Consider the following 57,671-nt stretch of genomic DNA (forward strand, 5'->3'; position numbering starts at 1 on the left):
GGCAGCACCAGTGAAGTAACTCCCGGAGACCAGGTTGAAGTTACGCCCGTTGATGTAGTTGATTACAGTATCATGAAAAGCTATCTGATCCGCTATTATGGCTTTAAGGATCTTGTGGAAACAGACGAATCTTTTGTAGCAGAGGGTGATATTGTTTTTGATAAAAAGGACTACAAACTATACGGGAAGTTACCTGCGAATGCCCGGCATTATCAATACAGCGGAGGTATAATCACTAAGGTAAAAGTTGTGAATGTCAGGTTCGCGAGTAGTGTTTCCAGTGAATGGGGAACGGCCGTTAAAGCCGCCATTGTACAGTGGAATAGTCTTGATGGTGAAATAGAATTTAAATACAGTACGACTGCGCAGGCGAATGAGATACTTGTAAGCAGCAAAAGTTTAGGAAGGTCGTCAGTGATTGCACAAGCCTATTTCCCATGGAATGGATTACCTGCCCCACAAGGTATCCAGATCAACTCAGACTTTATTTATAGGAATAATTTCCCGGCTGCAATGAAGGTAGAAACAATGGTACATGAAATGGGGCATATTCTCGGAATCGGCCATACCGATGTCAGCAGTTCATATATGAGTTATATCAGCCTAACGGGTTGTTCCGGTAAAGACCCCGAATCCGTTATGCAGCCAGTGCTTACGCAAGGCTGGAACGGTTTTTCAAGTTGTGACAAAAAGGCCTTCGCAAAGTTATATTGAAATAAAAAAGGCACTTAAATACGAAAGCTAAGATTCATAAAAGTTAAGCAGCGATAAAGAGTAGGTTTCTTTGTCGCTGCTTTTTCTTGATAGGGCTATGTTCTTTTGTTAAATGAATTTTTAGATTGCTGATTCCAGCCTTACTACTTTAATTTTTCAGCAATGTTCTAAAAAGTTTTGAACTGACGTAGTTTAAATAGCGTGCGTCAAAAAGAATATTATTACCAATAAATGTAAAACAACAATTGTGAATAATTTTAAAGATGTTGGTTAGCAGATAGTTATGTGAGTTTGTCGTATTAGTTGATTATAAACATAGCAACCTGGGTATTTATTTTTTATTACTTCCGTTTTTATCTTAGTGGGAAACTTCGGTCAAATTGCTACTTTGCGATTGATTATATAGAGTTTCTTATCATTGGCAACAAATAATTTCTATCCGAAGGTTAAAAACGATTCAAACGGCTTACAGAATCTTTGGGAAAAAGAATTTGAAGCTAAGTCCTTGTTAGGAAATAGGATATTTTGTTTCTCATTTATGGTCGGTTATCCATTAACCTCCATCCTTTATTACCTCAATGGCAATCCCGACTATCAATCTATTTTAAAAGTACAATTGGTTTGCAGTTGCCTGGTCGGGCTCATTCTTCTTTTGCATTTCAAGGGAATAATAAATAGTCAGAACACTTCTTTTTTCAGCCGGCTGCTGCTGGTTGTTTTTCATTCGTTTATTCTGGCATCTTTCAAGACCATATACTACTATGACATGAGTATCAATCTGACTCTCCAGCTCATATTTTCGGTTTTGATCCTACGCTGGAAGCTTAGTTATGCTTTGGTAAGTTCTGTTGCAACGGTACTATTTTTTTCAGGGGCGTTTTATATTAATGGTACTGATGCGTTGGTGCGTTTTTTGAAGGAGGGAGGTTTTTTCTATTTTCTGGGACAAAGTGTTTTTCCCGTAATTCTGCAAATGCGTTATACCAGGCAGTATCATGACTTTATTTATTCTCATAACCTGCAGAAACAAAATAAAGAGCTGGAAAAGCAAATTCAGCTTGCAAGGGAAGCTACACAGGCGAAAACGGATTTTCTGTCCACGATGAGCCATGAGATCAGGACTCCGCTTAACGGGATCGTGGGAATAATCCACCTGATGCGACAGGAGGATCTGCGAACGAACTTTCAAAGGGAATTGGTCGAGACCCTGAACTTTTCCTCAGACCATCTGATGGCGGTAGTGAATAATATTCTTGATTTCAATAAAATCAATTCCAATCACGTAAGGCTTGTCAGTGAGCCATTTGATCTCTCGCTTTTACTCAGAAATCTTGAGAAAACATTCATACCAAGGGTGCTGGAAAAGAACCTGAACCTGATCTTTGAAGTCAATTCTGCACTGCCTGCGCAATTGATTGGCGATCAGGTCCGGCTAAACCAGATTATTACCAACCTGATCCATAATGCAGTAAAGTTTACTGATAAGGGTTTTGTTAAACTCATTGTGAAAGAACAGAAAAAAGATGAAAACCGGATTTCGCTATATTTTGAAGTGATAGATTCGGGATCAGGCATTCCTTTGGAAGATCAATCGGCCATTTTTGAAATTTTTACACAAAGTAATATTGCAGCCAACCGAAGTAACCGTGGGACTGGGCTTGGACTTGCTATTACCAAAGAGCTTTTGAGGTTATTTGGAAGTGAAATCAGTCTGGAAAGTGAGGTTGAAAAGGGATCCCGTTTTTCATTCCCAATTGAATTTTTCTATTCCGATCAACCACTGGCTGTAGAAAAACCAGTCGCAGTTAAAGTTGCGCTTCCTGACGCAAGGATTCTGGTTGTGGATGACAATACAATTAACTTACTGTTTGCAACCAATCTGCTTAAAAAAGTAGGTTTACAGTACGATACGGCTGAAAATGGCAGTGAGGCAGTGGAAAAATTTAACAGGATGCATTATGATCTGATACTGATGGATCTGAGGATGCCCGTGATGAATGGCTTTGAGGCAACCCGTTCAATTCGCGAAAAAGGCTCCCTGATTCCTATTGTCGCGCTTACTGCTTCAGCCTTTACTGATGAGCGTGAAAATGCGCTGTCCAACGGCTTTTCAGGTTATCTCGTAAAGCCATTTCTTCCGCAGGAATTTTATGACCTCATCTATACCTTTATGAAAGCGGAGGAATAAAATAAGCAGAACCCAATCTTTACCTCGCACCCCATTCCAGATTATTTGATTTTCTCCACCAACTATTTGAATACCGTAATTTAATCAACCTGAATTCAACTAAATTTGGATTAGATTAAGAGGATATTGAAAAAGTATATTAAAAATTTATCCCACAGAATTTGTATCTTCTTCAACTAAAAGAAATGAATATGGAAAAAGTTGAAACAACTTATAACAGGCGTTCATTCCTGAAAGCTTCGGCCATTTCAGGTGGAGGGATGTTGCTTGGCACCAGCTGGTTGTCAAATTTGAAAGCAGCAGAAATTCCGGTAGATTTTAATCCGGTTGCTGACTGGAATGAGCTCAACGGTTATGTGAAAATTACCGCTGATAACATCATTCACATCATGTCACCAAATCCGGAAGGAGGACAGAATGTAAAAACTTCCATGCCAATGATCGTTGCAGAAGAGCTGGATGTGGCCTGGAAGGATGTGATTGTGGAGCAGGCTCCTCTGAATACTGACCGCTACACGCGCCAGTTTATTGGTGGCAGCCAGGCGATTCACCAAAGCTGGAAGAGGCTGCGTACAGCCGGTGCCGCAGGCAGACAAATGCTTAGGGAAGCGGCTGCGGGCAAATGGAAAGTGCCGTTGGATGAAGTCAGCACAGATGCCAGTGTTTTGTATCATAAAAAAAGTGGCAGGTCGGCCAAATACGGGGAAATGGCTTCGGCTGCTTCCCGGATTCCTATACCCAAAGAAGTGCAGTTGAAGGATGTTAAAGACTTCAAAATTATAGGGCACTCACAGAAGAATGTAGAATTGCCGAACATCATTAAAGGAGCACCTTTGTTTGGTATTGACCAGCATCGCGACGGTATGCTCATCGCAATGATCACGCATCCGCCTGCTTTTGGTATGAAACTGAAATCAATAAACGATGCAGCTGCAAGGGTTATGCCGGGTATCAGGGATATTTTCAGCATCAAGTCAATGCGGGACGATTATCCGAGGCAGCAATTTGATACCTGTACTTTTCCCGAAGTAGTTGCTATTGTAGGAAACACGACCTGGGAAGTAATGAAGGCCAAAAAGGCACTCAAAATTGAGTGGGAGCCTTTTGATGATTATATGGAAAAGAAAGAAGGCCGGAATGATGCAGTAAAAGTGCCGGCCGGACTAGAAAATACTACGGACCACTACGCGAAAATGGCAGCAATGGCGGGCCAGCCAGGAAAGGTTCGACGCAAAGACGGAGATCCGGAATCGGCTTTTAAAAATGCTGCGAAAGTGATTGAACGTACCTATACCGGTCCTTTTCTGGCACATAACTGCATGGAGCCTATGAATTTCTTTGCTCACGTAACCGAAGACAAAGCCGAGCTTTCGGGCCCGCTTCAGAAACCTGAAATTACAGAGAAAGCCTTGTCAGCGCGGCTCGGTATGCCTTTGGATAAGATTGACATTCAGATGACAAGGCTTGGAGGTGGATTTGGAAGAAGGTCATACGCACACTTTTTATTGGAAGCTGCACTTATATCCCGGAAGGTAAAAGCGCCCGTCAAACTGATCTATACCAGGGAAGACGACATGACTTCGGGTATTTATCGTTCGACTTACACGGCAACCTATCGTGCTGCCCTGGATGCCAATAACAATTTAACCGGTTTTCATCTCAAAGCCGGAGGAATTCCCGAGTCACCGCTATTTGCAAACCGCTTTCCGGCTGGGGCTGTCGACCATTACCTTGCCGAAGACTGGACCATTGAATCCAATATTACCAATGGTTCGTTCAGGGCGCCACGGTCCAACTTTATGGCTGCTGCTGAGCAGTCATTTCTTGACGAAGTAGCGGAAGCGGCAGGTAAGGACCCGATAGATTTCAGGCTGGAATTACTCCGGCGCGCTAAAGACAAGCCGGTTGGGAAAGATAATGAATACGATGCCGAACGCTATGCAGGTGTGCTTGAACTGGTAAGAGAAAAATCGGGCTGGGACCAGGCGAAAAAGACAAGACATCTGGGTGTTTCAGCCTACTTATCCCATGATTCATACGCAGCACATGTGCTTGATCTGGAAATAATTGACGGGCAGCCAGTTGTGAAAAAAGTGTGCTGTGCAATTGATTGCGGAATTGTGGTAAATCCTGATGCGGCCATTAATATGACCGAAGGAGCCATTGTGGATGGTATCGGAACGGCCTTGTTCGGCCAAATGACAATTAAAAACGGAGTGCCCGATAAAAATAATTTTAGTACTTACCGGATGATCCGAATGAACGAAGCTCCCAGGGAAATTGATGTTCATTTTGTAAAAAATAACATTGATCCAACGGGAATGGGCGAACCTGCTTATCCTCCCGTTTTTGCTGCTTTGGCGAATGCCTTGTACAAAGCCACTGGTAAGAGGTTTTACGATCAGCCTTTTATGCCTGGCCTGATTGAGTTGAAAGGGAATATGTAAAAATGATGTTGTTTAAGGATCCGGGATATATCTTTTCCCGGCCTCCTTATCCTCTCAAACTAATCCGATTCTGAACACAAATGCTGGAAAAAGTCAAACCACCGCCGAATCCGGCCAGGATTATGGTATCATCTATCCTGACTTTACCGGATCTCAGGCCGTTGTACCAGGCGATAGGAATGGAAGCAGCTGAGGTATTCCCGTATAGCTTAACACTTTCCAGGCATTGTTCTTTTGGAAAATTTAACCCCTCACACACGGCTTCCAATATTCTCAAATTTGCACTGTGAGGGATCAGCCAATCGATGCCTTTCAGTGTTTTTTGGTTTAAATCAACAAGGTTCTTAATTTTTTCAACCAGGGTTGAAACGGCCCATTTGAACACAGCACGGCCATTTTGGTGGATTTTATTGTCATTAATAATTGCCTCACCGTTGATCGTCGCCGGCTGGTTTGACAAGTAGAGATTTTGCCCTAATCCTCCGTCTGTTTCGGTTATGCTCCGAAAAATATAATTTGTTTCACTCGCCTCCACAATGACTGCTCCGGCACCGTCACCAAACAGGATACATGACGTCCTGTCTTCAAAGTTCATTACCTTGGAAAGCGTTTCTGCGCCGATTACCAGCACTTTTTTATTGGCGCCCGATGCGATCAGGCCTTTTGCAAGGATGATCCCGTAAACAAATCCTGCACATGCTGCTGAAACATCCATGCAACCTGCTTTTTTAATGTTCATTCTGGCTTGTACCTGGCTTGCAACACTTGGCATTGTATGGTCGGGCGTGCTTGTGGCAACTATGATAAAATCTACATCCGAGATATCCGTGTGATTGGATTCCAAAAGATTCTCAATGGCTTTTACACATAGATCACTGGTAAATTCATCTGCTCTGGCGTAATACCTGTTCTGAATTCCGGTTCGCTGTCTGATCCATTCATCATTGGTTTCAATGATCTTTTCAAAATAGGAGTTATCAATTCTTTTTTCAGGGGCGTATATGCCTATTGATGTAATTGCAGCATTCATTTTATTTAAATTTCATTAATATTGATCACAAAAAATTGAAACAGACATTATATTTCAATGTCCCATTTTACTACCAATATGCAGATTCAAAACCGGGAAGAAATCTGATCGATGGCACGTTGCAAAAGTGATTTGTCGTTATACAGTTTCATGAGCATAATACTTCCCTGAAGTCTTTCAATATCATCAAAAGCCGTTTCCTCAAAATTATCAGGTAATGATATTTCAGCATATAAATGGCTGAGTGCATTTTTCCACCGATCGAAAAAATCACGGATCGTTTGTTCGAAAAAGGGTTCTTTACCAATTGTTTCCAATAATGTATTACCAAAAAGACATCCATATCCGTTTTCAGCGTGCAGATTCCAGACGTAGCCAAGCATCCTTTTTATCCGCTCAGATGGTTTCAGGGATTCATCTGCTGAAATGTCGAATACATTCTTTTGGATTTTTTGAGAGAAAAAAATAAGGCACTGGTTCATCAAATCCCGCTTATCTGTGAAATAATAGTAAAAGTGGGATTTCTCTATTTCACAGGCTTTTGCCAAATCTGCGACGCTGGAATGATAGTAGCCGTTTTTTAAAAAGACTTCCGTAGACTTTACGATTAACTCTTCCCTGGTGGTCTGGATTTTAGGCATGGCTCAAAGGTAATATTTTTTATTTAACGATCGTTAAATAAAAGCGCTGAGAGGTATTACCAATTTTATAAATATTTCATTTAAAACTCTTACGGCAGGATCTGAATCAAGCTGCCTTTTCAGATATATCCTTTCTCCTGGGCAAAAGAAATAAGCTCAATAGTCTTTTTCACATTGGCTTTTTTCATCAGGCTTTTTCGGTGCGTGTTTACGGTATTCAAACTGATAAAGAGCTTATCGCCAATTTCTGTGCTTGAATTACCCTCAATCAGCAGTTGCAGGATTTCCAGTTCGCGTTCACTAAAAATGCCCGTTTTCTTGTTCGCAAACTGATACAGGAACTGCGGAAACTTTTCGCTTTTCGGGCCGAACATATGCCAACGTATCCGTATCGAATCAATAATACTGCTCATATCTGTACACAAACTCAGGTAGGCTTCAATCTCATGTTTCTCATTTAATATCATTACTGAGCTTTGCCGCAAGATCGGCAAATAGACATTGTCAGCATTTTTGATCCGGTAATTGATATGAAAATTGCTTTCGAAAGGTATCAGATCGGGTGCATTGGATGTTACAAAAGAAAGCAGTGCTTTGGATACATTAAAGTAGGTGACACGATCGTCGACGTGGATGTTCCGGACAAAGAAATCGGCAGTTAGTTCTTCGAATTTATAACCCAGGCATTCTTCAAAACCTTTATGGTAAAATTTGCCTGTTTTGATATGGTGAATATATATGAACTGATTGTGAAATAATTTAATATTTTCAAGATAGCTTACAATTTGCAAATGCACTTCACTATCCCGGTCGGCTGGCTGGGAGGTCATGTTTACCAAAAAACTTTTAAACTTGTTTCCCTCAGTCACCACCGACTCACCGGCAATATTTCTTCCCGATGCCTGCATATTCATTTTTTCAAAAACGTTGAGAATTGGTTTAAATTTTCTGGAAAAGTCTGTTCAAAAATGAGAAATGACTAATTATTGGTTTGAATTTAGGTAAAAAATGCTTCAAAAATTGAAAAATATGATAAATATAACCTTTTAAGGTGATTGACATCCGCCATTGTTTGTACCTACATTTGTATCGTTAGCAAAATAAGATTTGGCTGAATTTAATTTAAACCAAAACTTATAACAGACTGAATATGGAAAGTGATCAACGCCGGCAACTCCTTTTCATCAGTTTCTGAAATTGTATTTTTTCAATTTATAAAACGATCACGTTATGCCTAAGGTAGAAATAGAACAGCACAAAAAAGGTGATTACTTCGTAGACTACGAAGAGAAATTGTTTGAAGATGTAAAAGCTGAGCCGGGCCAGAAAGCGCTTGTTACTTTCCACACCGTAGCCTTCGAGGGTTCTATCGGTTTGGTAAACATCCTGACTGCAACACGGCTTCTGAGAAAAGGATATGAGACTTCTATTTTGTTATATGGCCCGGGTGTAACCCTGGGTTTGCAAAGAGGGTTTCCCAAGATTGGCGACGAAGCTTTTCCGGGACACATGGTTTACGGAGAGCGCCTGAACAAATTTATGTCAGAAGGTGGGAAAGTATACGCATGCCGTTTTGCATTGCAGGCGCTTTACGGTCACGGTGAGCCGTCGTTGCTGCCGGGAATTATTCCGATCAGCCCGCTCGATGTGCTTGATATCCAGCTGATCCATACAAGGGAGAAAGCTTTCATGATGCATTCCTGGACATTGTAATTCTTGCCTGATTGATTTGCCGGAGAAATCCGAACCAGAAAAAGGAATATAAACTTTGATTGAAATGGCTTCAAAAAAAATCATCAAAGCAGCCGCTGCCCAGATAAAACCGGTTCTTTTCAGCGGAATTTCGACGACCGAAAAAGTATGTGATACGATCAGGACTGCTGCAACCCAGGGTACGGACATTATCGTATTTCCGGAAACATTTGTACCATACTATCCGTATTTTTCATTCATCACGCCACCCGTTTTTCAGGGAAAAGATCACCTGAAATTGTATGAAGAATCGGTGGTGGTACCCGGCCCGCTGACCGACATGGTGGGCCAGGCAGCGAGGGAATGCAATATGGTGGTTGTTTTGGGGGTGAATGAGCGGGATCACGGGTCGCTTTACAATACGCAGCTTGTATATGATGTGACAGGAGAAATTGTGCTGAAAAGAAGAAAAATCACGCCTACATATCACGAACGTATGATCTGGGGCCAGGGAGATGGAAGCGGATTGAAAGCCGTAGACACCGCCATTGCCAGGATTGGTGCGCTGGCTTGCTGGGAACATTACAACCCGCTCGCCCGCTACGCACTGATGGCGGATCATGAGGAAATCCATTGCAGCCAGTTTCCGGGTTCGCTTGTCGGACAAATTTTTGGGGATCAGATGGAGGTAACGATCCGTCACCACGCGCTGGAATCGGGTTGTTTTGTGATCAATTCAACAGGCTGGCTGGATGAAGATCAGATCAATATCCTTACGCCGGATCCCAAATTGCAAAAGGCGCTTCGGGGTGGCTGTATGACTGCGATCATTTCCCCGGAAGGTGTCCATTTATGTGAGCCGCTTACGCAAGGCGAAGGCATTATTTACGCCGATCTGGATATGGCGCTGATTACGAAGAGAAAAAGAATGATGGATTCTGTGGGTCATTATTCACGTCCGGAGTTGCTCTCATTGCGTTTAAATAAGGATTCTCAGCAGGTTTTGGCTGCCAAAGAAGTTGTTTCCGAGGATGAAAAATATGTGAACCTATGAAAAGCGACGAACTGTTAATAGCGCTGCAAACCTTTGGCCTCCGGCTTGGAAACAGCCAGAACATTCAGGGAAGACGGGGAGGAGCCGGGCCAACCGATCACAAGGCGGTACGTATCGCCGGAACGACGATCATGGTTCCGGTGTACAATCTGGCTTCGGATGTTTCTCCTTTCACTGCTTCGGATCCGGATGATTTTGGGACGACAACCATTATGAAAAACGGGGAGCAAGTTGGTTTTGGGCTGTTTCCGAAGGTACCTGAGTTTTACAAGCATTTCAGTTCAGACGGGGTCCCATTTTGGAAAATCGCGCAATTGCATAGTCATAACGTGTTGGCAACAACCGTTTTACAAAATTGTATCCGGTACAACGACAAAGAAACATCATGTCAGTTTTGCGCAATAGGCGAGTCGCTGAAAAATGAAACGACTATTGCGTTCAAAAAACCGCATCATCTGGCGGAAGTCGCGAAAGCGGCTTATGAACTGGACGGTATTGAGCAGTTTGTCATCACAACCGGCACCCCAGGAACACCGGATCGTGGCGCTAAAATCCTGTACGATAGTGTAGTTGCGATCAAAAAAGTCCTGCCTGATTTACCGATTCAGGTCCAGTGTGAGCCACCAAATGATTTCAGATGGTTCCAAAAGCTGAAAGATGCCGGAGCTGATACGCTCGGAATGCATTTGGAAGCGGTGGAAGAAGAAGTACGCCAGCGGATTATGAAAGGCAAGGCAGAAGTGCCGATGGATTATTACATGGAAGCTTTTGAAGCAGCTGTTGAGGTTTTTGGCAGAGGACAGGTTTCAACTTATCTGCTTGCAGGTTTGGGGGATAGTGCGGAAAGTCTGATCACAATGAGCCGTGAACTGATTCAAATCGGTGTTTATCCGTTTGTTGTTCCATTTGTTCCCGTGAAAAATACACCTCTGCAAAATCATCCGGCACCGGATCGCCATTTTATGAAAATGGTCTTGTCAGAAGTGGGTCAAATGCTGGCGGAAGCAGATCTGACATCTGATAAAATGAAGTCAGGCTGCGGAAAATGTGGTGCATGTTCGACGCTCAAAGTTTATGAGAAAAAGGCTCTGGAAGTAATCAGCTAACAATTCTAACATTGATAGAAAAATGATCATCGAGAAACCGCTACCGTACAAGTGTAAGTTTATCACTTTCGACTTCGCCTCGGAACCGTGGCAGCAACGCCAGTATTGGGATTTGAGAAAACGCATATTCTGCGACGAACAGAAAATTTTTGAGGGCAGCGACCTTGATAAAATTGATGATCGTGCAATCCCGATCGTGGCCGAATGCAGCTGTGGCGGAGCACTCGATGAGGTAATTGGCGTAGTCAGGATCGATGAGCGTGAGCCGGGAATCTGGTACGGAAGCAGGCTGGGTGTGGCAGAATTGTACAGGCTGATCGCAGGTTTTAATTCGGACAAATTGTTTGATGGGAACATCGCGCTGAATCCTTTCACGCTTGGAATTGGTGCAGCATTAATCTTTAAGGCGGTTTCAACAGCGAGGGCTTTGGGTTGCAAAGAGTTTTATGCGCATATCCAGGTTCAGAATGTAAAGCTTTTTCAAAGGTTACATTGGCATGTTTTAGATATGGTAACGATTCATGGAATGGAGCATGCCTTTATGCAGGCAGACCTGGATTATTATCCGCCATCCACCATTTCAATAACGCAACTGGCTAAATATGAGAAGATAAGCGCGTAAAGGACCAATTGTACAAGCTGTTGATGATAGTACCGGATCAACTTTATTAAGCAAGATAATTCTGTTCAAACAATTGAAAATCAGTTATCAGGTCTTTTTGATGTTAGTCGAACTTTGAACTCTGAACTTTGAACATTTTTTCCTTTTCCCGTTAATTTAACACTGATAGATGGAGTTAAAAGAGATCGTTAGTTCATTGCTGGCAAATCCCCTGGTGCAGGACAAACTGTTGATCGAGCGGGCTTATGTGCATTCGGGATCTTCTGCGTTTGTCGATCCGGCTCATCTGATGCTTCGTGAAACGGATACTAAGTTTGAGATCAGAAACGGGGACGATTGTGCCGCAATTCCAAACGGTGACGGGACTTACACACTTTTTGCTGCCGAAGGACTGATTCAGAATTTTGTAAGAAATTCACCCTGGTTTGCCGGATATTCATCCATCATGGTCAATATCAGCGATATATGTTCGATGGGCGGTTTGCCGGTAGCAATAACAAATGTATTATGGTCGAAGGATAAGGAGGCTAGCGAGGAAATCTGGAAAGGTATGGTAAGGGCTAGTGCTGATTATGATGTGCCGATCGTTGGAGGGCATACCTGCTACGGAAATGATCTGAACCTGGCCGTATCGATCATTGGAAAAGCAAAAAAGTTACTGACGAGTTTTGATGCGAAAGCAGGTGATAATTTGCTGATGGCGATTGATTTGGATGGTGCTTATTTTGAAAATTATCCGTTTTGGAATGCAAGCACAACCAGTTCACCGAAAAAATTGCAGCGAAACATGCGTTTCATGCATGAAATAGCCGAAGCAGAACTGAGTTGCGCGGCTAAGGACATAAGTATGGGTGGTATTGTGGGTACGCTCGGTATGTTACTTCGTACATCAGAAAAGGGTGCAATTGTAGATCTCGATCAAATTCCAATACCCGAAAACATTGATTTGCTGAAATGGCTGATCAGTTTTCCAAGTTATGGTTACTTGCTAACGGCGAATGAAACTGATACAGTGACGATTATCGAAAAGTTTAAATCGGGAGGAATTACCTGTGCTGTAATCGGAGAGATTAACGAAAGCAGGAAAATTGCATTGAAAAAAAACAACGAAACGGAAATTTTAAACTAGTATTAAGTCAATAGTAAAAAGTAAACAGAATTTTTTAACTGATTTTCAATTACTTATGCAAAAGTAAAAATACTGAGTTACTCTTAACTTAATTTGAGTGAAAAATAGGCTTCAATCAGAAGCGAAATTTTTTAAATATCCAAAAGCCAATAAGTACGCGCTGTTTACTTTGAACTTTGAACTCTAAACATTTTAAAAAATGCCCGAAACCTATCTGAGAGTGCAGCTTCCTGATGAAAAAGAGGAGATAATTTACTCACCATCAACGGTCATCAAAGAGTATTTTGAAAGTGCTTCTGTCATGTCGCTGGATGAATTTCAAAATAGTTGCACCAAAGCGCTAAACCATGCGAGCAAACGTGTTTATGAACGTTTTGGCTACGAATGCACATCTGCAATGGGTGAACTTGCTAGGGTGAACAGGCTGGTTGACAAGATCAAAAGCAGTGCGGTTCCGGGTGATGAATTGCAGGTTAAAATATTGAATATGAGTTCGTAGCTGTCACCCTGAGCTTATCGAAGGGTAAATGCAAGAAGCCCTCGGCAAGCTCAGGGTGACACGACGCAATATTCATTCATTCTATAATTCCGTCATTCAATCATTAATTCCCATGGCAGCTTACCACCATTCCCGACCAAGGTTTTCTGAGCTATTAGCATCTGATAAGTTTATCACGTCAGCGGAATTGACGCCGCCCAGGCACTTTGACCTGACTAAATTTATGGAACATGCGCGGATCATCAACGAGTATGTGGACGTGGTTCAGATCAACGATCATTTGCTTTCACGTGCCAGAATGAGCAACATGATTCCGGCGATGTTATGTAAAAATGCCGGAATGGAGCCGATCTTGCAGTTTACGCTGCGCCATAAAAACAGGATCGCTTTGCAGGGAGATCTGCTCGCATTCGCTAATCTTGGCCTCGAAAATATTATCATCCTGGGCGGTTACCCGTGTTCAATAGGTAGTGATCCAACCGCAAAAGATGCATCGGATATGGGAAGTGTAGAGGCCATTGGAAAGATCGTGGAGCTATCCGATTTTGGCAGGATGTTTAATGGGGATGTGATCAAACCGGCACCAACTTTTTGTGTAGGAACAATCGATTTTCCCTGTACACCAGACAAGATGGCCGAAAGTTTTGCACGCCTTGAAAAGAAAATAGAAGCAGGTGCAAAATATATTCAGGTTCAGGCTGTATTCGAGCTGGGGCCCATGGAACTGTGGATGAAAGAAGTTGTGAGAAGAGGTTTACATAAAAAAGCACGTTTTATCGGTGCAGTTTTTCCTTTCAGCGGTGCGGAAAGATTACATATTCTGAAAGAAATTCCGGGACTTACGATTCCTCAGCATTTACTGGAAAGAATTGAAAGCAACAATAGCGAATCTGAAAGTCTGGCAGTTACGCTCGAACTGATCAACGGAATAAAAGCCATGGAAGGCATTTCGGGGCTACATATACGTTCCATTGGTGCAGAAGACTGGGTGCCACGCGTTATTACAGCAGCCGGATTGGGCGGGGAATTGGTTTATTAATGTCGAGATACGTATATAGTTTATGGTTAATTTGTCAGATGCACCTGGTTGAGAAAATTTCGACGGTGCTGCGGATTGCACATTACGATTGACGAATTGGTTAATTCATTGATTGTTAGTGATCTATAATTTAATAATGGGAATTTGACCGGATTGCAAACCGTAGGCTGCAATTTGAAAATTTTCTAAAACTCTGATCAATAAACCAATTAATCACTCGGACTTCGACTGCATCATTGGTCCGAAAGCTACCATTGACAGTTATATAACATCTTGATTATCAATGGTGATAATTTGGTTGCCTGGGCTTCGACCGCATCGGCCGAAGGCTCAGCCTGACAGACAATTAGCCAATTCAAAGTGAGAAAAGTCCCATTTTCGATGGCTCGGGCCACCCGGCAAGTCATAATTGCGAGAGATTTTTTACGAAAAGATAGGTACCGTGCAAATCTCCGGTTCAACCGTTACCCTTTTACCCTCTCACCCGTTAACCAAATTTTACTTTAATTAATATAAATATGAAAAGGAATTATGATGTTATCATAGTTGGTGGCGGCCAGTCGGGGCTATCGATGAGTTACTTATTGAAGCAAAAAGGAATTGATCACATTGTGTTCGAAAAGAAAAAAATAGCTGATTCCTGGCGCAGTTTTCGTTGGGATACTTTTTGCCTGGTTACTCCAAACTGGCAATGCAATCTGCCTGGCTATTCCTACACCGGCAACGACCCGTATGGATTTATGGTAAAGGACGAAATCGTTGACTTTCTGGATAAATATGTGGAAAGCTTTGAACCTCCGGTTATTGAGGGAATTGATGTACTAAAAGTCGAAAAAAATGAGGTAATTGAATTGTTCGAAGTGAGTACTTCCGAAGGTATTTATTTTGCACGGCAAGTTGTGGTTTGCACCGGTAACTATCATTCAGCACCCCTTCCGAAACTTGCCGAAAAATTTTCTTCTGCAATTACCCATGTCCATTCCGCTCATTATAAAAATCCCGGGGAATTACCGGCGGGTGAAGTGTTGGTAGTCGGAACCGGCCAGTCGGGTAGCCAGATCGCCGAAGACTTGCATCTGGAAGGCAGAAAAGTACACCTTTGCGTTGGGAATGCTCCCCGCTGTGCGCGGGAATACAGAGGTAAAGATGTGGTTGAATGGCTCGATAAAATGGAATATTACGACCTGCCCGTAGAGAAACATCCGGAAGGCGAAAATGTCAGGGAAAAAACCAATCATTACGTAACCGGGCGTGACGGCGGACGGGAAATCGACCTGAGAAAATTTGCGCTCGAAGGAATGAAATTGTACGGTCCTTTAACTGATGTAAAAAACGAAGCGTTAAGTTTTGACCCGAAACTAAAAGCCAATCTTGATTATGCGGACAAAGTTTCTGAAAACATCAAAATGAAAATCGACAGGTACATTATGGAAAATGGGATTGATGCTCCCGTTGAAGCGCCGTATCAGCCTGCATGGGAGCCGGTTGAGGAAATTACAGAGCTGGATCTGGCAAACACAGGAATTACATCGGTCGTGTGGTGTATCGGTTTCGGTCACGATTTTACGTGGATCAAATTACCAGTATTAGGTGAAAGAGGTTTTCCCATTCACAAAAGGGGCATCACAGATACACCAGGATTGTACTTTTTGGGACTTACATGGCAGAATACCTGGGGCTCAGCAAGATTCTCAGGTGTGGGCAAGGATGCTGAATATTTGCTGGAGCGTGTTGAAAAGGAGCTTAGTTTGGGATTACAGGTTCACGCTTTGCTGAAAAATCTTTCTTAATGAACAGTAGTTTTACCGTGAAATCAGGTTGTGCGTAACGCATTTCAAAAGCAGCGCCAATGGTTTCAGCGAGCCGGCTCACAATCCATAAACCGAGTCCAAATCCATCGCTGCCCAAGTCCTGTTTTCTGAATTCATTGGTAAGCATTGTGATGTCATTAATTTCAGATTGTGATGGGTTTTGGATTATAAATGATATTTTATCACTTATTTCTGTAATTCTAATGCGTATTATAGATTCCGGCTGTCCATGTTTTATTGCATTTTCCAGCAAATTTAAAAGAATGGTCATCAGATGGGATCTGTCGGTATGTATTTCAAATTCGCCATCTTCCGGGATAAGTTCTATTTTAAAAGTCTGATGTTTTAACTGGGCTTTTGCGGTGAGGCGTTCTAAAATTTCTATAGTAATTTCCGGCAGGTGCACCTCAGATTTATTTAAAACCAGCATGTCTGATTTAAGCTGGCTCATTAACAGGAAATCATTAATAATTTTATTCAGGCGCTGTACTTCTGTTATCTGGTTTTTAATAACTGATTTTACTTCCGTTTGATGTACATCACTTTGCAGAGTTTGCAGTTCTGTCAGCATCACACTGAGCGGAGTCCTGAGTTCATGCGAAGCAGAGGCAAAAAAAGCATTTTGTTGTTGCGCCTGTTTCTGGATTCTGCCCAACATCTGGTTGAGAGAACCGGTTAACTTATGCAATTCATCCTTTACAGGAGGTATTTCGAGCAGGTCTATTTGGTTTTGCAGACTAATGTCATTGGCTTTTTTTACAATATTTTCGATGGGGCGCATCAAAAAGCCCGACAGGAAATATCCGACTACGAAAGCAGCCAGGAATGAAAGCGGAAAATAAAGGAATAATATCACTTGCAGCCTTTGTATATCACGGATCAGCTCCGTTGCCGGAAGCACATATAATATTTGGATAGAACCACCCGTTTCCAGGATTCTGTTCAATTTTACAGAGCGCCACAATAATGGCTCGGTATGATCTACTGATTTATTTAACGATCCGGGAAGATTGTTGAATAGCGTATCATGTCTGTTTCTGGCATCATAGATCAATCGGAAATATTCAGCGGAGGCAGGTAAAGGAATTGTGAGCGGATTAATTTCGGTTTCCTGCAGAATCAGGTTTCCCTGCGTCTGCAACCGAGCTGCGAAGCTTTTTTCAAATTGCCCTTTGACATTCGAATAAAGTACTAAACCGGTTGCCAGTAAAAAGCAAAGAAATACAAATCCGAAAATAAGTCCGAAACGAAACCTGAGGCTCGTATAAAAAGGGTAGGATATGAGCGTTTTCACAACGACGATTTAGTGCCGGCAAGTTTATAACCAATGCCAATTACCGTTTCGATAAGTGGATTTTCAAAACCTTTGTCAATCTTTCTGCGCAGCTGGTACATATACACTTCAACAATATTGCTCTCAGGGTCAAAATCCATATTCCATACGTTTTCCAGAATCTGGTTTTTGCTCACCACGCGATTTGTGTTCCTTATCAGATATTCCAGCAAGGTGAATTCTTTTACAGTAAGCTGAATTTGCTTTCCTGCCCGGGTTACCAGCCGTGTCATCAGATCGATCACCAGGTCGTTTACACTGATTTTTGTGCTTTCACTGGCAAAAGCTTTACGCTGTAATATTCTAATCCGGGCTAGTAATTCTTCCCACTCAAACGGTTTTTTAATATAATCCACAGCACCAAGGTCCAGGCCTTCCACGATTTGTGAAGTACCGCTTAAAGCGCTTACAATAATAACAGGACTGGAAATTTTATAAGCTCTCAGGTTTTTCAGGATGTCGGTTCCTGTCATTCCTGGTAACATCAGATCCAATAGTATCAAATCAAAATTTTCCGAGGCGGCTTTGTTCAGCGCTTCGGAGCCATTATGCGAGGTCTGTACCATATAACCAGCCTGTTGAAGGCCCTTATGCATAAAGTCAGCCAGTTTCGGTTCATCTTCAACGACTAGTATTTTCATTTAAGCGGTGGTTCGATAAACTGATGAATTGTTAACGTATTTTATAAATAATGCTGTCAATTTGTATAGAACCGGCTTTTACTATAGACAGCCCGGAAGCTGATAAAAATCCTTCGGTTGAATCACGCATATAGCCCCTGACCAAAATAGATTTTGCGTTACTCATCAATGGAAACAATTCACGTGCCATGTGAGGAGGAAGTGAAACCAGTTTTCCTGAAAGGATAAAAGTATTTCCCGGCGCGTTTCCATGTTTATATTCTTTTGCAAGACTTCCTTTTATTTCAATCTCAAATCCTTTTCTGGGAGCCGGAGCCGGAATAAGGGCCATATCCAGATCTGTTTTGGCGGATACGCTGTGCAGATGTTTTAGTTCAAAAACCTGGCCGGACTCATGGCCGGGAGGGCTGTTTGGATCTACAACTGCTTCAATTAAATTATTGACAACCGCAAAGGATGTTACTAAACGGGCTGTATGAGGCGGAAAATGTATCCAGATATTTTTCTGGTCCGAAGCCAGCATGAATCTGTCAATGTCTCCCCCATGATTGCTGCCATATTTTAAAACCGTTCCTGTGATTGTAGTTAGTTTTCCGCGCATCGGAATATTGCCCGGAATTGTTTTGTTTGCGGAGATTAATTTTTTTTCATCAAATCGGTATATGAGCCATCCTGCTACCAATAAAATCAGCAGCAGGATGGCTCCTTTCCAATTTGACATCATTTTTTTCACTGTGTATCCGGTTCGTACGTTTCTTTCATAAATAGCAGGCAGATGATAAATGCCAGCGCTGCCACGGCACTAAGAAATAAAAAAGCGTATTTAAAAGAAAACATATTTGCAATATAACCACCTGCAACATTGCTTAATGATGCACCCAGTCCGACAGCAGTAATCAGGATTCCATTCGCCAGGTTGAAATGTCCGGAACCCTTGGTTAAATCAGCAACGATGAGTATGCTGACTACGCCGAAAATACCGGCGGAAAACCCATCCAGAACCTGAACTGATGTAATAAAATAAGGATTCGGACTTAGGGTATAAAGCAGTCCGCGGACAGGTAACGCTGCAAAACAGACCAGCATCAGCCATTTTCGCCCGCTTGTTGATTTATGACTGCACCAGGCAGCAGTTGGGACCATAACCAGCTGAGCAAGGACAATACAGGCCGACATGTAAACTGACGCATCTACCTTGTTGGCAGAAACGATGTATTGTCCGGCAAGAGGAAGCATGGCTGCATTGGCAAAATGATAGAGTACACAACAAGTTGTGAAAACAATGAACAGCCTGTTTGAAATAATATTCAGGGAAGACTTTAAGCCTGGTGCTTTATCTTTTGAGTAACTGCCCCTTGAAAGTTGGTAATCTATCTCTTCATTATCAATGAAACGCAGGAAAAATACACTTGCAAATGAGAGTAACAATGTGAAAATAAATATTCCCTGCAATCCGAGGTAATAGCCGATCAAACCTGATATGACCGCAGATGTTACATTTCCGCTGTGGTTAAACATTTCATTCCGGCCGGTGCGTTGCTCGAGCTTTTTATAACCGACGAGTCCCAGGGTCATGGCAGCAATGGACGGAGCGATGAAGGTTGCAGCAATGCCAACAATTACCTGACTGGCGACAACAACTGTGTAACCCGGCTTTAAAAGGATAAGCAGCGTTCCCGCACCGATCAGCAGACTTGCTGTTCCGACTATTATCTTTTTGTTTTTAAACCGGTCTGTAAAAGCGCCTGCCGGAGTCTGGATCACAACACCTGCAAAGGTTGCAATGGAGGTGACAAGGCCGATGTCTTTTAAATTCCAGTGCTGGGAAGAAAGGAGGTAAATGCCCAAAAAGGGCCCGATTCCGTCGCGTACATCTGCCAGTGTAAAGTTTATAAAATCCAATCCTCGTAGCGATCGGGATTTAGAAACTCCCATTATGATTTAAAAATAAAATAAACAGCACTTACCATTAGGGCAAAACCAATTAAATGGTTGGTCGTAAAATGCGTGTTTTTAAAAAATGTTACCGAGAATATCATAAAAATAACAAGGGTGATAACTTCCTGAATAATTTTTAACTGAACAAGTGTAAAAGGCCCTCCCGTTTCGGATGAGCCTATGCGGTTGGTTGGCCGGGACCTGAAAGCAATATTCAAAAAAGGCTAGTCCCCAGCTAAGAAAAATTATCATCCAAAGTGGTGTAGAAGCATGGCCTCCTTCTTTGCTGAAAAATTTAAGATGTCCATACCAGGCAAGTGTCATGAAGGCATTGGAAAGGATCAAAAGCCCCACTGTTGAAATATATTTGATCATAAAATAAATTTGTAAAAAATAAGGCAACAATTGCGCCGCCTTATTTTATTTTGAAATGAAAATTACCGGACCAGATATTGCTGACCATTTACAGTTATTGTGTTGCACCGCACGACTTTGTAATCTTCTAACTGAATTTCTCCCTGTGCCTTTACTTTCTGATTTCCCGAATATGAAATAGCAGTGCCTTTGCTGATCGAATTACCCATTTGCACGGATATATGTGGTGGCAGGCGAAGCACAGTTTTATTATCGACAAAAAAACCATTAATCCTTCCTTCCCTGTCAGTCTGGAAAGAAGTGACTTTCCCGTTTCCTGTTACGGCTGTCTCCTGTGCTGGTGCAGGTGCTGTATTTGGTGGTGTGTCAGTTAATGTTTTTCCTGCCGCATTCAGATTAACCATCCTGAATTCCCTTGCCCCGAAACGAGCGTTTTCAACAACTCCGGATACTGACACTTGTGAACCTGGTTTGGTTAAAGCAAAAATCTGCGATCCCATGTGTGCCGGGAATTTCACGAGCAAACTATCCGCTGCGCTGAGCATGTAAAAGCCGTCAAAAATGAAATCATCATTCCCCTGTAATTTGACAACTTTGCCTTGTATCGTATTGATAGCCTGAAGTCCGGGCGATCCGGGAGACGGTGCTCCGGGAGTCGGTCCTCCGGGAGCCGGAGCACCGGCTACGGGACGAGGACCCGGACCCGCCGGTAATCCAACTGGTTGTGCATGCAAGATTTTGCTTGTGATTAATGCGGTTACAAAAAGGGCCGCTAATACTGGATTTTTCATGATTTCTTTGTTCAAATGATTTTGTTTCTTTTTCTAACCGAAAGGTAGGACCACGTAATAAGGCTGACATGAATGTGAAATTAATTTTTCCTCATTTGGCTGTATTGAGAGCAGAATTGTCTGGTGATACTTATCGTTTCAGGATGTGGTTACGGGACTTGAAGCGACTTTTTTGATTTAGAAAAAAACAGCAAATAGCGGATACAAAATTGCCGTGAATCAATGCTCACAGCCGGATAAACCTTAAATTTGAGGAAAAGCCCCTTATTCCTAAACCTGATATGAACATCCGATTTTCTGCATCAATCTTTTCCGGTAAATTCCGGCTTGTGATCCTGGTTTTACTTGTACCTGTGCTTCTTTACGCGCAGCCAAAACCTAAACATGACCTGCATTTTGATAAACTGGCACAAAGCTGGGATGAAGCTCTTCCGCTCGGCAATGGGATGTTAGGCGCACTCGTCTGGGAAAAAAACGGGAAACTCCGTTTTTCACTGGATAGGGCCGATGTGTGGGATATGCGTCCGATGGCTGGCCTTCATCGCAAAGAATTCAGCTATAAATGGGTACAGGAACAGGTTCAGAAAAAAGATTACAAACCTGTACAGCAATATTTTGATGTCCCTTATGATACGGAACCAGCGCCATCAAAAATTCCTGCGGGCGCTTTGGAATTTAGTATGCCGGCCGGTGTAACGGTCAGGAAAGCGGATGTGGAATTGTCCGGTGCTTCGGCAGTGGTAGAATGGTCTAACGGTATGAAGCTGCGCACCTTCGTTCATGCGACCAGGCCGGAAGGCTGGTTCCGGTTTGAAGGTGCAGGTCCTGACTTTTCACCAGAACTGATCGCTCCCGGATATAGTGGAAAAATCGATCCGAACGAAAAACCAAACCCTGTGGGTGGCGATGATCTGGCGCGGCTGGGTTATAAACAAGGTGTAATCAAAAAAGAGAAAAACAGCATCACCTATAATCAGGAAGGGTGGGGCGGTTTCAGATATGAGGTGAACGTGCAGTGGAAATCTGCTGGAAATGGTAATGTGGAAGGAGTATGGAGCATTTCTTCACATTTTCCGGCGGTCGCCACTGTGAAAGCGGCTGTTCAAATTTCCGCTGCAACTGTGGTTCAGAATGCGTTAAAGGGAACCTTTACAGTAGCATCCGACAGTCATCTTTCATGGTGGACGGCATTCTGGCAGAAATCTTCCATTCAGGTGCCTGATGCACAGATTGAAAAACAATGGTATCTGGAACAATACAAGTTCGGATCAGCGGCCCGGCGTGGCGCTCCGCCAATTTCCCTGCAGGCGGTATGGACTGCCGACAATGGCCGCATTCCACCATGGAAAGGTGATTTTCACCACGACCTCAATACCCAGCTGAGCTATTGGCCGGCATACAGTGGCAACCACCTCGAAGAAGCCTTGGGTTATCTGGATCATTTGGATGAAAACAAAAACAATTATTTACGCTATACCGAACAGTTTTTTGGCACAAAAGGATTGGCAGTGCCGGGTGTAACAACACTGGATGGGACTGAAATGGGCGGTTGGATCCAGTACTCACTTTCGCCGACTGTATCAGGCTGGCTTGCCCAGCATTATTACCTGCAGTGGCGTTACCGCATGGACAAAACTTTTTTGAAAAACCGTGCATATCCGTGGTTCAGAGAGGTGTGCACATTTTTTGAAAATATAACGGTTAAAAATCAGAAGGGCGAGCGTCACCTGCCGATCAGTTCAAGTCCTGAGATCCATGACAATAGTCTGGAAGCCTGGTTTCCCGAAACGACTAATTATGACCTGGCACTGATCAAATTCACTTTTAAGGCTGGTGCCGAACTGGCTGTGGCCATGCAGGATCAGAAGCAGGCTGAGAAATGGAGGAAACTTCTTGCGGAATTCCCTGATTATGCCAGGACCGAAAAACAAGAGCTGATGTTTGCCCGCAACTTGCCTTATGAAGAATCCCACCGGCATTTCTCACATCTGATGGCGATTCACCCGTTAGGACTGATCAAATGGGAAGACGGCGAATCAGCGCAAAAGACAATTACGAACACGATCGCGCTCCTCGACAAAGTTGGCCCTGATTTCTGGTGCGGCTATTCTTATGCATGGCTTGCGAATCTGAAAGCGCGGGCAAAAAACGGGGCAGGAGCAAAGGAAGCCCTAACTATTTTTGCGAAAGCTTTCTGTTTGCCCAATAGTTTTCACGCCAATGGCGATCAGAGCAAATCGGGTTACTCAAAATTCACGTACCGCCCATTTACACTGGAAGGGAATTTTGCTTTTGCTGCCGGTTTGCAGGAAATGATGCTGCAAAGTTATGCAGGTTTCATAGAGATCATGCCGGCTTTACCAGCCGAATGGAAAGATGCAGAATTCAATAATCTGCGTGCCGAAGGCGCTGTGCTGGTGAGTGCAAAAAAACAGAACGGAAGTATTTCGGAAGTAAGCCTGACCGCGGAAAAGGAGGGTGTGGCCATTTTGAAAATTGATTCACAAAGCTTTAACCTCGCTCTTTCTAAAGGGGTTAAAAAGATAGGAGATGACGGAAAGTTCGTAAAACTGTCGTTTCCTTCAGGTGGGAATGCTGTGTTTGTTAAGAAGGAAATTTAATTTTTAAAAGGTATAAATTAAATTACGCCGATTTGAAAGAACAAATTTTAGCAAGAAGGCAGGATTGATAAGTCTGACTTAACACTGCAAAAATAGCCTGATTTAGCTATTTGTGAGTAAAACTTTGGTAACTACATTTGTAAAATAAGTTTAGTAATCATAATAGAAATGATTATTCTAATTTGATAAAATTCTATTGAGAAAAATAGCTAAATTTAGCTATTGATGTTAAAAAATTCTATTATTAAATTTGCAATACCAATATAAACCCTTACAATAAAGATGATTAAGATTGTAGTATTCGATGACCACAAATCCCGCCGGGAGGCGCTTGAATTACTGATTAACCTGCAGCCCGAAATGGAATGTGTAGGATGCTACGAAAATTGCTCCGGACTTGTACAAAACCTCGCGACCAATACACCATCAGTTGTTTTAATGGATATCAACATGCCGGACGTTGGCGGTATAGAAGGTGTGAGACTACTACAGAAGCATTATCCTGATATAAATATTATTATGCAGACGGTTTTTGAAGAAGACCATACCATATTCGAATGCCTATCGGCAGGTGCCCACGGTTATATCCTGAAAAAATCTTCTAACGAAAAGCTTATTGAAGGGATCCGGGAAGTCCAAGCAGGAGGCGCCCCTATGACTCCGTCGATAGCCGCGCGTGTCCTTAATTATTTTAACAAAAGAAAACCCCGGGCCGAAAAAAAGAATTATGATCTTTCCAAAAGGGAGATTGATATCCTTACCGGACTGGTGAAAGGGTTAAGCCACAAAATGATTGCTGCTGAACTATTCATTTCCGTATTTACCGTAAGCAATCACGTTAAAAATATATACCAGAAACTACACGTCCACACAGTTTCAGAGGCAGTAGTGTCAGCTATTCAAAACCGTATTGTTTGAGACGAAATCAATGCAGATAAAAATCCGGGGACAGTTGCGTTTATTGCTATGCGTTAGTTGTGGTTCATGATGTTGTATGGATAACGCTGATTCTAAAAATGATCTGTTTTGGCGGGGATCATAATGTTTGCTGGTAGAATAACCCATTTTAATTGTAATGATCAGGATTGCTATTTTTGAACTGAATAAGAACAGGCGTGATGCTCTAAAATTCCTGATCAATTTGCAGCCCGGAATGCACTGTATTGCTGATGGCGAAGATTATGCCGGGATTTTTGCTAATGCTGACAGTATTCAGCCCGATCTGGTAATCATGGATGTAAATGCGCTGAAAGCTGGTGCAATTCAGGATGTTAGGTTTTTCAGGCAGTTTTTCCCTGATACACTTGTTGTGATGCAAAAAGATTTTGAAGACGATGAAATCATATTTGACTGTATACTGGCTGGTGCACATGGCTATATTCTCAAAACGGCATCCAATGCGAAGCTTATAGAAAGTATCAGGGAAGCAGCGCGGGATAAGTTCCTGATTATGCCCGGCTTAGCTGGCATGATGCTGAATTATTTCAGTAAAACAAAAATGAACGGCAGGCGTAATGTATATAACCTGACAGGATCTGAACTGGATATTCTCATGGAAATGGCAAGCGGAATAAGTTATCAGATGATCTCGGAAAAACATGTGATTCCTGTCGGCAGGGTGAGCGCACATATCAGGGATATCATCAGTAAATTACACATTCATGGCGGGGCGGTATTAAACCGGGATGGTAATAAGTGAAGAGTCAGGTTCAACTTAGAACTGTATTGAAAAATAGCCTGAATTAGCTATTGCACGCACTTTTCTTCCGTTTTACCTTTGTAGAATCCAATCCGGTTATCGCTTTCAGGGTTTTCGGAAAAAATCAAATAACGGAGTTCTTCCGGCTGAGTTTCAGAATATCTATTTCTAAATGTAAATACTCCTCACAATGAGAAAACTTATTTCAGCCGTTTCCGGCGCAGGTTGTTTGTTTCTAAGTCTGGTTTTTCACGTCGGCTGTTCTACCATTTCCAAATTTGACCAGTATTCCTACGCCCAGTCTACTTCCTTAAAAGTGGATGCCATCAACCTGATGGGGAATGCCACGCAGCCTTATGAAACGCAAAGTTCGGACGTATTAAAAGTCCGGACTGCCATTGAAAAAATGTATGAGTACGAAAAGAACAGGCCAAAAAATCAGGTTTCTGAGAAAATGTGGGTAATTGTCCGTGATTCGACCGGACATTCCTTTGCAGGATTTATTAAAAGATGGCAGAAAGAAAAAACGCTGGACGCTGCATTTATTAAAGAATCCCAGCAACTGGTGAGCGAATCTTTCGATCAGATCTCACAGCTGGAAAGCGGCAAAATCAAACAAATTTCTAACTAGTTATCTCCTGAAAATATGAGTGTGATCAATTTTGATGAATTGTACGACAATTTGAAAAGTGGGGTGGAATCGGTAGCGAAAGAATCTGTGGACGGCTATGTCAGCCAGGCAAAAGCAGACGGCCAAAAGGTGCTGGAAGCAGCCAAATCAGACCTTGCCCGATGGGCTGTGGAAGTGGAGACTGGTGCGCTCACAAAGGAAGACCTGGAATTCCTGCTTCAGGAAGAAGGATCGCTGGAAGAGCTTACTGCGCTTAAAGAAGCGGGACTGGCTGCCGTTCAGATCGATAAGTTCCGCAACGGACTGATCAACATGATCATCGGTACGATTACCGGTGCAATTAAAGTCTAGTTAATTTTTAAGCTATGATCAGCGATATCCTGAACCCGGAAGTCGCAGGAAGACTGCCTGCAACTGTTTGGTGCATGCTCTTCGTACTGCTTTGTGTACTGCTTGCACAGTTGGGCCTGTTTATTTTCGAAAAGTTCTGGCATACCAGGATGGCCCCTGTTTATAATGAGGTGGTTGGGATCATGTTTAGTGCAATCGGCCTGATTTACTCGCTGATACTGGCATTTGTGATCATCGCTGTCTGGGACGACTATGAAGACCTGAACAAGACCATTGCAGAAGAAGCTGATATGCTGAATGGTATTATGGCGCACACTACTACCTTACCCGACAGCATGCAGTTGTCCATCAAAACCGCAATGATAAGTTATTGCAGACAGGTAATAAATGACGAATGGCAGATGAAGGGAAAAGATGCACCTGAGCGGCCAAGTGCCATTCCAAGCCTTAGGCTGGCGTTGCTGCAAATAGAGCCATCCGGCAAGCGCGAAGAAGCCATTTACCAGGTGGTCGACCAGGACCTGAGCCGTATCAGTGACCTGAGAAGAAAACGGCTTAGTTATGTCAGGTCGCAGATACCGGCCCTGGTGTGGTTTACGCTGCAAACCGGAAGTGTAGTCCTGATTGTCTTTTCTTACTTTTTGACCATGTCGTCGGAGTGGCTTAAAAGGATCAGTCTGGGCTTTTTTTCTGGGTATCTGGCCATGTGTATGTTTCTGATTTATACACTTGACCGTCCATTCAGTAAAGAAGTGCAGGTCAGCAGCCAGCCTTATGCCAATGTGCTGATGAGCCTGGAACAATTTTACGCAGTTAACCTAAGATAGCCGCCTTTTTATGACAAGTTCACAATTGCAGGCTGTGGCATGCTCGACAGCTGCCAATGCCAATATTTTCCTGCCTTACATCAACCAGACTTTTGACCGGTTTGATATCAGTACACCGGTACGCCAGCTATGTTTTATGGCCCAGGTTTCACATGAAAGCGGAGGGCTTTTTTACACCGAAGAACTGGCCAGCGGGGCGGCGTATGAAGGCCGGGCAAGCCTTGGAAATATCCATCCGGGCGACGGCATAAAGTTTAAAGGGCGGGGACTGATCCAGATTACGGGCAGGAATAACTATCAGCTGGTCAGTGCAGCACTTCAGGCTGATTTTATAGCAAATCCAACACTATTGGGTGGAAAGAATATCAGCCAGTGCAGCCCGGACCAGCTCAAATATGCTGCGCTCAGTGCCGGATGGTTCTGGCAGCGTGCGGGTTTGAATGTTTTTGCAGACAAGATCAACCCGCTGCAGCCTGTCGATTCCGGTGCTAACCTGGAATATTTCAAAAGGATTACCAGGGGCATAAACGGGGGCTATAATGGGTTGCCCGATAGGCTTCACCGGTATTTACAAGGTGCAGCCGCCATGCCAGCCGGGCCGGCAAACCAAACGGCAGCCTGATTAAAGCTTACCAAAATAAAACTAACCATATAACTCCGGATCATAATGTCACAATCCAATACCTCCGTAATGCAGGTGGGAAGCATCCCTATGAGCAAAAACCTGTCCGTTGCCAACAATTGCGCCATCGAAGTCGTCATGCTGAACACATTCTCAGACGATAACAGTCTTCGCGGGTATGAACAAAATCTGGTACAACTGGGCACGGCCAGTGGTCAGAAATCACTCGCTGCAAAAAGCACAGCCACCATTGCCCTGGATGCTGCTGGCATAACGCCATCCTATCTGCAGGTATACAATATTATCTATGCAAAAGCCTCGAACCTGTTCCCGGTGAAAATTGGCCGCTCAGCTCCCTCTTACCAGGGACGCGGATACGATCCTGTAACCATCACTGACGATGATGTCATGACTATGACCCAGACTGAACAGTTTTTACAGACGATATCTGCTTATCCTACTTCCAGTCTTTCACAGAACTATGCCGCCGCTATGCAGGCCATACAAAATGGGAATGGCACCGACACGGACATAGAAGCCGGGGTTTCCCAATTTTTCGCTGCGACAAGTTTCCCGAATGTGACTATCGACTCGATCAGTGCGGTAACTACTTACTTTTCACAGTTTCCTAACGTTTGGGCAGCATATCAGCCGACCAGGACGCACTACCTGTATTCCGGCGATGGCAGTTCTGTTACTTATGCAGGCTCGATCACTATTTCGCTCCCTGCCGTTACGACATACGATAAAAGCCTTCCTGGCTTCGGCCTGAGTTTCACCGATGCAGATGGTGCAACAAAGCCGCTGTATTTTATTGACGGGCAGTTTATCGATAATAAAAGCGTAGCAGCGGCTACGGTTTGTCTTTCAGGGACATTTGTCCTAAAAAGTACATTGACCGGTGTTGCCACGGACAATACGATCGTCCCCGTTTTAACAGGATTGGTAAGCGGTAAAAAAGTATTGGGTTATGATAGCCAAGCAGTGCCAAACCCGGAAAACACCGGGTACGACAATTATCCGCATGCAAATCCGGATTCCTTTTTTAAGGTCTTAAAAGGTTTCGGCATATTCTTTGGAGTGTGCTTGGCAATCTCGCTTTGCGGATTAGCTGTTATGGCCATATTGGATCGCATAAAAGAGTATAAGGATTCTATAAGAGAATCACAAGAGTCGGATGACCCTGATTTCTCTGATGACCTGGGTGGTGTAAAGCTTGATGAGTTGAAATCTGATGGCGAATCCGATATTGTTCCTGTAAAGGAAAAACTGCAAAAGCTGCTTGATGATATAGATGTGGACGTCAACCTGGACAGCAAGTTGCCGGACCTATTGGAAGATGCCGGGCCAAAGATAGAAGAAATGCAGAATGAAGAGCAAAAAGAGTTACTTGAAGAAGAGGGGGAAGCTGTTGAAGGAGTAATCGGATCCGAGTTAGACAATGGTGTCAATAATATCAAACTGCAAAATGATGTGGATAAGGTTGATGCTGCCTTAGAAAAACTGGAAGATGCATCCGGCTCTGAACTAGTAGAAATATTGCCGGAGGTGGAAAGTCCTATTGCCGAAGTGAAAGTTGATGCGGATGCTAATTATCAAAAGGCCGAATCACTGGCAGAAGGTCAGGCACACGACGACTTGGAAACAGCTGGAAAAGAAGAGGGCGATCTGGCTGCCGAAGTAGAAAATTTCCAAAAGGAAGAAGCTGAGGAAGAAACCGGCAATACCGAGGATACCAAATTTACTGAAAACGAACTGGAAGGATAGGAGTAGTCAAGATGTATTTCAAACCGTATTATTATGAAAAAACTGTTTAAAATTTTAGTGATAACCGGAGCAGGCATATGCCTGACCGGTTGCAACACTACCTCCGGTTACGACAGCCGTCACATTGTAGCATTTTCGATCATCGGCCTGATAGCCGTGCTCTTTCTTGCACTGGCAAAGTACAGCAACCTGATCCGGGACGAGATCAGCGACCTGCAGGCATTCAATTCCAATGCGGCACAGCAGCAGCTTGTGCACAAGTGGATGCCTTTGGATAAAACAGCGCCATTTAGTCTTACAAAAGTCCAGTTCGGGTTATGGACGGTCATTATCTCTTCGGTGTACATTTACCTGTCGCTTTTAAAAGGGGATTGCGCTGCCGGGACTATCAATAAAACGGCGCTGGTACTGATGGGCATCTTTGCAGGAACGGCGGTGGCATCGACGATCATGGATAAAAATGAGATGAACGACAACCGAGACCGGCACCAGAACGCGCCGTCACAGGGTTTCTTTGTTGATATTCTGTCCGATGATAACGGCATCAGCCTGCACCGTTTCCAGAATTTTGCCTGGACGATCATCGCGATTACCGTATACCTGTACAAGGTTTCGGAGGTCGCTGCCGGCTGTGAGCTGCCTGAGTTGAGCGACACCTTGCTGGCCCTGACCGGCATCAGCAGCGTGACTTACCTCACACTTAAAAGCAAAGAAAATGACCCGCCGGCACAGCAGATCCCAAATAACGGAACTGCCACCCCAACTGTTAACCCGGCCACTTCAGCACAGGCACCCAATACTTTGCAACCGGTTAACCCCTGAACGCATTTATTCGATTTCTTACTTAACAATTTTATAACCTTTAAACACAAAGAATATCATGTCTGAATTAAGCAAAACGTGGTCCATTAAAAACAGCAGCGGAAAAGACCTAGTTGTACTCGACGCCTATGCTGATGTACTTCAGCCCCTTGAACATTTTTATGGGTTAACTTTGAAAACGCTTTTGTATCAAATTGAGGGTGTAACTCAGACCCAAAGTATCATATCCAATGGAAAGACCGTGGATATTCTTCTTACAGAAACCCATACTATCAAGGATACTACAACAAATCTGGACTATCTCATGATCATCGCGGATGCCAGAACGCTTTTTCCTGTCAAAGTAATTACCCTGGGCATGGCAAGCAATCCGGCTACATTCCCACAAACCGAGGTAACAGAAGCTGACGTCAAACTTTATTCTTTGACGGAAATATTCAAGAAAACCATTGAGTCCTTCCCAACGTCCGAGCTGGGAAAAGGCTACTCCGATGTCCTGGAATTACAAGACCAGACTAAAACAGATGCCTGGTTAAAAACAACAACAGACTTTAAAACCGTTACCTCAGAATCGGTTGTTGTTGTAAGCAGCTACTATAAGGTTTACCCATTTGGCTGGCTTGACTATCAAGACACAAAAACTTATAATTTCTATGAGATCGACCAGAAGACCGGGAAACCGGTCGCTAAGTTTGAATTGACTTACACCGGAAATACCCCGATGGAATATGACAAAGAACTCCCGGACTTTTCAGCAGATTACAATGGTACAAAGCTAACCTATCACAACGGCATGTTTGTGGACAGCATTGAAACACAAACGCCGAAGATCATGCTAACCGGATCATTCCGCCTTCTGGGAGAATTAACCGAGCGAAGCAGTGATGATAAAATGGTAAGCTGCTTTATGGGCGTGGTGAACGGCAACAAAATGTTTGGCATCAGTGATAAAGAGCCAGACCCCAAGGATGAAGATGGTGGCTTTTATGACCTTCTGCAATTTGATAATTTTCGGGACTATTGTGATGTATTCGCCTATACGATGGCAATAGTTCTGGGATTGGAATTTCTGGCTGTAATTGGATACAAGATTGCAAAGGCGATTTATAACAAAAAGAATGGTATCCCTTCCGACCAGAAGAAAATCGAAGACGGGCTTAAAGAGATCAAAGATAAATTGATTGCGGAATTGACCCCTGTACTGACAGCGGTAAATGCGATGAGACCTGCGGTACCTTTAAATGCACTTGATATTTTGCCCCTCGATCCACCACAGCCTGCCGTTAATATGCGTAACATACAGGAGCGTGTGGAATTAAGAAACAAACAGGTTCAACTGGATAAGGAAATCACGACATTAAAAGAGCTCTACAACAAACAATGGTTATACCTCGAAAAGGTCAGTGCACTTAACCAAAACGCAGTGCAAAGTGTAGCAGATTCCCTGGACCTTCTGGCGCCCAAATTAGAACCAGGTTATAATCTACAACTACCTGATATCAAACAAATATCAACCACACTACGCCAAAATACCTACACCCTGCAAGGGTATTCAGTTGGCTAATCAAAAAAAGATCAATGATCAAAATGGGGCAGGCCTTGAAGATGCTCATGGTGTAGCCATGGAGTATAATATGAGGGCCGAGGAAGCAGCCGAAGCCCGGGAAAATGCTGAACAGCAGGAACTGGCAGCTGTTGAACACGAAATTGAACATGCCAATGAGCGCGAAGTATAGCCATCTGTAACTGCATAATTAAATTTTCAATCTTTTTACAAATAATAAATCAAATGTCTCAAACAAAAGCATCCGCAACGGTGCTGGGTACTACCCCTGCGCTCAATAAAAATCTTTCCATAACTAACAGCTCATCAGTAGCGGTGACCATGCTTGATGGGGTAGGTACTGACGATACGCAGATGGCCTACGAACAGGGCCTGACCCAGTTTACCACCACAGGCGGCCAGAAATCAATACCTGCCAAGGGTACAGGAACGATCGTTCTGGACGACACCCATGATAATGCCGGAACCCCTACATATACAAAGGCTTACAGCATCATTTATGCCGAACCGTCCAATCTTTTCCCAGTCAAGATCAAAGGGTCACTGCTTGCATTCAAGACACAGGATTATGCGCCGGTTACGGTGACCGATGACGATGTGACGGTGATGACACAGACAGAACAGTTCCTGCAAACCCTGATGGCCAATCCGACTTCTACACTAGCCCAAAATTACGCTACGGCATTGCAGGCAGCGCAGGATGCAGCCAATTCGGATACGGATGTTGATGATGCGGTAACTACATTTTTTGCGTCGACCAACGGTTTCCAGAAAGTAACACTTGATGCCATCACAACGGTAAGCACCTATTACAAAACATATCCGTTTGTGTGGGCGGCCTATCAGGCAACCAAGACGCTTTATTTTTATACAAGTGATGGTTCGACTGTGTCCTATTCAGGGTCTTTTACCATTACCACGCCTGCTGCTGCATCGGTTGACAAGAGCCTTCCCGGGTTTACTTTCAGCTTTACCGATGCAAACAACGTTACTAAGCCGCTGTTTTTTGTCAACGGACAGTTTGTGGATGATAAAACTTCGGATGTACCCGCAATATGTCTTTCCGGCTTGTTTGCGCTCAAAAGCACGATCACCAAAGTGTCCACTGACAATGCGATTATCCCGATTCTGACCGGGACGATCAACAATGCAAAAGTGCTGGGTTATGAAACCAAAGCGACCCAGGATTCCGACGGTAACTGGTCGGGACTGTATTCGCTGTTGCACCCGACCAATGCTGCCGGCTACCTGGCGCTGTTTTCAACCTTTATTGGTTTGATCATGGGCGTTGAGATGATAGAAAAATATGCAAAAGGGATTAAAGATAAATTTATCGAAACGAAGGATATGCTCGCCGAAAAACTTGGGTTGAATGGCCCTGAGGATGTGACCCTGACACCCGAGCAAGTGACAGAGGCTAAAACAGAGGCCAAAGCCGAAGTGGGCCCGGCAGCAGAGCTGAAGCAAAAGCAGCTCGAAAAGATTGACCCCGAGGCAAAACTGCCTGCAGATCCCGTGCAGGCAATGAAAGACACACAGCCACAGGTTCAGGAGCAACTCAAACAGGAGAAAAAAGCCGAAATGGAAAACGAGGGGGAAGGCATGGAATTAGAGCTTCAGGGAGCGCTTGATGCCGGGGTGAGCAATAAAGACCTGAATAACGAAGATGATGCGATTGATGACGGCCTGACAAGCCTGGAATCGGCAAGCCCGGACGATCTTTCGTCGCTATTGGAAACTTTAACCACAAAGTTTGGTGATTTGAAAATCAAGGTGGAAATAACCTATACCCAGGCACTTAACAAAGCCAAAGGTGACGCGGTAGAGGAGCTTGCAGAAGGTAAAAAGAACAGTGACGATGCGAAAAACGAGGCGGACAATATTGAAAAAGAAGGGGAACAGGCTGAAACCGGAGATACAAAAGGAAATGATACGGAGTTCACTGAGCCTCCCATGGACATCACTTAATTTAAAACCTTCATACATGCAGCCGCCTGACTGGCTGCATGATTTCCATTAATCCAAAAAACTTACCATCATGGCAGATACCTCCATTCCAACCATATCATTCAAAAATGATTTGACATACGATGTCATCATCTACGATTCCTTCGACGACGAAGATTCAGACGACGACGCCAATGCCAGTTTTTTCGGTACACTGACTTCCCTGGGAACGGTTGGCGCAAGTGCCACGGCCAATATACAGCCCATCCACCGCTCGTCGGCATTTATCATTGAAAGTGCTTCCGATAAAAAACCGGTGAAACGCTGCACTAAACTGGGAAGCAACAAAACCCTGACCTCCTTTGAGATCGCCAAGGCGGATGAAGATGCAATGACAGCCACTTTTCAGCTGATCAACCTTGTCAACAATACGCCAAATGACCCGGTTGCCGTGTCTTTTAAAGGTATACTGAACAGCGATGATATTGTCGGCGACATGAACACTTTCTTTCAGCAGCAACCTGCGTATGCAAGCTGTACGTTCCAAACGTACATGATGGCAGTGACATACCTCGCCACTTTACCGCCTCGCCCGGCCGCTCCTGCTGTCACGTACTATTCATTGAGCAAACTGGCAGCGTCCATGGGTGCTAAATGGCCTGACGGTTTACCGGATGCAGCCGTTTCAAACTTTAAGGTAAGCGACAAAAATAGCGTATTGTCCATCTCCGGCGATATTGATATCAGCACATTAAGCTTCGAATCTCCGGAGATCTCGGCCAATGTCAGCAAGGTACTCGGCGACAAGAAAGTGCTGACCTTTAATTTGATTTTTAATCACAGTTTCAGCATTGGCATCTTCGGAACCAGGCTCTCACTGTCGTTTGACACGATCGACATTCCGGCCGGCAGCAGCCAGGTACACATTACCAAGCCGGCGATCACTATTGACATCAATCCGCTTTTCAAGTTTGTGGTATTTACCATGACAGGTACAATCCCGTTCAATGTGTTCAGCAAGACTTTTGATGCAAACCTTTCTTTAACAGTTGATAATGTGGAAGCTGCGATTGGGGTTGTAATCGCCGGAGACCATGCTTCGCTTCCGGCACCGCCGGTCATCAAAGGCGTGCATTTCGACGAGTTTGGCGTTGGTATGGGCATTATCTTTTCGCCGCCTGCATTTGCCCTGGGGCTTCAGGGTAAATTTCATATTGGCGATGCCGGCGATATGCCTGTCGACATCGCTGACGATACTTTTGCTGTGGTTTGCAAATTTGAGTCGGAAGTACCGGAGCCGGCTTATGCCTCTTTCTATGTCCCAAAATTGGATATCAACCAGGTTATTGCCATGTTCACCAATTCAAATGCCAACCTGAACCTGCCCGTAACCTTTTCTGATCTTTCTTTCAAATGGGCTGAAAACCCTATGGAGCCTTTTGTCCTGCCGGACGGCAGCCTGTCTGAAATGGCCTATGGGTTTAGCGCAGCGGCCAGCGTTTTCTCGTTCCAGTTTTTTGGGGATGTTGAGATTGATATGAACAATGGCTTAACAGCAAACATACAGGCTTCACCCGTATCATTGGGTAATATATTTACCATGTCGGGCGACGGGCCGGGTGTCACCATTAAAGTTGACGCCGCTGGCAACCCGATCAAAAACAACCAGATCCGTGATTCAAAGGTTTTGCAGGATGCACTGGTATCAGCCGTTGACAAACAGATGGTTGCTCCGGGCGGCCCTGTTCTGGTAATCAATACTTTTACCGCACCCTTCCTGCATGTCAACGCGAAGGCAAGCCTGTTCGAGCTGGCGAGTGTAGCCATAGAAGCCGATATCGACAAATCAGGAATCAAATTCCTGCTTGACTACGGTGTTGTTTTGAAGGAAAAAATGTCCGTAACCCTGTCCGATTTCCATAACCTGTCAGCCTCTTTTGAGTACTATATGAACTCAACGATTACAGTCCCGCCGGTTGCAGGTGTCAAACTTGGCTCTTTTACGCTGGCTGCGGACGTGGAAGCGCATCTTGCTATCCTGACTTCCTTATCCAGTGTGGCCATGAGTGTTGGCGGCAGCTTTGATTTTGAGGGCCAGGCCAGGAAGTTCGGTGATTTTAATGCGGATATCAATATCAAGCGCATGACAGACCTGATCGGTGCGGGAGTATCCTGGATCGAATCCCAGGCATTGGTGCTGTTTAGTGATTTTTTAGGCGATGCGGGCAAATGGGCTGCGAAAGTCAAATCCGGTTTCATCACAGGATGCGACCAGGTCGGTTCCGTTTTATACCATGCTTTCAAACAGGATGCTACTGGTGCAGCTAACATTATGAAGGCTGCCGGGTTTGCAGCTGACGAAATTGCCGGCGATATAAAAAATGCCTGGCAATGCGGCATCACCGATGTTACTTATGCGATGCGCGCGGCGGGCTATTCACCGCAGGATATTGCGGCAGGTATGAAAAAAGCATTTAACGCGGGTGCCCAGGACGTTGCCAATGGCTACAAGGCTTTATCCTATTCTGCTAACGATGTGGCGGGAGTGATTAAGAACGTATATGGTGATGCGACCAACGATGCGGCGGTGGTCCTGAAAAATGCGGGTTATGCTGCCCAGGATGTTTCCAATGCCCTGCAAAACACTTTCAATGCAGGAATTAATGATGTGGCGGACGCCATGAAATCCGCGGGTTATGCTGCTCAGGATGTTGCATCAAGTATCAAAAGCACATTTAATACGAGTGTGGATGCGGTTTCTGATGCCATGAAGCAGGCTGGATATGCGGCCGATGATATTAAGAATGCATTTGAAGATCTGGGTGGGGATTTTGCCAGTTATGCAGGTAAGATCTGGAACACTATCTCGAACTGGTAATGACTGATTACCAATATAAAGTCGAGGCATTCTCTGCACATGCAGACGCAGTGCTGCGGATTATTCAGGAAAATTCAGGTGGTTTGCTTGCAGGCCATCTGAACCCAATCCTTAACCTTACACGGAATATACCAGCCTATTCGGGCAATTTCCTGGAATGGCACCTGAATAGGATAATTAATCCGCTTGACTTCATTTGTCGTGTATATGATAGGGGAGATGGGCCGCTGCTGACTTTGAACCCGGTCCCGTTTGGTAAAAATTTAAACATTACCAAGGGATATCAAAAGCTCATTGACCATTCCAAAAACCAATTTCGGTATGGGATAGAAAATGTGTTTTTTGAATACGATTTTCCTAATCCTGGTGTTCCGTCCGTGTTTTTTGATATGAATCGGAAGCTGGTAGCCGGCCCTGCCCTGAAATATGATGGTTTGGCAGAAATATGCGGGCATTTTCAATTTGACCTGCCACCCGGCCTTTTTGAGCTTCTGACGAACATTCATATTCATGGGTTCAGCAACCTGCATTTTGGTTTGATGCTTTCGCGTGAATCCAAAGCGATCCGGCTGACGGTCAACCGTTTCGAATCCGGCAGGTTGAATGAACTGATACCGCTTCTGGGCTGGAATGGGGATATCCGCCTAGTCAGTGATCTGCAAAAAAGTTTTTTTTGTGGTCAGCAACTGATGCTGGCGGTTGATTTCGACGGGCAATGCGGGCCGCGGCTGGGTATTGAATTATGCCAGCCTAACCTTGAAACAGTATTGCCCCAACTGGAATCCTGCGGTATGATTGACCCGGATCAAAACTCATTTCTGCAACACTGGAATGGAAATACGGAACTGGCCCGGCCGGTTGCAAAAGCTCTTTCTATTCTTCATCAGAGGCCTGTTGATCGTATACACAAATACATAAACCACTTCAAATTTGCAGTGGAAGGACGTGCCGTTTCCACAAAAGCCTATCTCTATTATTGTTTTTAAAAACAACCAATTTTATTAAGTATAAACATTTAAACATCTATCTCATGAGTACAAGTAAAGGAGTCGACTTTTACGCCTATCTGGGCGACAACCGGTTTTATGTTCAATTTCAAAAACCAAAGAGCTGGGGCGGCAGTACAGCTACAACTCCATGGGGAACAGCCGATCAAATGTATGCCAACAACCTTCAGATATCCGAAAGTGACATCGGACTTACATCGCATACCGGGCGGTTCCAGTGGACCCTTGACTATGAAGGCAACCCTATGGTTAATAAGTATGCGGAAATTGCCCCGTCGGATGGTACTGTTGGAGATTCCAATATGAAAAGCATGTTTGATACACAGTCGTTCGGCAATAATGACTATGCGGTTTCCTATGGTTTTTATGATTCCAGTTTTGGTAAGGGCTCGCTCACAAACCAGGACCAGTCCTACGTTTATGCCACAGGTGGCAAATCGACCTGGATGGGTGATATCGCCGGACAGGTTGGCAATGCGCCTTTCAGCAGCTTTGTACTTCCCGGCGCGCATGATTCAGGAATGTTCGATACGAGCTGCGTTAAAACGTTGCAAAACAACTACGCTTTCCTGAATGTACTTGGAACTGCAGCCGGTATTGGCGTGGCAATTGCGCAAACATTGGCTCCCGACGTAATTACACGTATTGTGGTCAATTTGGCAATGACCCAAAAGGACACCATCCCGACTATGCTTAACCTGGGTATCCGGTACTTTGATTTTCGTCCGGGCTACTGCACGACAGATCAGGGAGCGACAGGACCACTTTACCATCAGCACAACTTTATACCGGGATATGCATTTGCGCCATTCCTCAATGATATTCTTTCTTACCTTGGCCAGCATCCTTCCGAAATCGTTGTGGTGGCATTGGGGCATGCGGGCTTCTATCAGGATTACATGAAACCATCGACAGCAACGCTGGAATCTTATATAAAAAATGCAATATCCCAGAGTAACAGCGGCGTGTCGGTCGGTAATAAGCTCGATTTGAATTCTTCCTATAATGATCTGATTGCAAGTGGCAAGCGGCTGATCATTCTGGGCCAGTGCGGTTTTCCAGGCGATCCTTCCCAAAGTCCTGAACAGGCCTTGATCTATGACGCTTCCAAGTACGATTCTTACACGGATGCTTATCAGACCACAGATGTAAATGTGATCATGAACGCTTTGAATAGCATGAATGCTGACGGGCAGAATGGAAATGACTATACTGTACTGCAATTGCAGGGAACTGCTTCGGGAGCATCAGGCGGGATTTTTGGTTCGGCAGCTACACTTAGTGATGCATCCTCACCTTTGATGTCGACAAAAGCACATTTTGATAACAATACTTATCCCTGGATCCAGAATAATGTCGCAGGCCGGTTCAAAAAAGACCAGTTGCTGGTATGCCTGAACGACTTCGCTGATAATGCACTGACAGACTGTTGTGTTAAACTTACCCAGCAGCGTGCAAATGGTTAAATAATAATTGCAGCTCAACGATATCCCTTGGCTCATTTTTGAGGGATATCGGGAGCTGTTTAAAAACACGGCCATTTGCAAAAACAGATTTTGGAAGACAAGCAATTTCTTGAAATAAATGGTAATTGTACACTTGAAATTTAAACAAGTACTTTTCCAAATGTGTGATCAATTGCAAGTTCAAAACCCAGGTGAGAATGGTTTTGTGCCAGTTCCCGGATATATTCTGCCTGTTCAAGCGTTGGATTGCCGATACTAAAATGCCCTTCATGATCCGACAGGTTCAGCAATATGGTTTCTGCCAGGCACGCATAGGAAAGGCCGGACGGCAGGCCGATATGACGTTGAAACCGTAGTCCGGGAATGGAGACAAGCCCGCCGTCGATAATTTTTATATCATTCCGCTCCTTCAGCAAATCGGGATGGGTATTCCTGGGTTGCGTATCATCCAGTACGACTGCATTTTTTTTCAGATGCTCGGTCTTTAAAAGGAAATCGGATGCGCTGGTCAGTAAAACAACAATGTCTGCGCTGGCAATATCAAGCAGGTCCCTGGATGTGTTTATGGATGCGAAAGGAGATATTTTTCCCAGTAGTGTTGCAAGTCCGGTAAGCCTGTGCTCATTCCGTGCAACCAGCAGGTAGCCGGCATTCAATGAATTTTTTACAAGTAACTGGCTGACAAGGCTTCCTACACTACCTGTAGCCCCGACGATAGCGACGACAGGTTTGTTAACCGGACACAGGGCAATCAGTTCGGCTGTCTTTTGGAATGTGATTACGGCTGTAAACGCGTTGCCGTTCGTAATTGAGGTAAACGGATTATCTAATAACATTTTTCCGCCAGAAGTAATTGGAGATGTTAACGCTCCCAGTCCAACAATAGCGGCACCTTTACCTGCTGCTATTTTCAGGGCCTTTTTTATAATTGGCATCATGAATTTTCGCTGGTTGAGTAATTGGCCGGCAACATACGGAAGCATAATGATGTAGCCATCGGCCTCCGAACTGCCAGGCGTAATTTTGACCTCACTCCAGATGAATGGTGAAAAAGGCCGCCTGCGGAAAAGGAGGCGATAAAACTTCTCCGGAACTGCACCGAAAGCCGGGTGCAATACGCTTAAATCTTCCTTATAATTGTTCCTCAAATGAACCAGAAAAGCGAATTTTTTCATATTTTTACTTCCCGTTCATTATTCAGTATTTCAATTACTTCGTTGGCTGCACGCTCACCACTTTGTAAAGCTCCTTCCATATAAAGCCGCCATTCCGTTGAGGTTTCAGTGCCTGCCCAATGGATAGAGCCAACAGGGCGCAAAAGAGCGGGGCCAAATTGTGTAAGCACGCCCGGGGCAAAATGTGCTGCGTAGCCACATCTGATCCAGGGTTCCTGCGACCAGTTCTTTTCAATGATTTCTTCGGGAAAAAGAGCAGAATTGCCGAGGTATTCAGCGACACCTTCCAGAATAAGTTCTTCACGCCTGGCAGCAGTGCAGGCTTCCAGTTGCCGTGCCTTTTCTCCTCCCACCAATACGGTCAGGATACCCTTGCCGCCATGAGGAGGTGAGCTGTTCATCGTTGCTGTGAAGTATTGCCTGTCGGAATAAATCATTCCGTTTTTACCCTCATCCCGCCAGAAAGGGGTAGGATAAATAATATTGTATTTAATACAGGAAGCCTGTCCGAGGCGCTGTGTCAACTGGTCCCTGACTGAAGGCAAAGCGGGTTCATAATGTATGCGGCCGCAAAAAGCCGGAGGAATTGCCAGGATCACTTTTCTTGCCTCAAACTTCCCACTTTCTGTATGTATAACTACCCCTTCGCCGTCATGTGTAATGCGGTAAACAGGGCTGTTTAATGTAATATTTGACCAGCCGATTTGGTCTGCCATCTTATCTGAGAGCGCATAGGCCCCTTCCATAATCCAGTAATCTTCTGCCGTCATCAGCCGGTCGAATGAGCCGGACGATGAAATAGCCCAGAAAAGATCAAGAAGAGAAGCTTCTGACAATTCACAGCAAAATCCTTCTTCTGCCAAAAGCCGGTAGAATCTCCTGGCCGTATCAGTAAGCAACGTACTGCGCCTGGACAACCACTGTTCTATAGTAATGGAGTCCCACTTTTTTGCAAATTTGCTGGTCCAGGGATTTTCATCAGGGAACCCGCGAAGTGTTTTTGTTAATCGGTTTTGGAAAAGAGCAAGGTCAAGCAGAGCGGAAACGGGAAGAGGTGGTAACTTACTTTTTGTAACCTTCAATTTACCGCCAATGTCATATATTGTTTTGCCATCGACATGGGTCTTGACCAAGGTAAACCCAAATCTTTTTACAAGTTCCTGAACCCTGAGCTGGTGGGGAGAGATCCATTGTGCGCCCAGGTCGAAGGCTGTACCGTCCTTTGCGTTTCCATTTTGCATACGTCCGCCAATCCTGCTTTTGGCTTCCAGAATCCGGTACGATTTTCCTTGTCCCTGCAAAGTCAGGGCGCTCATCAAACCCGATAGGCCAGCCCCTATAATGACTGCGTCAAGCATAATTTCTATAAAATTTTAGAGGAGATTTTTTATAATTTCTGGTATGCCAATTGCATAAAGCCATCCCGCAAGAAAGTCTTTCAATTCTGGTCTAACGGAAAGGATGCATCGAAAGGATTGATTGTACTCGGTTTACAGTGTTTCCAATCACCTGGATGTAAAAGATATCAGGCTGATTTCGATTAAAGATTCAGTTCTCTTTGACCGCAAAAATTCCTGAAAATGATTTTTCATAGAGGTAAGGTTTTGACAAGTCGCCCGGAACAAAAATGATTAGACAGAGGAAGGTTTTTATGTATCCAAATATTTCATTTAAAATACATATTTAGGGAGAAAAAGTCTATTTTACTAATAAAAATGTTACCGATTGTTGATTTAAGGACACTTTCAGGAATTTTAATGACTTATCGTGCCTTTTGCTATCTGATAATTGAAAATGACTATCTAATAATCCTGCATTCTTTCTCAATCTCAAGGGCAAAATGGTTTATTTTTCAATACCCTGTTCCAAATACCCGTTGTTTGATTTTCATAATAATCTATTTGAATAACGTAAGTAAATGCACTTGCAATCGTCTAGTTTTGAATAGTAAATTGGAAGAGAACTATTTGACTTACAGTCGGGGCATAATTTTTGTCTGAAATCTAATTTTTAAAAACAACTCACCATGGCGAAAATAACTTTAAATATTAACAATAAGGATTATCCCTTAGAAGCTGATCCACAGATGCCTTTGCTTTGGGCAATCCGGGATTTGGCAGGGTTGAAAGGAACCAAGTACGGTTGCGGCGTAGCCCAGTGTGGTGCCTGTGTTGTCCATCTGAACGGGGAAGCTGTGCGTTCCTGTGTGACCAAAGTGAGCCGTGCCGCGGGGCAAAAGGTTGTCACGATCGAAGGTTTGTCGGAAAATAATGATCACCCTGTGCAGCAGGCATGGCAAAAAATTGATGTGCCCCAATGCGGGTATTGCCATTCCGGCCAGATCATGTCTGCCGCAGTGTTGCTTCGCGAAAAAAATGATCCAACCGATCAGGATATCGACGATGCCATGGCTGGCAACATTTGCCGCTGCGGTACCTATTTACGCATCCGTAAAGCCATTCACCTGGCTGCGGAAATGAAGAAACAGGCACTCAAACAAGGATAGACAACCGATTTTATTAGATTATGAATCAGGAAACAAAAACAAAAACGCACTCGTTTTTTACGAGGCGAACGGCGGGCGTATTATCCATTATTATTTTCGGCATGGCGGTAGTTACGTCGGCATTCAGGGAAAAGGAATACGATCCTACCAAAGATATCAGGTTCAATAAGATTAATAAAGACAGTGTGGAGTCGGTCACGGCTTTTGCGACTGTATATAAGGTACTGATGAGCCCAAGGTGTATGAATTGTCATCCGGCGGGTGATATTCCTTTGCAGGGTGATGACAGCCATTTGCATACCATGGCACCTAAAAGAGGTGTTGAGGGCAAAGGCGTATATTCCATGAAGTGCTCCAATTGCCATCAGGTTACAAACTCACCAGGGTTGCACACACCTCCCGGTAATCCCGACTGGCATTTGCCGCCCGCTAATATGAAAATGGTTTTTGAGGGCAAAACAGCTAATGAGCTGGCCAGGCAACTGGTCGACCCGGATAAGAACGGGCATAAATCAATGGAGCGGTTGCTTGCGCATGCACAGGACGGGCTTGTAATTGCCGGCTGGCATCCGGGAGAAGGCCGGACACTTCCGCCGGTTAGTCATAAAGAATTTACAAAGGCATGGGTTACGTGGATTAAAAAAGGTGCTTACGCTCCTAAACCACAGTAATACAGGTTTTTCACAGATATTTTACTCATCATGGACACAAAGTCATTATCCAGAAGGAAATTTCTAAAAGTATCCGGCATGACAGGAACAATCCTGTCACTGGGGTTTTATTGGCCGGCCAACGCCAGTGAAGCTGAAATTATAAAGGCGGCCGAAGCCGAAAACTTTGGCGTTGAGATGAATTCCTGGGTACATATAGATACATCCGGAAAAGTCACCATTTTCAGTCATCGTGCAGAAATGGGGCAGGGAGCTTACCAGGCTATTCCGCAGATCGTTGCAGAGGAACTTGAAGTTAACCTCAATGAAATCAATGTTGTTTTTGCAAAAGGCGACAACAAAAAATACGGCAACCAGATTACCGGAGGCAGTTCTACGGTGAGAGGTTCTTATAAGAATCTGCTGAACCTGAGCGCAACCGCACGCGAAATGCTGATCCAGGCTGCTGCCAATAAATGGGGTGTTTCCAAAACAGATTGTTATGCCGAAGGCGGGCATGTTTTTCACAAACCTTCCGGCAAAAAATATCATTATGGTGAATTAGTAGAAGTGGCATCCAAGCTGGAAGCACCCAAAAATGTGGTACTCAAAAAACGCTCGGAATACAAACTGATCGGTAAACCGCTTCTCCGTCTGGACACACCTTTGAAAACCAACGGAACTGCTGTTTTCGGCCTGGACAAGGAAATTCCGGGGATGCTGTATGCTGCTGTGGAAAGAAATCCAAGGCTGCGCGGGAAAGTAAAAAGTTTCGACGATACAGCTGCACGCAAAATTCCGGGGGTAAAACAGGTAATGAAGGTGAAGATGGGTGTATTCAGTACCTATCGCGAAGGTGTTGCGGTTGTAGCAGATTCTACCTGGGCAGCATTACAAGGCAAGAAAGCACTGAAAGTAGAGTGGGATGACACCGGTTTCGAGCATCTGAGCACCGACGATATTTACAAACGCCAGAAGGAAGCGTTACAAACGCAGGAAGGGTTGTCGTTCAAGAAACAGGGTGACCCTGCCGCAATTATTGAAAAAGCCGTGAAAAAGATTGATGTGATGTATGAAACGCCTTATCAGTATCATGCGTGTATGGAGCCGTTAAATTGCATTGCCCATTATCAGGAAAACAAGCTCGAAATATGGGGGCCGATACAGGCGCCGGAATGGGTGCAGGATTTTATCAGCAAGGAAATGTCGTTACCCCGCGAAAATGTAATCGTTAATATGACCTTTCTGGGAGGTGGCTTTGGGCGGAAAGCATTCATGGATTACCCGCATGAAGCATCTGTTATTTCAAAAGAAATGAAAGCACCGGTTCAGGTTGTCTGGACACGCGAAGACGATGCAACCCAGGGCCCTTATCGCCCGGGTATTACTTACCGATGTGAGGGGGTGATCACCAATGGAGAAATTGATGCTTTTAAGGTAAAACTGGCCGGACAAAATAACAGCCACTGGCGTGGAGGCAAAAAGGATGTTCCCAATGGCAGCGCTTCCGAGGGTTTTCTTAAACCATATACTGAAAGTATTAAAAATCTTTCTATACAGGATGTTCCTTTTGAAACACCTATTCCTACTATGTGGTGGCGTTCCGTATATGCATCTACCAACGGTTTCGCTTACGAAAGTTTTATGGATGAACTGGCGCTGGAAGCAGGAAAAGATCCGCTCGATTTCAGGAGACAATATTTGAAAGAAGACCGCCTGCAACTTTTGATCGACAAAATGGAAGAGGTGTCCGGCTGGAAAAAAAGGAAAAAAGGCGAGGGTTACGGCGTTGCGATTACAGAATGTTTTGCCAGTACAGTAGGGCAGGTTGTAAAAGTATCGAAGAAAGCGGATGGAGGTGTAAAAATTGACCAGGTCTGGGCGGTAATGGATTGTGGGTGGTATGTAAATCCGGACACAGTTCGTGCACAGGTGGAAGGTGCAATTGTAATGGCTATTGGCGCAGCAACGATTCACCAGGTAACATTCAGGGACGGTAAGGCAGTAGACAATAATTTCAGTACTTATCAAATGCCACGTATCACGGATATTCCGCCAATTGATATCCATATTATGGAAAACGATGCAGATGCCGGCGGGGTAGGAGAGCCTGGTTTACCTGCCTTTGCTCCTGCGTTAACGAATGCTATTTTTGATCTGACCGGCAAGCGTATCAGGAAATTGCCTTTTAGCCTGGCGACTGTCTAGTTTTATTATCCGGTATTTAAAGCATTTTTATCATTCAGTCTGAGGTTTAATATTGATAGCATAGATTTTCGGTGATGAACTAAAATCACCTGTTAATCTTCAATTTTGACTAACGTATAATGTGTTTTTATGACACTTATCTTTCGATATAAAGAATAGTATAAAATTTTATTAGATTATTTATATTTTTAATGGGCTGAATTGACAAGTATCTTGCCTGATATCAAAACTATTTCTATGTTATAGTATCGAAATTTGTTGTCTGAAATAATCAAAAAATCTACAACAAATTTTGTACTAAACATGATATCTATTAAAACTATTTTACTCAACCATAAACAATATAACAGGTTAGATCAATTTAAGAAGTTTGCACCTGCATTTGCGTTGCTGATTACAATTTTCTTATCAAATTCTACCGAGGCGTCAGCACAATATTTTCAAAGAATTTATGCCAATTCTGCTCCTTCGGCAGATATTTCAGCTACTGTTGTTTTGGCAAATGTTTCCAACAGGGCCGATGCTTTGGCTCCATCCGGTGACGTTGAGGACGCATCAACGCTTTCGGTTACTTTGGGCGCATTCGGACTCGTAGATGCCTCTCAAAATATTCGTTTTACAGGTGACGATCTGCCTGCTGCCGGAACGCCGGTGACATTAAAAATTGAAACAGGAGGAAGCCTGGTGGATCTTGCAGGCGCGATCGAAATTCAGGCGACACAAAATGGAGTGGCAGCTGGTACTGTAATTTCCGATTCCAAACTGCTGGGCCTTGTAGGCGGAGGTGTGCTTTCCAGCGGGAAAAACGTTTACGAGGTTACATTCATTCCAAAAAACAGTTCTTTGGAAAATGTTGTGTACAATGGTGTAAAATTAAAATTGACAACTGCGCTGGGAGTAGCTGTCTCGGCAAAATTCTATCATGCTTATTTTTTGAAGTCAGTTTCTGAACCGGTTGCCTGTGACGCTCCGGTAGACGTACTGTATGGCGTAGATGGATCTATTGTCAACCTGATAGCTGGTGTCAGCAATCCATATACTTTGATAAAGAGTTCCGGCACAACGACTCAGCTTAATACAGGCGTTTCGGTAGAAGGAAATATCGCCGAAACGGTTGTGTTTTCCGGAGCCGGAGCCGGTGATGTTGAAGTAGTAGTTTCTATTCCACCGACAGTTCTGGCACTTACGGTTCTGAATAATATTAGCATTACAGCCATGAATGGACAAACTGCTGTGGGTTCAGAAAACCTTGAAACGTTAATTGGTTTGGATTTGCTTGGTTTGTTCCAGTCCGGCGAACAGGTCACGCTGCGGTTTCCGGCAACTGGTGCTTTCGACCGCGTTTCCATCGCTACAACTGGATTGGTAGGAGCGCTGGCATCGCTAAAAATTCATAGTGTTAAACGGATTTTACCTGCACCGTTGGTGGCTACCTCAGATTATACTATTTACGTGGGTGAATCCGCCTCCCTAGTCGCAACTTCCCTGAACGCAACTGATGTTTTGACCTGGTATGATGCTTCCAATACTTTGGTTGGAACAGGTTCGCCATTGTCAGTCTCACCTGTTGTCACTACCGCATACACCGTAGAAGCCAGATTATCAGGTTCGTGCTCACAAAAATCCGCACGTGCAATTGCTAATGTGATCGTCGAGAAGGCTCCGCTTCCCGTAACTTTAACGGCATTTAAAGTTTCGAAAGAAGGCCAGACAGCTTTGATCACCTGGAACACAACTGCCGAAACCAACAGCGATTATTTTGAAATACAAAGAAGTATCAGTGGAAAAACCTGGGATGTAATAGGAACTGTAACAGCAAATGGTGAAAGTAAAGATTTGAAATCGTATTTCTTTACGGATAAAACACCTGTCAGTGGTTCGAATCTTTACCGCTTAAAAATGGTCGATCGGGATCAGACATTTGCATTTAGCGCGATTAAAAATGTTGAATTTGAGAGATCGTTGCTCGTATTATTTCCTAACCCAACCGTTAATAAATTCACTTTTAATCCGGAAGATATGAGCACCTTTTCCAGGATTCGTGTGAGTTCGGCTTCCGGGAAAATACTGTATGATCAATCGAAACAAAACCAGTCGGAATTGAGCGCCTCTGTTAATATGGAACAATATCCGGATGGTATTTATATTGTAAATATCTTTAGAACTGACGGAACGGTAACCGCTCATAAAATTATCAAACGATAAGTATTGAATCATAAAAAAGGCTGATCCATGTTACGGATCAGCCTTTTTTTGTACTCATGGAATTGCCTTAAAAATAACATTTCTTAATTCACTCAATCATATTTTTTACATGAAGTGAGGGCGGATAACCAAAATATTCCTTAAACGCCTTGCTGAATTGAGACTGGTCCTTATAACCCAGATTATATGCAATTTCAATCATATTGTCTGAAATTTCTTCCGCCAGCTGTTTCGCTGCATCTTCCATCCTGATCTGGTAATAATAATCGGAAAGTGATTTTTTAGTCACCATTTTAAATATCCTTTTGAATTTTGAAAGGCTCATGTCACATCTTTCTGCAAGTTCGACCAGGCCATATTTTTTATGCAATTCGAGGCGTATCATTTCGGTAACACTTTGGATCTTACTGTAATCGACCCGGTTGATCGTTCTCACTTCCTGTATCTCTGTCCTGAAAATCCTTTCGAGAAAAAGCACAAGCAGCCGCTGTATATTAAGCAGCAGGAGATGCGTGTTCACACTGCCGTTGTCCTGGATTTTATAACTTTTTTCACCAAATGAATCTTCCAGAAGGAAATCAGAAAGCAGCAGATCAAAAAGATTACAGAAACTTTCATTGTCTTTCAACCGCTTCCACCACTTTGATTTTTTTGGTAAATCGAGCTGATGTATCAGCTGCATAAGATAAGCTCTAGAAATACTCACATGCATACTTCTGAAACTATGATTGGGCTCATGGATAAGGGTTACCGTTGTTGTAGTAGAAGAAAACAAACAGGTCCGAAGGCCATTCCCGCTAAAAACTTTTTGATTGTTACCGACAATAATCGAGTTATTTTGTTCCGAATCATTAAACCGGAGCACATACATGTCATTAAAAGGCAAGGCCATTATTTCCTGTGTAACTCTTTGTGTTAAATGGGATTCCTCAAAGCCTACTGTGAGATTTCCTGGAATCAATTCATAAAAAAAACCAACTGATTTCCCAATTTCCTCCGGAAGTTTAATAATATGGGATTCCGGATCAATCTGAAAATGAGGATAAAAAGTTTTTATTAAAGACAATGACTGCATAACCCACCCGTTACTCATCGTTGGATAATATTTCAGGTCCATGAATTAATATTGTTGACGAAATTCGAATTTATTCTAGTAAAAAATTTGATAAAACTATTTTAATATATGTACCCTATTTTACTGTAATAATTTTGATCAGAGTAATTAATTCGTTTATGCGTCATAATTATACCTCTTGCATTAATTATTTAGTTACTTTAAATAGAATTATATAGTTTACTATAATTAACAAAAAGTTTTTCAAACTTATCAGATTGAAATTTTGATTTATCTACAAGTTTGACTTCGTTATTCGATTAAATAAATTCTGAATTTTTATAAAAATCGAATATCTACTACTTTTTTGAAGCGAATCCCTTTGGGCATATTCGATGTTGAGCCGACCTGGCGTTATATGCCGTGTTGTACAATCCTATCGTACCGGTCTATGATATGATAAAATATCAGCCATAAGCTGGATACATACGGAACACTATGATTTGTGAGTAATCCGGTTACTGCAAACAAACAGCCGCGATTTGGCAGAATTCTGTTTGCATTGGCTGCCTGTCATTTCTGTTAGTTATATTTTTTGGCTTAAATCGGTCCACTAACTTATTAATGAAAAGCTGGAGATAACGAGCAATACTAAGGATGAGAGATAAACGGTTAAAACCGATACAATTCTGTAATGTTTATTTATTGAAACGATAAAAATTACCAAACCATCGAGCAGCTTTAGTAAGGTTTACGACAAGGATCAGGTTTGTTCAGCTACAATCTGACAATACACCGTTATAATGATTGCGGAATTCGCGCAAAGGATCATCTATATACGAGGGCTGCGATGATAATATACGAATGCGTATATTCTTAAGAGTTAGTCAAATTAATATTTATAACCTGATCCAATGATTCTAAACTATGGTGAGTAAAATAGTTTCCTTCCGGCAAATATATTTTTCACGAACTATTTTTATAGTTTATAACAAATAATTTTATAGCATAAATTGTACTTTACAAATAATATATCTTTAAAATTTCTAATTTTTGAGGCGTATTTTAATATATACGATACGATTATCCATACAAAGTGATGTGCATAATTGCCCATTTTGCCCGCTTCACAGTCGAAATTGGAAATATTGTTTTTGTTAATGATCTTTTTTTCCGTTTCAGAGGTTAATTTGCCCGTTTTATCACTATTCCCTTTTTGTATGAGCTGCGTTTATAGAAATTTGTTAAAATGAAAACCCTAAGTTGCATCGTCAGGAGCCAGTTTTAAGTTAATTTATTAATAATCATTTAGCATAATTTTGAATTCTAGCGGTACAGAGCCAGTCATTGTGAAAAATCACAATTTTGCTGGCCATTTATCTCTGTAATTAATTGATTTATTAATTTAACACTCTGGTTCGTAATGGTTTACGAAAGTTTTTATTTGCCACCCTCTTTAATCAGTAAATTAAATAACCCGTTGAATATGTTGCAGTTCGCTTTGTAATGATCCTAAAAGCAGTGAATAAAATTATTTGCCCGCTTTAAATCTGTACCCACCGGACAGCAGGATTATACAGAATCGATTTTCGTCTAAACAGCAGGTTATCAATTGTTCGTCAAATTGCTCAACTCAATGAATATGATAAAAAAATTCTACGTTAAGTACTGTTCTTCCCATTCAACGCTCTGCCAGGCTTCCATGATTTATAAACAATCATGCAATTTTTTCAGCTATGCCGGTATACATACCCATTTTGGCATGTATAGTGCTGTAAAAGACTCATCTTCTGACAGATCAGAGCAAATTTATCCCGCTATTCACACTTTCTTTTGAACTCACATTTACTTATAACTTACACAATTTAACCTGTGTATTGCACCGGATTATTGAGTACCCAAGGATTGCGCTTACAGAAAAAATTTAATTAAGTTTTTAATTATTCACCATCTAATTATTTCTAAACTTTAAATCATGAAAAAAGGATACTCCTTTATTCAAAAGACCTTACGTGTTATCCCGCGGGTTTGGCATTTGATTATTGTAATAGGGCTTATAGTCAGTGTGCAATCACACGCATTTAACTTTGGCCGAACCATCAGTTTTTTTACTAAACCTATCGAAGAATTTGTAGCCCATAACACAGCTGCATTGCTTTCATCTGAAAGTAAAAAACCCATTCATTTGGAAGAAAAAAATCATCGCCCTAAGCCTGGCGGTGTATTTGCCCATGCACCCGAAGTAGCGAAATCAATTGACAATCAGGGTGCTACGGTTGGTGTGCAATTTACTTTTGGAGTACCGTCCGGCACATTTACCAATACTGGTGGCAGCGACCCAACGCTGTCAGCAACACTTGGCAACGATGGCGCACTTCCCGAATGGCTAACATTTAATCCGGAAACCCATACTTTTGAAGGGATTCCACAAACAGCAGAGGAGTACATTATTAAGGTCAGTGCCAGCGACGGGGAAACTGCCGTTAGTACTAATTTTACAATAACAGTTTTAGCCGCCGTTCCTGTTAACCATGCACCGGTGGCGACAGCAATTCCACCTGCCACAGCAACTGCGAACGCATTATTTACACTCGAAATCCCGTCCACTACATTTACGGATGAAGACAATGACGCACTGACTTACAGGGCAACGCAGGGAAATGGAGATGCACTTCCGGGCTGGTTGTCATTTAATCCAACTTCCCTGACTTTCAGCGGTACACCGACAGCTGCCGAGAATTACACGATCAAGCTGATAGCGAATGATGGTACTGTATCAGTAAATACCGAATTCACATTGACAGTTTCACCGGCTGCGCATGTTAACCACGCTCCGGTAGCAACTACAGTTGTCAATGCCATTGCGACTGTTAACTCTGCTTTTACGTTAGTAATCCCGTCCACTACATTCACGGATGAAGACAACGACGCTCTGACTTACAGCGCAACGCTGGGAAATGGAGATGCACTTCCGGGCTGGTTGTCTTTTAATCCAACTTCCCGCACTTTCAGCGGAACGCCGACAGCTGCCGAGAATTACACGATCAGGCTGATAGCGAATGATGGTACTGTATCAGCAAATACTGAATTCACACTGACCGTTTCTGCTCCCGTTAACCATGATCCGGTATTGGCCACAGCTATCACAGGCAAAACAGCCACAGTAGGTACCGTTTTTTCACTTGAAATACCGGCTGGTACTTTTACTGATCCCGACGGTGACGCGCTGACTTTAACAGCTACCCTGCCTAATGGAAGTGCATTGCCGGTTTGGTTATCGTTTGATGCAACGAGCAAAGTACTAAGTGGCACACCAACCGCGATGGGAACGCTGACCGTTAAGGTAACTGCCAGTGACAGCAAAGCTTCGGTAAGCACAGAATTTACACTGACGGTTTCTGCAGGCTGTCCGCCCAACAGTATTTTTCCTTGTAACCAGATTGCGGTCACCCTTCCATACATCCTGAATTTTACCGGCAATGAAGGCGGTTTATCCGACAAAAACGGCAGAGGAACCGGTTTCACAATGGTTGATCCATATTCGGGAACCAGGGCTTCTGCGGATGGTACGGCCAGTTCTTCCATCAGAGGTTATGAACCGGCAAAACTGACTATTTCCCCAACAGCAGGAACACTTGCAATTCTTACAACTCCCGGAATCAATTTTGCAGCTGTTAACAACCAGATTAATGCATTAGGAGTTGGGATTCCGACTACAGGTGTCATTGTTATGGAAACTACGGTTATTAATCCTGTTACACTTACTACATCCACTTCATCCGAGCAGGCAGGATTATGGTTTGGGCTAAACGATAAGACGTTTCTGAAGCTGGTTGTCGCCGGAGGTAAAGTAGAACTACGCAAGGAATTCAATGATGTAACCTTAGACCGGGGCGATATTACCAATCCTGATCAGCGTACTACCGGAACAATCACAAGCATAAACTCAATGACGGTCCGCTTACGCATGGTTGCGGATTTTATCAATAACAGGGTAGAAGGGTTTTACTCCACGGATGGAATCAACTATGTGAGCACTGGTGTCACTTATACCAACACAAACAACTATCCGGGAATAGATATTTCGGGAATTGGTTTAGCAGGAAAAACGGTATATGCAGGCATTTTCGCTACACAGCGTAACCGTTCGACTGCCCCAACCTATACATTTGATAACTACTCTGTAAAACAGCGCGATTTTCCTTTGGTAACTGCTCCATACCGTATCAATGCCGGAGGCAGCACAGCACGTACAGTTGGAACTTCTGTGTACAGCGCGGATGATTTATATACGATCGTACCTGGTGAAGTATCCAATACTGAATATGCTTTGGCGACTGTTGTACCTGTACCACAGCTTTACTATGACCGCCGTTTTGGAACCAGTTTAAAATATAATATTCCGATTGCCAACGGACGATACACGATCAACCTGCAAATGGTCGATAATTTTCAAACAAAGATCGGGTTCCGGATATTTGATGTGGATATAGAAGGTGCAAAGGCGCTGGATGATCTGGATCTGATCGCCGCTGGTGGAGGGCCTAACGGTACACCAAAGGTCGTGATTACAAGATCGTATACTACCAATGTAACTGATGGGGTACTTAACATCGACTTTACTTCTTCTGTTGATAAGGCCATTATTAATACAATTGAAATTTTGCCTGCTCCTCCGGAAAATGTGGTACCGGTTTTTGCAAATGCATCCTATACATTCAGCAAGGATGAAAATGCAGCGGTGGGTACAACCATTGGAACAGTAACTGCTTCGGATGCTGCTGATCAGGTGATCACTTATGCAATTACGGCAGGAAACGAAGGGAACAAATTTGCGATCAATACAGCCACAGGTATTATTACACTGGCGGATGTCCTGAACTATACTGCTAAAAACAATTATTCTTTAACCGTTCAGGCGACGGACAACGGTACTCCTGTTAAATCTGTTACAGTGCCCGTAACGATTCAGGTAAATCAGGTAACGCCGCCAAACCACGCGCCGGTCTTGGGCACCGAAATTACTGCGAAAACGGTAACGGTCAATACTGATTTTAACTTCACAGTTCCATCAACCACTTTCACAGATGCGGACGGAGATGTTTTGGTACTAAGTGCTTCACTGGCAAATGGCGAGGCTCTACCGGCATGGTTATCATTCAATTCTGCAAGTCATATTTTTAGCGGAACGCCAACCGCTGCTGACACGTATAGAATTAAACTAACTGCAAACGATGGCGCCGAAGCTATCAGCACAGAGTTTACTCTGACGGTAGATGTTCCTGTAAATCATGAACCGGTGGTAACTGCCATTACCCCCAAAATAGCAACTGTAAACAATGCCTTTACTTATGCCGTTCCTGCCTCCACTTTCACGGATGCAGACGGAGATGTTTTGGTGTTAAGTGCCACGCTGGCAAACGGAGATGCTTTGCCGGCATGGTTGTCATTCAATACGACCAGCCATACTTTTAGCGGAACACCAACGGCAGCGGATGATTATACCATTAAACTAACTGCAAATGACGGACATGTTTCTGTCAGCACCGAGTTTACACTGACAGTAAACGCCACACCTGTTAATCATGAACCGGTTGCGAATGCTATTACAGCCAAAACAGCCACTGTTAACTCCGCTTTTACTTTTGCAGTTCCCGCTGAAACTTTCACAGATGCGGACGGAGATGTTTTGACGTTAAGTGCAACACAGGCAAACGGGGATGCTTTACCAGCCTGGTTGTCGTTCAATGCAGCTAACAGTACTTTCAGCGGAACACCTTCTGCTACGGCAGGATACACGATTAAATTAATTGCATACGACGGTCATGTTTCTGTTAGTTCAGATTTCACATTGACGGTAAATGCACCTGTTGCTACAAATTGTGAGCCGACCAGTTCCTTACCTTGTAACCAGATTAATGTTACAATTCCTTTCAGCCTGACTTTCAGTGGAACAGAAGGAGGCTTAATTGACAATGCAGGAAAAAGTACTGGTTTTACTATGGCTGACGCTTATTCAGGAACCAGGGTATCAAATGATGGTTTGGCCTCATCGGTCATAAGGGGTTACGAACCTAATTACCTTGCAGTAACGAACAGCAGACTGAACATACGTGCACATAAGGGAATTTCAATCTTAACCAATAATAACCAGATCAACAGTCTGGGTGTAGGGTTCGCAGCCAGTGCAGCACCATTTGTTGTAGAAACGACTATAATCAATCCTGTAAAGGCAGCTAATGACGAACAGGGTGGGATCTGGTATGGTTTGAATGATAAAACTTTTTTACGCCTTTCGGTCAACAATAACAAGGTTATATTAAGAAAAGAAACTGATGATGTATCGCCGGTAATCGCTGACCTGGTTGATGTAAACCGCAGAATTACGAATACGATCACCGGTCTCCAGAATCAGACGGTACGCCTGCGGCTGGTCATTGATCCGGTGGCAAACACTGCAGAAGCGTTTTATTCGACTGATGGAATTAGCTATATCAATGTAGGGGAGGCGTATTCTGTAAAAACCCTAAACATTGCGGGTATGGGCATTACCGGCACACAGGTTTATGCCGGAGTGTTTGGTACACAACGGAACGGAACCGGTACTGTCACTTTTGCCTTTGATAATTTCTCTGTTGGCCCTTACATTACTACTCCTTTAAATCACGCACCAGTTGTTGCTACTGTTGTAACAGATATTAATACACCAGTCGGTAGTGCTTTCAGTTTCATTGTTCCGGGCGCTACATTTACGGATGAAGACGGCGATGCGCTTACACTTTCAGCAACGCTGACTGATGGCAACGCTTTACCAGCCTGGCTGACATTTAATACAGCCACTAACACTTTTAGTGGTACACCTTCTGCGGCAAAAATTTATCCGATCAAATTAACTGCTACTGACGGACAGGAATTTGCAAATACTGAGTTTGCAATCACGGTTCAGGCTGTAAACCGTACGCCTGTTGTTGTTACTTTTCCTGAAAACCAAACTTATACGGCAGGCCAGATTTTCTCATTCCTGACCGGATCATTCTCTGATCCGGATGCGGGAGATGTGCTTACTTATACCACTACACAGGCCAACGGTACTGCGCTGCCAACCTGGCTGCAATTCAACGCTACCAACCAGACATTCAGTGGTACGGCTCCTGCCGAAGCAGGAAATGTTCCGGTTCGTGTTACGGCTATAGACAGGGCACTTGCTTCGGTAAGCGCTACGTTCATGGTCACAATCCAGCCTGCACCTGTTGTTATACCTTGTCTTCCGATCAGTACTTTACCTTGCGAAGAGATCAGTGTAACCTTGCCGTTCCTTCTTAATTTCGACGGACAGGAAGGCGGACTTATAGATAAAAACAGGGTTGCAACCGGTTTCACGATGGTTGATGCTTATACAGGTACCCGTCTTTCAGCAGATGGTGCTGCTACTTCCGAAGTAATAGGATATGAACCATCCAGACTGACAGTAACCGACGGTTTGCTGAATATTCTGACCAGTAAGGGCATTGCATTCAGTACTGCTCCTGCTAATAACCAGATCAATTCGTTGGGAGTTGGTATTCCTTCAAGCGGTAAACTTATTTTTGAAACGACGATTGTAAGGCCGTTAAATGGTACCAGTTCTCAACAGGGAGGTTTATGGGTAGGACTAAATGACAGGACTTTTGTAAAGCTGGTAGTAACCGGTAACACAGTCGAACTGCGCAAAGAATTGAACGATGCCAGTTCTATCGCCTTACCTGCTACCAATCCTGACCAGCGTGTTACAGCTGTTATAGCCGGGCTGAACAACCAGACAGTACGTTTGCGTATGGTTCTGAATTTGTTTACGAATAAACTGGAAGGTTTTTACTCAACCGACGGTGTAACCTACCTGAACACAGGTGCAACTTATACCTCTGCCTCTAACCCATCCGCTATTGATATCACTGATATGGCCTTGGCAGGCAAAGCGTTATATGGCGGGATTTTTGCAACACACCGTAATGCAGGTACCGCTGTTACTTATTCCTTTGATAATTTCTCTATAACGCAGGATGCAACAGCTGGCAAGGTGCTGGCTTTCTCACCGAATGCGCTTGACTTTTCGGCCATTCAGGGACAAGCGGTTACGGCAAAATCCACAGTGCTTTCTTCGTCCGAAGGCAGTCCGGTGGTTACGTTCACAAGTACTTCTGCCAGCTGGCTTACTTTACCCGCAGCCCGTCTTGGCAATGTGGCATTCGGCCCTGCTAATTTCAGCTCTACCCTGGCCCCTGGGATTCATGAAGCCACAGTTACAGCAACCGCTGAGGGATACCAGCCTGCTACCTTATTAATTAACCTCACGATTTCTTCACCAGCTCTGGCTCAGGAAATTAAAGTGAACTTCCAGGATCCGGTTACTGTACCACCAACAGGATGGGTTAAAGATTACGGACAGCCATTTGGATTGAAAACCGGTACAAACCAGGGAACCAACCTGGAATACGGATGGCGGAAACGTTCAGACGCTACCTTGCTGGATCTGTCAGTGGGTGGTACTATACCGGGTAACGGACGTAAAAGGACAACTCCTGCCGATCTGTTGCTGGCAACTTTTATGCACATGCAGGCGGATGACATAGCAGGTACATTCA

Annotated in this window: 42 protein-coding genes and 1 pseudogene (2 of these 43 running past the window's edge); 31 read left to right on the forward strand and 12 right to left on the reverse strand. The window is 43.7% G+C overall.

Annotation, left to right across the window (positions count from 1 at the left end; all coding sequences use genetic code 11):
• The 3 genes from KZC02_RS27250 to KZC02_RS27260 all read left to right on the forward strand — a co-directional run.
• A protein-coding gene (locus KZC02_RS27250) for a M57 family metalloprotease (protein ID WP_221391553.1) crosses the window boundary here: on the forward strand, nt 1-714 show its 3' portion. 60 nt of this gene lie to the left of the window's left edge; 714 of the gene's 774 nt are visible here — the last part of the coding sequence; its start codon lies off the left edge, out of view; the stop codon is at nt 712-714.
• Between the two features lie 766 nt (nt 715-1,480).
• A complete protein-coding gene (locus tag KZC02_RS27255) occupies nt 1,481-2,902 on the forward strand; it encodes a response regulator (RefSeq protein WP_221391554.1) in 1,422 nt (473 codons plus the stop codon).
• Nucleotides 2,903-3,093: 191 nt separating this feature from the next.
• The gene (locus tag KZC02_RS27260; RefSeq protein WP_221391555.1) at nt 3,094-5,349 is read left to right on the forward strand and encodes a xanthine dehydrogenase family protein molybdopterin-binding subunit; all 2,256 of its coding nucleotides are present in this window, start codon (nt 3,094-3,096) and stop codon (nt 5,347-5,349) included.
• Nucleotides 5,350-5,395: 46 nt separating this feature from the next.
• On the opposite strand, the gene KZC02_RS27265 is transcribed toward KZC02_RS27260, so the two are convergent.
• The 3 genes from KZC02_RS27265 to KZC02_RS27275 form a co-directional block, all read right to left on the reverse strand.
• A complete protein-coding gene (locus KZC02_RS27265; protein WP_221391556.1) occupies nt 5,396-6,379 on the reverse strand; it encodes a ketoacyl-ACP synthase III in 984 nt (327 codons plus the stop codon).
• An 86-nt stretch (nt 6,380-6,465) separates the two neighbouring features.
• On the reverse strand, nt 6,466-7,020 hold the full coding sequence (locus tag KZC02_RS27270; protein WP_221391557.1) for a TetR/AcrR family transcriptional regulator: 555 nt from the start codon (nt 7,018-7,020) through the stop codon (nt 6,466-6,468).
• A gap of 119 nt (nt 7,021-7,139) precedes the next feature.
• A complete protein-coding gene (locus tag KZC02_RS27275; RefSeq protein WP_221391558.1) occupies nt 7,140-7,934 on the reverse strand; it encodes a response regulator transcription factor in 795 nt (264 codons plus the stop codon).
• A 316-nt stretch (nt 7,935-8,250) separates the two neighbouring features.
• On the opposite strand from KZC02_RS27275, the gene KZC02_RS27280 reads away from it, so the two are divergent.
• From KZC02_RS27280 to KZC02_RS27315, 8 genes are all read left to right on the forward strand, one after another.
• A complete protein-coding gene (locus KZC02_RS27280; RefSeq protein ID WP_221391559.1) occupies nt 8,251-8,733 on the forward strand; it encodes an MSMEG_0572/Sll0783 family nitrogen starvation response protein in 483 nt (160 codons plus the stop codon).
• Between the two features lie 64 nt (nt 8,734-8,797).
• A complete protein-coding gene (locus KZC02_RS27285; RefSeq protein ID WP_221391560.1) occupies nt 8,798-9,766 on the forward strand; it encodes a Nit6803 family nitrilase in 969 nt (322 codons plus the stop codon).
• The gene (locus KZC02_RS27290) at nt 9,763-10,872 is read left to right on the forward strand and encodes an MSMEG_0568 family radical SAM protein (protein ID WP_221391561.1); all 1,110 of its coding nucleotides are present in this window, start codon (nt 9,763-9,765) and stop codon (nt 10,870-10,872) included. Before KZC02_RS27285 ends, KZC02_RS27290 begins: the two co-directional genes overlap by 4 nt.
• 22 nt (nt 10,873-10,894) lie before the next feature.
• Nucleotides 10,895-11,494 (forward strand): MSMEG_0567/Sll0786 family nitrogen starvation N-acetyltransferase, encoded by a 600-nt coding sequence (locus tag KZC02_RS27295; protein WP_221391562.1) that lies wholly within the window; start codon nt 10,895-10,897, stop codon nt 11,492-11,494.
• Nucleotides 11,495-11,663: 169 nt separating this feature from the next.
• The gene (locus KZC02_RS27300; protein ID WP_221391563.1) at nt 11,664-12,623 is read left to right on the forward strand and encodes a sll0787 family AIR synthase-like protein; all 960 of its coding nucleotides are present in this window, start codon (nt 11,664-11,666) and stop codon (nt 12,621-12,623) included.
• 199 nt (nt 12,624-12,822) lie between these two features.
• Nucleotides 12,823-13,122 (forward strand): MSMEG_0570 family nitrogen starvation response protein, encoded by a 300-nt coding sequence (locus tag KZC02_RS27305; protein ID WP_221391564.1) that lies wholly within the window; start codon nt 12,823-12,825, stop codon nt 13,120-13,122.
• A 112-nt stretch (nt 13,123-13,234) separates the two neighbouring features.
• Nucleotides 13,235-14,161: a methylenetetrahydrofolate reductase gene (locus KZC02_RS27310; protein WP_221391565.1), complete on the forward strand. Its 927-nt coding sequence runs from the start codon at nt 13,235-13,237 to the stop codon at nt 14,159-14,161.
• Nucleotides 14,162-14,679: 518 nt separating this feature from the next.
• Entirely contained in the window at nt 14,680-15,951 is a 1,272-nt protein-coding gene (locus tag KZC02_RS27315; RefSeq protein ID WP_221391566.1) for an MSMEG_0569 family flavin-dependent oxidoreductase, read from the forward strand.
• On the opposite strand, the gene KZC02_RS27320 is transcribed toward KZC02_RS27315, so the two are convergent.
• From KZC02_RS27320 to KZC02_RS27345, 6 genes and pseudogenes are all read right to left on the reverse strand, one after another.
• On the reverse strand, nt 15,905-17,266 hold the full coding sequence (locus tag KZC02_RS27320; protein ID WP_221391567.1) for a HAMP domain-containing sensor histidine kinase: 1,362 nt from the start codon (nt 17,264-17,266) through the stop codon (nt 15,905-15,907). The two genes, KZC02_RS27315 and KZC02_RS27320, sit on opposite strands and share 47 nt — an antisense overlap.
• Nucleotides 17,263-17,946 (reverse strand): response regulator transcription factor, encoded by a 684-nt coding sequence (locus tag KZC02_RS27325; RefSeq protein WP_221391568.1) that lies wholly within the window; start codon nt 17,944-17,946, stop codon nt 17,263-17,265. The genes KZC02_RS27320 and KZC02_RS27325 overlap by 4 nt, the downstream gene beginning before the upstream one ends.
• A 31-nt stretch (nt 17,947-17,977) precedes the next feature.
• A complete protein-coding gene (locus tag KZC02_RS27330) occupies nt 17,978-18,670 on the reverse strand; it encodes a hypothetical protein (protein ID WP_221391569.1) in 693 nt (230 codons plus the stop codon).
• A gap of 5 nt (nt 18,671-18,675) precedes the next feature.
• Nucleotides 18,676-19,881, reverse strand: coding sequence for an MFS transporter (locus KZC02_RS27335; protein ID WP_221391570.1), 1,206 nt, complete (start codon nt 19,879-19,881; stop codon nt 18,676-18,678).
• Nucleotides 19,881-20,256, reverse strand: a pseudogene (locus KZC02_RS27340) (DMT family protein). The gene KZC02_RS27335 and the pseudogene KZC02_RS27340 overlap by 1 nt, the downstream one beginning before the upstream one ends.
• Before the next feature lie 65 nt (nt 20,257-20,321).
• Nucleotides 20,322-21,050, reverse strand: a complete 729-nt coding sequence (locus KZC02_RS27345) for a hypothetical protein (protein ID WP_221391571.1) — start codon at nt 21,048-21,050, stop codon at nt 20,322-20,324.
• Between the two features lie 281 nt (nt 21,051-21,331).
• Between KZC02_RS27345 and KZC02_RS27350 the strand changes: the two genes are divergently transcribed.
• The 15 genes from KZC02_RS27350 to KZC02_RS27420 all read left to right on the forward strand — a co-directional run bounded on the left by KZC02_RS27350 (nt 21,332) and on the right by KZC02_RS27420 (nt 39,252).
• Nucleotides 21,332-23,671: a glycosyl hydrolase family 95 catalytic domain-containing protein gene (locus KZC02_RS27350; RefSeq protein ID WP_221391572.1), complete on the forward strand. Its 2,340-nt coding sequence runs from the start codon at nt 21,332-21,334 to the stop codon at nt 23,669-23,671.
• Between the two features lie 282 nt (nt 23,672-23,953).
• Entirely contained in the window at nt 23,954-24,589 is a 636-nt protein-coding gene (locus KZC02_RS27355) for a response regulator transcription factor (RefSeq protein WP_221391573.1), read from the forward strand.
• Between the two features lie 157 nt (nt 24,590-24,746).
• Nucleotides 24,747-25,370: a response regulator transcription factor gene (locus KZC02_RS27360; RefSeq protein WP_221391574.1), complete on the forward strand. Its 624-nt coding sequence runs from the start codon at nt 24,747-24,749 to the stop codon at nt 25,368-25,370.
• Nucleotides 25,371-25,560: 190 nt separating this feature from the next.
• Entirely contained in the window at nt 25,561-26,001 is a 441-nt protein-coding gene (locus KZC02_RS27365; RefSeq protein ID WP_221391575.1) for a hypothetical protein, read from the forward strand.
• A 15-nt stretch (nt 26,002-26,016) separates the two neighbouring features.
• Nucleotides 26,017-26,352, forward strand: coding sequence for a hypothetical protein (locus KZC02_RS27370; RefSeq protein ID WP_221391576.1), 336 nt, complete (start codon nt 26,017-26,019; stop codon nt 26,350-26,352).
• A 14-nt stretch (nt 26,353-26,366) separates the two neighbouring features.
• Nucleotides 26,367-27,179, forward strand: a complete 813-nt coding sequence (locus KZC02_RS27375; protein ID WP_221391577.1) for a DUF4239 domain-containing protein — start codon at nt 26,367-26,369, stop codon at nt 27,177-27,179.
• Between the two features lie 10 nt (nt 27,180-27,189).
• On the forward strand, nt 27,190-27,801 hold the full coding sequence (locus KZC02_RS27380; RefSeq protein ID WP_221391578.1) for a hypothetical protein: 612 nt from the start codon (nt 27,190-27,192) through the stop codon (nt 27,799-27,801).
• Nucleotides 27,802-27,846: 45 nt separating this feature from the next.
• Nucleotides 27,847-29,568, forward strand: coding sequence for a hypothetical protein (locus tag KZC02_RS27385; RefSeq protein WP_221391579.1), 1,722 nt, complete (start codon nt 27,847-27,849; stop codon nt 29,566-29,568).
• A 33-nt stretch (nt 29,569-29,601) separates the two neighbouring features.
• Complete coding sequence (locus KZC02_RS27390) at nt 29,602-30,390, forward strand: hypothetical protein (protein ID WP_221391580.1); 789 nt, start codon at nt 29,602-29,604, stop codon at nt 30,388-30,390.
• A 58-nt stretch (nt 30,391-30,448) separates the two neighbouring features.
• Nucleotides 30,449-31,954, forward strand: coding sequence for a hypothetical protein (locus tag KZC02_RS27395; protein ID WP_221391581.1), 1,506 nt, complete (start codon nt 30,449-30,451; stop codon nt 31,952-31,954).
• Nucleotides 31,947-32,126 (forward strand): hypothetical protein, encoded by a 180-nt coding sequence (locus tag KZC02_RS27400; RefSeq protein WP_221391582.1) that lies wholly within the window; start codon nt 31,947-31,949, stop codon nt 32,124-32,126. Before KZC02_RS27395 ends, KZC02_RS27400 begins: the two co-directional genes overlap by 8 nt.
• 53 nt (nt 32,127-32,179) lie before the next feature.
• Nucleotides 32,180-33,922, forward strand: a complete 1,743-nt coding sequence (locus KZC02_RS27405; RefSeq protein WP_221391583.1) for a hypothetical protein — start codon at nt 32,180-32,182, stop codon at nt 33,920-33,922.
• A 70-nt stretch (nt 33,923-33,992) separates the two neighbouring features.
• Nucleotides 33,993-36,779, forward strand: a complete 2,787-nt coding sequence (locus tag KZC02_RS27410; protein WP_221391584.1) for a hypothetical protein — start codon at nt 33,993-33,995, stop codon at nt 36,777-36,779.
• Entirely contained in the window at nt 36,779-37,765 is a 987-nt protein-coding gene (locus KZC02_RS27415) for a hypothetical protein (RefSeq protein ID WP_221391585.1), read from the forward strand. Before KZC02_RS27410 ends, KZC02_RS27415 begins: the two co-directional genes overlap by 1 nt.
• Nucleotides 37,766-37,809: 44 nt before the next feature.
• Entirely contained in the window at nt 37,810-39,252 is a 1,443-nt protein-coding gene (locus KZC02_RS27420) for a hypothetical protein (RefSeq protein ID WP_221391586.1), read from the forward strand.
• 140 nt (nt 39,253-39,392) lie between these two features.
• On the opposite strand, the gene KZC02_RS27425 is transcribed toward KZC02_RS27420, so the two are convergent.
• A complete protein-coding gene (locus KZC02_RS27425; protein ID WP_221391587.1) occupies nt 39,393-40,427 on the reverse strand; it encodes a shikimate dehydrogenase in 1,035 nt (344 codons plus the stop codon).
• Complete coding sequence (locus tag KZC02_RS27430) at nt 40,424-41,785, reverse strand: FAD-dependent oxidoreductase (RefSeq protein WP_221391588.1); 1,362 nt, start codon at nt 41,783-41,785, stop codon at nt 40,424-40,426. Before KZC02_RS27430 ends, KZC02_RS27425 begins: the two co-directional genes overlap by 4 nt.
• A 668-nt stretch (nt 41,786-42,453) precedes the next feature.
• Here KZC02_RS27430 and KZC02_RS27435 point away from each other — a divergent pair.
• The 4 genes from KZC02_RS27435 (at nt 42,454) to KZC02_RS27450 (ending at nt 47,996) form a co-directional block, all read left to right on the forward strand.
• Nucleotides 42,454-42,933 carry a (2Fe-2S)-binding protein gene (locus tag KZC02_RS27435; RefSeq protein WP_221391589.1) on the forward strand — a complete coding sequence of 160 codons (480 nt, stop codon included), beginning with the start codon at nt 42,454-42,456 and terminating at the stop codon, nt 42,931-42,933.
• 20 nt (nt 42,934-42,953) lie between these two features.
• Nucleotides 42,954-43,604 carry a hypothetical protein gene (locus KZC02_RS27440; protein ID WP_221391590.1) on the forward strand — a complete coding sequence of 217 codons (651 nt, stop codon included), beginning with the start codon at nt 42,954-42,956 and terminating at the stop codon, nt 43,602-43,604.
• 30 nt (nt 43,605-43,634) lie between these two features.
• Nucleotides 43,635-45,791, forward strand: coding sequence for a molybdopterin cofactor-binding domain-containing protein (locus KZC02_RS27445; protein WP_229253835.1), 2,157 nt, complete (start codon nt 43,635-43,637; stop codon nt 45,789-45,791).
• Between the two features lie 303 nt (nt 45,792-46,094).
• Complete coding sequence (locus KZC02_RS27450; protein WP_221391591.1) at nt 46,095-47,996, forward strand: T9SS type A sorting domain-containing protein; 1,902 nt, start codon at nt 46,095-46,097, stop codon at nt 47,994-47,996.
• 88 nt (nt 47,997-48,084) lie between these two features.
• Here the strand turns inward: KZC02_RS27450 and KZC02_RS27455 are convergent, their stop codons facing one another.
• Nucleotides 48,085-49,113 (reverse strand): AraC family transcriptional regulator, encoded by a 1,029-nt coding sequence (locus KZC02_RS27455; RefSeq protein ID WP_221391592.1) that lies wholly within the window; start codon nt 49,111-49,113, stop codon nt 48,085-48,087.
• 1,912 nt (nt 49,114-51,025) lie between these two features.
• Between KZC02_RS27455 and KZC02_RS27460 the strand changes: the two genes are divergently transcribed.
• A protein-coding gene (locus tag KZC02_RS27460; RefSeq protein ID WP_221391593.1) for a putative Ig domain-containing protein crosses the window boundary here: on the forward strand, nt 51,026-57,671 show its 5' end (the start). The gene runs 11,618 nt beyond the window's last position; only the first 6,646 of its 18,264 coding nucleotides appear in the window; it begins with the start codon at nt 51,026-51,028; the stop codon falls past the right edge of the window.

The organism is Dyadobacter sp. NIV53 (genome assembly GCF_019711195.1).
Taxonomy (GTDB): Bacteria; Bacteroidota; Bacteroidia; order Cytophagales; family Spirosomataceae; genus Dyadobacter.

Excerpts from the sequence above, each read along its gene's own strand:
- KZC02_RS27375 (WP_221391577.1), top strand. The coding sequence starts at position 26,367 with ATGATCAGCGATATCCTGAACCCGGAAGTCGCAGGAAGACTGCCTGCA.
- KZC02_RS27310 (WP_221391565.1), top strand. The coding sequence starts at position 13,235 with ATGGCAGCTTACCACCATTCCCGACCAAGGTTTTCTGAGCTATTAGCA.
- KZC02_RS27450 (WP_221391591.1), top strand. The coding sequence starts at position 46,095 with ATGATATCTATTAAAACTATTTTACTCAACCATAAACAATATAACAGG.
- KZC02_RS27435 (WP_221391589.1), top strand. The coding sequence starts at position 42,454 with ATGGCGAAAATAACTTTAAATATTAACAATAAGGATTATCCCTTAGAA.
- KZC02_RS27445 (WP_229253835.1), top strand. The coding sequence starts at position 43,635 with ATGGACACAAAGTCATTATCCAGAAGGAAATTTCTAAAAGTATCCGGC.
- KZC02_RS27350 (WP_221391572.1), top strand. The coding sequence starts at position 21,332 with ATGAACATCCGATTTTCTGCATCAATCTTTTCCGGTAAATTCCGGCTT.
- KZC02_RS27295 (WP_221391562.1), top strand. The coding sequence starts at position 10,895 with ATGATCATCGAGAAACCGCTACCGTACAAGTGTAAGTTTATCACTTTC.
- KZC02_RS27290 (WP_221391561.1), top strand. The coding sequence starts at position 9,763 with ATGAAAAGCGACGAACTGTTAATAGCGCTGCAAACCTTTGGCCTCCGG.
- KZC02_RS27410 (WP_221391584.1), top strand. The coding sequence starts at position 33,993 with ATGGCAGATACCTCCATTCCAACCATATCATTCAAAAATGATTTGACA.
- KZC02_RS27315 (WP_221391566.1), top strand. The coding sequence starts at position 14,680 with ATGAAAAGGAATTATGATGTTATCATAGTTGGTGGCGGCCAGTCGGGG.
- KZC02_RS27395 (WP_221391581.1), top strand. The coding sequence starts at position 30,449 with ATGTCTGAATTAAGCAAAACGTGGTCCATTAAAAACAGCAGCGGAAAA.
- KZC02_RS27330 (WP_221391569.1), bottom strand. The coding sequence starts at position 18,670 with ATGATGTCAAATTGGAAAGGAGCCATCCTGCTGCTGATTTTATTGGTA.
- KZC02_RS27390 (WP_221391580.1), top strand. The coding sequence starts at position 29,602 with ATGAAAAAACTGTTTAAAATTTTAGTGATAACCGGAGCAGGCATATGC.
- KZC02_RS27270 (WP_221391557.1), bottom strand. The coding sequence starts at position 7,020 with ATGCCTAAAATCCAGACCACCAGGGAAGAGTTAATCGTAAAGTCTACG.
- KZC02_RS27385 (WP_221391579.1), top strand. The coding sequence starts at position 27,847 with ATGTCACAATCCAATACCTCCGTAATGCAGGTGGGAAGCATCCCTATG.
- KZC02_RS27420 (WP_221391586.1), top strand. The coding sequence starts at position 37,810 with ATGAGTACAAGTAAAGGAGTCGACTTTTACGCCTATCTGGGCGACAAC.
- KZC02_RS27370 (WP_221391576.1), top strand. The coding sequence starts at position 26,017 with ATGAGTGTGATCAATTTTGATGAATTGTACGACAATTTGAAAAGTGGG.
- KZC02_RS27425 (WP_221391587.1), bottom strand. The coding sequence starts at position 40,427 with ATGAAAAAATTCGCTTTTCTGGTTCATTTGAGGAACAATTATAAGGAA.
- KZC02_RS27305 (WP_221391564.1), top strand. The coding sequence starts at position 12,823 with ATGCCCGAAACCTATCTGAGAGTGCAGCTTCCTGATGAAAAAGAGGAG.
- KZC02_RS27335 (WP_221391570.1), bottom strand. The coding sequence starts at position 19,881 with ATGGGAGTTTCTAAATCCCGATCGCTACGAGGATTGGATTTTATAAAC.
- KZC02_RS27365 (WP_221391575.1), top strand. The coding sequence starts at position 25,561 with ATGAGAAAACTTATTTCAGCCGTTTCCGGCGCAGGTTGTTTGTTTCTA.
- KZC02_RS27325 (WP_221391568.1), bottom strand. The coding sequence starts at position 17,946 with ATGAAAATACTAGTCGTTGAAGATGAACCGAAACTGGCTGACTTTATG.
- KZC02_RS27440 (WP_221391590.1), top strand. The coding sequence starts at position 42,954 with ATGAATCAGGAAACAAAAACAAAAACGCACTCGTTTTTTACGAGGCGA.
- KZC02_RS27265 (WP_221391556.1), bottom strand. The coding sequence starts at position 6,379 with ATGAATGCTGCAATTACATCAATAGGCATATACGCCCCTGAAAAAAGA.
- KZC02_RS27380 (WP_221391578.1), top strand. The coding sequence starts at position 27,190 with ATGACAAGTTCACAATTGCAGGCTGTGGCATGCTCGACAGCTGCCAAT.
- KZC02_RS27285 (WP_221391560.1), top strand. The coding sequence starts at position 8,798 with ATGGCTTCAAAAAAAATCATCAAAGCAGCCGCTGCCCAGATAAAACCG.
- KZC02_RS27260 (WP_221391555.1), top strand. The coding sequence starts at position 3,094 with ATGGAAAAAGTTGAAACAACTTATAACAGGCGTTCATTCCTGAAAGCT.
- KZC02_RS27430 (WP_221391588.1), bottom strand. The coding sequence starts at position 41,785 with ATGCTTGACGCAGTCATTATAGGGGCTGGCCTATCGGGTTTGATGAGC.
- KZC02_RS27415 (WP_221391585.1), top strand. The coding sequence starts at position 36,779 with ATGACTGATTACCAATATAAAGTCGAGGCATTCTCTGCACATGCAGAC.
- KZC02_RS27345 (WP_221391571.1), bottom strand. The coding sequence starts at position 21,050 with ATGAAAAATCCAGTATTAGCGGCCCTTTTTGTAACCGCATTAATCACA.
- KZC02_RS27255 (WP_221391554.1), top strand. The coding sequence starts at position 1,481 with ATGAGTATCAATCTGACTCTCCAGCTCATATTTTCGGTTTTGATCCTA.
- KZC02_RS27360 (WP_221391574.1), top strand. The coding sequence starts at position 24,747 with ATGATCAGGATTGCTATTTTTGAACTGAATAAGAACAGGCGTGATGCT.
- KZC02_RS27405 (WP_221391583.1), top strand. The coding sequence starts at position 32,180 with ATGTCTCAAACAAAAGCATCCGCAACGGTGCTGGGTACTACCCCTGCG.
- KZC02_RS27275 (WP_221391558.1), bottom strand. The coding sequence starts at position 7,934 with ATGAATATGCAGGCATCGGGAAGAAATATTGCCGGTGAGTCGGTGGTG.
- KZC02_RS27280 (WP_221391559.1), top strand. The coding sequence starts at position 8,251 with ATGCCTAAGGTAGAAATAGAACAGCACAAAAAAGGTGATTACTTCGTA.
- KZC02_RS27300 (WP_221391563.1), top strand. The coding sequence starts at position 11,664 with ATGGAGTTAAAAGAGATCGTTAGTTCATTGCTGGCAAATCCCCTGGTG.
- KZC02_RS27455 (WP_221391592.1), bottom strand. The coding sequence starts at position 49,113 with ATGGACCTGAAATATTATCCAACGATGAGTAACGGGTGGGTTATGCAG.
- KZC02_RS27355 (WP_221391573.1), top strand. The coding sequence starts at position 23,954 with ATGATTAAGATTGTAGTATTCGATGACCACAAATCCCGCCGGGAGGCG.